Consider the following 57255-nt stretch of genomic DNA (forward strand, 5'->3'; position numbering starts at 1 on the left):
ATGCACTCCTCGCTCGATTCAGGCGTCGGCGAGACCGACGCGGAGGATAGTCGGGATTCTCCCGAGTTCTGCGTTTGCGGAGCGGGCCCGCGGGTGGGCGGACCCGTCGGGTCATTGTGCCTTGTGCGCCGTACCCCGGCGCTGCGGCCTACGAGCACCGGGCCGGACGTGCGACAACGGACCGTACACGAATGATCCCTCGCTGCGGCGGAAACGAGTCCCACCGCAGCGGCGGTGCCGTGAAAGCACGAACCCGCCGTCACTGTCCTATCGACAAGACGGCGGGCGCGCGTTATTCGGTTGCCTCAAAACGAGGCTGACTTCACAGCGAAATCACAGGTAGTCGGACAGGTCCGACAGCAGCGCGGCCTTGGGCTTGGCGCCGACGATCTGCTTGACCGGCTGGCCGTTCTGGAAGACCAGCAGGGTCGGGACCGACATGACCTGGTAGTCGCGGGAGATGCCGGGGTTCTGGTCGATGTCGAGCTTGGCGACGGTGATCTTGTCGGCGTGCTCGTCGGCGATCTCCTCCAGCACCGGGGCGACCATCTTGCACGGGCCGCACCAGGTCGCCCAGAAGTCGACCAGCACGGGCTTGTCGCTGTCCAGCACGGTGCTCTTGAAGGAATCGGCGTCCACGGTCACGGTGTTGCCGGCCATGTTCATCTCCCTGTTCTCTGCTCGGGTTGAAGTGGTCTGGGTGTCGAGCGGTGCGCGCCGGGGCTCAGGCCCCGTAGCCGCCGCCGACCAGCTCGGAGGCGATCTCGGCCTGCGGGGTCTCGTTCTCGGCGAGCCAGCGCTCGGCGTCGATCGCGGCGGAGCAACCGGACCCGGCGGCGGTGATGGCCTGCCGGTAGGTGTGGTCCACCAGGTCGCCGCAGGCGAACACGCCGGGCACGCCGGTGTGGGTGCTGGGCTGCTGCACCTGCACGTAGCCCTCGTCGTCGAGAGCGACCTGGTCGCGCACCAGCTGGCTGCGCGGGTCGTGACCGATGGCCACGAACATGCCGCTCACGGCGAGCTCGGAGGTCTCACCGGTGACCGTGTCGCGCAGCTTGAGCCCGGCGACCTTGCCCTCGCCCTGGACTTCCTCGACGGCCTTGTTGGTCAGCCACTTGATCTTCTCGTTGGCCCGAGCGCGCTCCAGCATGATCTTGGAGGCGCGGAACTCGTCGCGGCGGTGGATGATCGTCACCGACTTCGCGAAGCGGGTCAGGAAGGTGGCCTCCTCCATCGCCGAGTCACCGCCGCCGATCACGGCGATGTCCTGGTCGCGGAAGAAGAACCCGTCGCAGGTGGCGCAGGCGGAAACACCGCGTCCGAGCAGGGTCTCCTCGCCCGGGATGCCGAGGTAGCGCGCGGCGGCACCCATCGCGAGGATGACCGCGCGGGCCTTGTGCTCGACCCCGTTGGCCACGACGGTCTTGACGTCACCGGAGAGGTCGACGCTCTCGACGTCCTCGGTGCGCAGCTCGGCGCCGAAGCGCTCGGCCTGCGACCGCATCTGCTCCATCAGGTCGGGACCCATGATCCCGTCTTTGAACCCGGGGTAGTTCTCCACGTCGGTGGTGGTCATCAGTGCCCCACCGAACTGGGTTCCTTCGAAGATCACCGGCTCCAGCTCTGCCCGTGCCGCGTACACCGCAGCGGTGTAGCCGGCAGGACCGGAACCAACGATGATCACGTTGCGGACGTCGCTGGTCACCGCGCCCCTTCCCTTCGTAGCGTCTCCGCCGCGCTGAGCGCGACCGTATTGGCATCAACGCGATCCTATTCGGCGATGTTCCCGAACCCCGGGACCCGGTGCGTCACAGCACAACGCGCCCGGTGCCTCCCACGATGCGGGAGCCGGGCGCGTTGCGGGCCGTGCTGTTCAGCCGCCGAAGGTGCTGTCGGAGACGGTCGAGGGGTTGCCCGGGCCGCAGTCCGCTCCCACAGCTAAGAGGCGGAACTTGCCGAGGCCGCCGCCGGGCAGGATCAGCAGCTGGGCGGGTCGGCCGTTGAGGGTGATCTCGCGAGCGCCCATCGGCTTGCCGCCCCGCACGCCGTTGGCCTGCAGGCAGCCGATCAGCTGCTGCGGGTCGGCGAGCGTGGACACGTACTGGTCCGAGGTCATGACCTGCGAGAACTGCTGTCCGTCGAGGCTGACCTGGTCACCGGCCAGGGCCAGCGGAGCGCTGGGTCCCGCACCCGGCTGGGTGGAGGTCGGGACCGGTGGCTGGGCGGTGTTGTCGTCGTCGCCGGTTCCGGGCAGCACCGCGAAGACCACGGCGGCAGCCGCAGCGGCGACGCCGACCAGCCCGGCACCGATGGTCGTCCTGCGACGTCGGCGGGCCTTGGCCGCGGCGAAGTCGACGACCTGCGCCCCGTTCCCGGCGGGCGCTGACATCGTTGGCATCTGCTGCGCGGGTTGCGCGGGCGCGGACTCGCGGGTCCAGTTCCGGACCTCGTCCTGCAGCGCCGCGTCGATGCGCGCCGAGACGTCGTCGGGAACGGTCAGCGGGGGCAGGTCGGCGAGATCGGTGGTGGTGGCGTCGAGCGCCGCCATGATCTCCCTGGCCTCCGGGTCCGCTTCGACCTGACGACGCAGTTCGTCGGCGGTCGGTCCGTCCAGCACTCCTGCGTGCAGATCGGCCAGCAGGTCCAGGGACCAAGGTGGTCCCTGCGGCGCCCCCGTGCGCCGGCTCTCCCCACTCATCGTCCCTCCCGTCGACGCATTGCCATCGCGTCATCTGGGACGTTCGCATCTGCACTTGGGTTCCGCAGGTGCCCCAGAAGTTTCGCGAGTCTTGCCCGGCCGCGTGCACATCGGCTCTTGACGGTGCCGTCGGCGACGCCGAGCATCACCGCGGTTTCGGCCACCGAATACCCCTCCACGTCGACCAGCACGATCGCCGCTCGCTGGTCCTCGGGGAGCTGGGACAGGGCTTCCTGCACGACCATGCTGGTGTCCCGGTCGGCGATCGCGTCGCGCGGGACCGCCGGTTCGGGACCGGTCTCGGGCAGCGGAACCGTGGGCCGCGCCTGGCGGCGCCGGATCCGGTCCAGGCACGCGTTCACCACGATCCGGTGCAGCCAGGTCGTGACGGCCGATTCGGCGCGGAACGACGCGGCGTTGCGGAAGGCCGAGATCATCGCGTCCTGTAACGCGTCCGCCGCTTCATCGGGGTCGCGCATGGTCCGCAGGGCCACGGCCCACAGCCGGTCCCGATGTCGGCGGAAGAGCTCGGAGAACGCATGTGGATCCCCGTTGGTGTGCGCCGCTATGAGATCGGCGTCTGAGAGGGCAGGGACAGACACGGCTCAAGACAATACTGACCGTGCATCACGGGTAGGGCCCCGTGCGGAAATGGAATCGAATTCTCCTGGTCAGCCAAAGAAAAAGCGGATGTGACCGTGACTGCGATCACATCCGCTTCGTCGTTCCGGCGGTCAGGCCACCGAGCCGGTGACCGTGACCTCGTTGATCTGCGAGGAGAACTCGCCGCCCTTCTGGGACAGCTGGGTGAGCACCACCATGATCTTGCTGCTGGGGGCGACCGCCTCCAGCTTGATCGGGGTGTCGCCCGCGCCGAGGACCGCGCTGCCGAGCAGCTTGGAGCTCATGCTCGGCGACCCGTCGACCTGGCGGATCTCGACCTTCGAACCCGGGCTGGGCGAGTTGATGACGACCTGCTGCAAGACCGACGGGCGTTCCAGCGTCAGCACGGCACCGGTGGCGGTGTTGATGCCGCCCGGACCGAGCTGCTGGAAGTAGCCGAAGGTCGACCAGTAGGTGCCCGGGTCACCGTCGAAGAGGTTGTTGATCCGCCCCGGCGCGTCCGGCTCGCCCTGGGCGGTGAACGACGTCCCCTCCGTGACCCGCACCGGTGCCGCTTGCGCGGGCGGTTGCTGGGTGTTGGTTCCGGGGTTGTTGCCCTCGATCACCGTGCCGGTGCCGCTGGACTGGTTCGACTCGGTGAAGATGCCGATCACGCCGACCGCGATCCAGCCGATCACCAGGATCGTCGCCACCGCGAGCACGCCGACGCTGATCGCGAGCTTGCGGCGCTTGGCCTGGTCGGGCTTCGGGTCGTCGCGGCGCCACACCTCGTTGGACTCGGCCGGAGGCGCGCCGTTGGACAGCGTGTTCGCCGGCTCGTAGGTCGCGTACTGCTCCAGGACCCGCAGCACGGCGGCACCGGTCCGGACTCCCCCGGTGGTGCCGGTCGAATCCGGGTTGCCCAGCGCGCGAACCGCGACGGTGGACAGCTCCATCGGCACGGTCGGGCGGAGGGTGCGCGGCGCGACGAGGTTCCCGTCCGGTCCGGTCGGAGCCGACGGCAGTCCCTCGGGCGTGTCGCCGAGCGCCCAGCGCCCGGTCAGCAGCAGGTACAGCGCGGCGCCGAGCCCCCGCACGTCGTCGCTGGAGGAGGCGTGCGAGAGCGGACCCGGGAACGCCATCCGCACTTCGCCTTCGGGCGTGACCCGGATGCGCTGCGGGTGGTCGGCGCCCAGGACGAGACCGGCGTGGTGCGCCGATTCCACCGCGGCGGCCAGCGGTTGCATCAGCCGAGCGGCGGTTCCGGGAGGCAGCGGTCCTTCGGCGACCAGGTCCAAAAGGTCCGTGCCGTGCGTCCATTCGGCGATGACCAGGCCGAGAACGCCGGGCGGATCACCTGCGGACTGCGTGACGACGTCGAGCACCCGCGCGACGCCGACGTGGTTGAAGGTGCTGGCGTGCATCGCGCGTTCCAGGGTGCGTCGCGCGTTCGTGGCGGCCTGCGCGTCGGCGCGATCCCCGATCAGGATCGTCAGCGCGACGTCGCGGCCCAGGACTCCGTCCTTGGCACGCCACAGTTCGGCGTTGCAGCGCTCGTCCGAGCCGACCTTGGAGAGCAGCCGATACCGGCCGTGGTCCAAGACCCGGCCCGGAGTGAGCTGCTCAGCCGAAGAATCGGCTTCCGGTTCGTCGCTGTCCGCCGCGATCCGCTCGGTGGGTTTGCTGGTCACCTTCCCTCTCCCGCTCCTTCCGGTCCGCCTACGGGTTGCCCTCACGGAAGGAGACTTCCTAGACGAGGGTACGTGACGCGAATGTCAGCGACGACGCAGCAAACCGGTGAGGCGCCCGATCGCGGGTTGAAGTTCGGCCACTCGAAGCATCGACATCAACCCGAAGATGACCGCGAATCCCACAACGCTGCCGATCAGCAGCTGGAGCCATCCGGTTCCGGCGCCCGCCGAACCCGGGACGAGCGCGTCGATGCCGATCGCGACACCCCACGCGGCGAGTCCGCCGATCACCGAGGCGACGAGGGATTTTCCCAGTGTCACCAGGAATCGGCTGCTGCCGAGCGGGCCGAGCCGGTGCCGCAGCCACGCCTCGCCGACCAGCCAGCCGACGATGAAGGTGAAGGAGTTGACGAAGGTCAGGCCGAACACGATCTGGTCCGACGGCAGCATCGCGGCGACCAGGACCGCCAGCAGCACCTTCGCGACGGTCATCACGACCATGATCAGCGTCGGGGTGCGGGCGTCGTTGAGCGCGTTGAACGTCCGCATCTGCATCATCGTCAGCGCGTACGGCAGCACGCCGAAGGCCGAAATCGCCAGCGCCAGACCGAGTGTCGTGGCCGATCCGGTCTCGCCGCGCAGCGCGAACAGCGACAGCGCCAGCGGCACGCCGAGCGCGGTCATCACCGCGCTGACCGGCATCAGCGTCACCGTCGACAGCCGGTTGCCCAGCGACAGGTCGTCGATGACCTTGGCGTAGTCCTCGTCCGCCGCGGCTGCCGACATGCGCGGCAGGATCGCGGTCATGATCGAGAAGCCGATGACGCCGTACGGCAGCTGCAGCAGCATCCACACGTAGTTGTAGGTCGACCAACCGCCCGCGTCGCCGGTGAAGGCGACCCGGCTCAGCGCGACCAGGCCGACCTGGCTGACCGCGACGTAGGCCAGCATCCACAGCGCCAGACCGGAGAACTCCGACAGCCGCGAGTCCCAGCCCCAGCGCCAGCGGAAGGTGAAGCCGGTGGCGCGCAGCGCGGGGACCTGGATGGCGGCCTGGCTGACCACGCCGAGCGTGACGCCGATGCCCAGCACCAGCACGTGCGCGTCGGTCATCGACACCGGGTTCACCGACATCTCGCCCGGCAGCAGCATGTAGACGCCGATCGTGACGATCACGACCAGGTTGTTGACCACCGGCGCCCAGGCCGGCGGGCTGAAGATCTGCTTGGACTGCAGGATCGCGCCGGCCAGCGCGGACAGGCCGTAGAAGAAGATCTGCGGCAGCAGCAGGTAGGCCAGGACGTTGACCAGCTCGGTGTTCGAGGTGTCCGACTCGGTGACGAAGATCCAGGTCAGCAGCGGGGCGCAGACCACGGCGATCAGCGTGCCGATGCCCAGCACCACCACGGCCAGCGTCATCATCTGCTGCACGAAACGCTCGCCGCCGTCGGCGTCGGCCTTCTGCGAGCGCACCAGCACCGGGACCACGACGCTGGTCAGCACGCCGCCGATGAGCAGCTCGAAGATGCTGTTGGGCAGCGTGTTGGAGACGTTGAACGAGTCGTTGACGACGCCGAAGCCGACCGCGAAGGCCAGCAGCAGCTTCCACAGGAAGCCGGTGATCCGGCTGATCAGCGTCGCGATGGCCATCGAACCGCTGGCCTTGAGCAGCGACGGCTTGCCGGGCGAGACCGGTCGGATGACCTGGGTCTGCTCGGCGGACTGCTCGAACGCCTGGTCCGGTCCCGGCTCGGCGGGGATCGCGGCGATCGGCTGCGTCTCGGCGACGTGCCAGCCCTGCCTGCCGCCCGCGCCCGGTACGGGGGTGCGGTGGATCGGCATGGTCGGGCCGTCCGGCTGCCCGCTCGTCCGCCGTGGATCTTGTCGGTTCACTGCCTCAATCCTTACCCGCCTGCGCCACCCGGGAGCACCGGGACGTTCGCACCAGGATCTCAGAAGCAGTTCGCGAACTTGCTTCGGTTCTCGGCCACCCGGTCAGCCCTGGTCGCGGTCGCCCTCGGCAGCGGGCCGGGAGGAGATCACCGCGTGCGCCAGCGGCTGCGTCTCCGCCTCGGCCGCGGACTTCTGAGCTGCCGCGGTGCGCTCCCGACGGGCCTTGGCCTTCTTCACGATCCGGCGCACCGACATCAGCACCAGCACGGCTCCCGCGATGCCGGTGAGCCACGGGATCATCGCGCCGTACTCGGTGGACTCCATCGGCAGCCGCTTGGTGGTGCCCAGCGGAGTGCCCGCGTCGGCGGTCACGCTGATGTCGACCATGAACCGGCCGGCGCGCTGCGCGGAGGCCTCCAGCATGAACTGGCGCCGCCCGTTGGCGGGCACGGTGGCCAGGCCGCCGCCGAAGTCGTGCTGCACCTCGACGCCGGGAACCGTGGGGATCTTGAACCGGATGCCGACGGTGAACGGCAGGTCGTTGACCACGGTGACCGGGATCGGGCTGTCCGAGGACAGCCGGTTGGTGGTGCCCGGGTACTCCTCGATGCGGACCTTGCCGAGCATGTCGTTGATCGGCCCGGTGGCCCGGCGGACCCAGTCCTCGGCCGCGCCGGAGTTGCCGCGCCAGGCGCTGGAGACGCCGTGCAGCAGGCCGTTGCGCAGCGGGGTGGTGACCCGGCCGGGCGAGACGGTCTGGGCGCGGTCCGATTCGGAGGATCGCGCCAGGTCACCGACCCTGAAGTTCTGCGCGGCCAGCTTGTCGATCGCCTCGCGCGGGATCTCCGAGCCGCCGGCCTGCACCGGGTAGGTCAGGTCGGCCTCGGCGAGCGTCGCCGGGTTCGGCGAGGGCAGCGCGGTGAGGCGGATCAGCCCGTCGGCGTCCAGCTTCGACATGCCGGTGAGCAGTCCGCGCAGGTCGTCGGCCCGCATGTTCCAGCGGCGCGGCGGCACCAGCACCGAGGTCGCGTTCGGCACGTATCCGCCGGTCGCCCGGAAGGCCAGCGCCCCGAGCGCGTTCTGCGAGGTCAGCGCGCCGCCGCTGGGCGGCGAGGGTTCGGTGACCTCCTGCTTGGTGTCGCGGTTGGGGTCCAGCGCGGACGCCAGCAGCGGGTCGATCGGGATGGCGGTCCGGTTCTGGCCGCGCAGCTTGACCGGGGTCAGCGAGCCTGCCGGGACGTTCACCGCGCGGGTGTCCAGCAGCATCGTCGAGGGCAGGTCGCCCACGGGGTGCTCGGCCAGGGCGCCTTCGATCGGCCACATCACGTCGCGCGGTTCGACGCCCAGGCCGTCCGGGGCGCTGAGCAGCTGGGCGCCGTCCATCGCGCCGTTGACCAGGTCGTCGAGCCCGGCGCGTCCCAGCGCGACCACGTCGGCGTCGGCGTAGGGCAGCGGGATGACGCAGCGGCCGGTGGTGGCCTGGCGCAGCTTGGTCAGCCACAGGTCGGCGGCGGAGCGGCCGATGCCCTCGACGAGGGCGCCGTTGGGCTGGCGGACCTGGTAGCCGCCCTGCATGGCCTTGGCGGTGATCAGCAGGTCCGGATCGATGGCGAAGCACAGCGCGTTGCCCAGCGAGGATCCGGCCGGGGCGCTGTCGCTGATGGCCTGCACGAGGTCGTAGAGCCGGCCGCCGGGGGCCAGCGAGGTGGACAGCTGGTCGTCGACGAGCACCGCGCGACCGCCCGGCAGCGCCTCGCGCTCCAGCCGCGGCGTGTCGACGATCGGCACGACCAGCGTCGTCGGGGTGGCCTGCGCGGGGCGCATCGGCGGTTGCCCCGGCAGCGAGGTGACCGGCAGCAGGAACTGGGTCTCGGCGACCGAGCTGCGCCCGGCCTGGATGTTGACCACCAGCGGGTAGACGCCGGTCTGGCTCAGCTGCAGCGAGTTCGAGCCGGTCAGCGGGATGCGGACCTGGACGGGCAGCGACTGGCCGGGTTCGAGCCGGTCGGTGACCGGCGAGAACGCCGGTTCGGTGATGCCGCTGACGCCCTCGCGCATGGCGCGCTGGACGGCGGGTTCGCCGGTCGGCGGGGTGCCGCGCTCGATGCGGGCCTGGACGCCGGTCAAGGCGCGTCCGCTGCGGTTGGTCAGCGTGCCGCTGACGACGACCTCGCCCGGTGAACCCCCACCCACCACCGAGGGCGTGACCTTGGTCACGTCGAAGTCGGCTGAACTGCCGCTCTGCGCGGTCGCCGGAGTGACCGGCAGCATCGCGGCCATCAGCAGCGCGCACAGCGCGGCCAGCAGAAACCTCACGCCTGCTCCGTCCCGCTCCCTCTCGTCGGTCGTGCCCCGAGGCGCTCGCTCCTCGCGAGACCCACACCGCCGTGATCGCCGTCGTCGCGCAGGCTCAGGGCCCGGCGCACCAGCCGGCGTTCGTCGGCGTAGGCCAACACCTCGTCCAGCTCACCGAGCGGCACCCATGCCACCTCGGTGACCTCCACGTCCTCGTCGGACAGCTCTCCGTCCACCGCATCCATCAGGAAGTGGTGCACGGTCTTGTGGATCCGTCGATTTCCCGCGACGAACCAGTAATCGATGGTGCCGATCGCGGTCACAACACGGCCGATGATGCCGGTCTCCTCAGCGACTTCCCGCACCGCGGTCTGCTCCGGCGTCTCACCAGGCTCGATGTGACCCTTCGGCAACGACCACAGAAGTCGCCCCCGACGATCAAGCCTCCCGATGATCGCAGCCAGCCCGTGGACGCCGTCGATCACCAGCCCGCCCGCCGAGGTCTCGTCGACAGTCCGCAGCCGACGCCGCCGGCGCCGGTTTCGACGCCCCGGCTGGGAACCGCCGGAGCGGCCGGGCGACGGGGGCATGCCCCTGATGGTAGTTGCTCCAGGATCGCGTGGTCGTCTTGCTCAGCGGCGCGGGCGGTGGAACCTCGGCGCACTTCCGGGCGTGCGTCGTGGGTGCCCTCGCACGGCCGATACCCTGGTTCATCGTGTCTAACAAGCAGCCCATCGGTTCCGGCCCGACGTCCTTGGAGCGGGACGCCCAGCGCAACGCGGTCGTCGAGCTGATCAAGGTCGCACCGGTCGCCGAGGAGCTCGGCACGCGGTTCGCCGCAGCCGGGCACCGGCTGTACCTGGTCGGCGGCAGCGTGCGGGACGCGCTGCTGGGTCGCCTGGGCACGGACCTGGACTTCACCACCGACGCGCGGCCCGAGCAGGTCCGCGAGCTGCTGACCGGGTGGGCGGAGACGATCTGGGACACCGGGATCCAGTTCGGCACGCTCGGCGCCTTCCGGCACGGCACCACCGTGGAGATCACGACCTTCCGCGCCGACAGCTACGACCGCGTCGGCCGCAATCCCGAGGTGGCCTTCGGCGACACCATCGAGGGCGACCTGGTGCGCCGCGACTTCACCGTCAACGCGATGGCCATCCAGCTGCCCGAGCGCGCCTTCGTCGACCTGCACGGCGGCATGACCGACCTGGTCGACAAGCGGCTCGACACCCCGGCCGCGCCGGAGGACTCCTTCGCCGACGACCCGCTGCGGATGCTGCGCGCCGCCCGCTTCGTCGCCCAGCTCGGCTTCACCCCCACCGACCGGGTGGTGACGGCGATGACCGAGATGTCCGCCGAGATCGCCCGGATCACCCCCGAGCGGGTGCAGGTGGAGCTCTCGAAGCTGCTGTGCGGCGAGTTCCCGAGGCGCGGCGTGGAGCTGCTGGTGTCGTCCGGCCTGGCCGATCACGTGCTGCCCGAGGTGCCGGCGATGAAGCTGGAGATCGACGAGCACCACCAGCACAAGGACGTCTACAGCCACTCGCTGACGGTGCTCGACCAGGCCGTCGACCTGGAGAGGGCGGCCGACCCGGACGCCGAACCCGACCTGGTGCTGCGGCTGGCCGCGCTGCTGCACGACATCGGCAAGCCGGCGACGAGGCGGTTCGAGTCCGGTGGCGGGGTGAGCTTCCACCACCACGAGGTGGTCGGCGCGAAGATGACCCGCAAGCGGATGCGCGCGCTGCGCTACCCCAAGGACGTCATCAACCAGGTCGCCGACCTGGTGTTCCTGCACCTGCGGTTCCACGGCTACAGCGACGGGCAGTGGACCGACTCGGCGGTGCGCCGCTACGTCAACGACGCGGGCCCGCTGCTGCCCCGGCTGCACAAGCTGGTGCGCGCCGACTGCACGACGCGCAACAAGCGCAAGGCCAACGCCCTGCAGCGCGCCTACGACGACCTCGAGGAGCGGATCGATCGGATCGCCGCCGAGGAGGACCTGGCGAAGGTGCGCCCGGACCTCGACGGCAACGAGATCATGGGTCTGCTCGGGGTCGAGCCGGGGCCGATCGTGGGCAAGGCGTGGAAGCACCTCAAGGAGCTCCGGTTGGATCGCGGACCGATGTCCCGCGAGGAGGCCGTCGAGGAGCTGCACCGCTGGGCCCGGGATCAGGGCATCGAAACCCCAGGTCAGTGAGCTTCAAGGCTCCCATTATTAATACTGAATGATGACCAGTGAGCGTTAATGCTCGCTGGTCATCATCCATTCGTATCGATTTCCCGTTTTCCGCTCATCTTGTTGCGCGAGGAAGGGGTCACCTCCGCCCATCCGGTGAGATCATGCGGAGGTGGGATCGGACGCTGAGGTGGAGCCGGGGACGCTGCTGGTCGCTGCTCCGCAGCTGATGGACAAGAACTTCCGGCGAACCGTCGTCTACGTCATCCACCACCGCGCGGAGGGCACCCTCGGCGTCGTGCTGAACCGGCCGAGCGAGGTCGCGGTGCACGACGTGCTCCCGAAGTGGGGCGACCACGCCACGCTCCCCCGGTCGTTGTTCGTGGGCGGGCCCGTCGAGCAGCGCACGGCCATCTGCCTGGCCACGCTGCGCGCGGGCGAGGACCTCTCGGCGATCGACGGCGTGGTGGGCGTGCGGGGCCCGGTGGGGATGGTCGACCTGGACGGGGATCCGGAGGAGCTCGCGCCCAAGGCCCGCGGGCTGCGCTTCTTCGCCGGCTACGCGGGCTGGGACGCCGGGCAGCTGGCCGGGGAGATCGACAGGGGTGACTGGCTGATCGTTCCCGCGCTGCCGGACGACGTCATCGCCGATCCCGATACCGAGCTGTGGTCGAGGGTGCTGCGCAGGCAGGGGCCTCCCCTGGCGTTCCTCGCCACGCACCCCGGCGACGTGAAGCTGAACTAGGGACTGCTCGTGGGCGCCTCGCCCGGTGGTGCCGCACTCCTGGAAACCACCAGTTCTCCACACCCTGTGGACAACTAGGTGTGGATAACTTGGGGACAGGCTCGAACGTGCTGGTCAGCCGCCGCAGCAGCCGCCCGCACACCCGCCGCAGCCACCGGCCGGAGCGGGGGCGGGCACGGTCTCCGCGGCCCGGTTGCCCACAACCCCGCCGAGGGTCATCAGCACGAACGCGCCGACCAGGCCGAGCACCGCGACCATCGCGACGCTGAACCCGCTCGCCAGCGCCGGCATCGAGATCCCGGCCAGCGCGGCGATCGCACCGGCGGCCAGCATCGCCGGACCGGCGGCGCGGTTGGCGAGCTCGAACGCCTCCTCGCTGCGCATCGCGGCGGGAGTCCGCACGCCGACGTAGGTGTTGAGGGGCAGCGAACCCCGAACGCCCCGGAACCCGAGCAGCAGCAGGGCCGCTCCGCCGAGGATCAGAACCGCGCAAAGGATCACCTGAACAGCGAGCACCCCAGCAGCCTAAACCTCCGCTCGCGGCCGATCGGCCGGACATCGGCTTGAGGTGCCCTGCCCCACACGCCCCCGCACGGCTGACCGGAAACCGTTTTGCCTGGTCCGCTACCCTGGCTTCATGCGCGCGAGGCTGCTTCTTGCGAGGCCGCGTTGAGTCGGTGAGACCGGTTCAGCGCGGCGACCCCTCATGCCCGACCAGGGCCTGGGGGGTTTTCCGTTTTCCGGGGACGGCACACTAGAGCGCACGAACGCGCGCGTTCCGGCGGAGCAGGGAAGGACGCAGAACATGACTGGCCAGCCAGAAGAGGTCAACACAGCGGCGGCCTCTTCTTCAGAAGAGGTGCCGCCGTTCCGCTACACAGCGGGCACAGCGACCGAGATCGAGCAGCGCTGGCAGCGGGAGTGGACCGAGCGCGGCACGTTCCACGCGCCGAACCCGGCGGGTTCGCTCGCCGACGGCGAGGTGCCCGCGGACAAGCTGTTCGTCCAGGACATGTTCCCGTACCCGTCCGGTTCCGGTCTGCACGTCGGCCACCCGCTGGGTTACATCGGCAGCGACGTCTACGCCCGCTTCCACCGGATGCAGGGCCGCAACGTGCTGCACACGATGGGCTTCGACTCCTTCGGCCTGCCCGCCGAGCAGTACGCGGTGCAGACGGGCACGCACCCGCGGACCACGACCGAGGCGAACATCCAGCGCTTCCTGGGTCAGATCCGCCGGTTGGGCCTGGGCCACGACGAGCGCCGCCGCATCGCCACCACCGACATCGAGTTCTACCGGTGGACGCAGTGGATCTTCCTGCAGATCTTCAACGCCTGGTACGACGCGGACGCCGACGGCGGCAAGGGCCGCGCGCGGCGGATCAGCGAGCTGGAGGCCGAGTTCGCCTCCGGTGACCGCGCCACCCCGGACGGCCGCCCGTGGGCGGAGCTGTCCGAGGACGAGCGCCGCGAGATCGTCGACTCGCACCGGCTGGCCTACCTGTCCGAGGCACCGGTCAACTGGGCCCCGGGCCTGGGCACCGTGGTGGCCAACGAGGAGGTGACCGCGGACGGGCTGACCGAGCGCGGCAACTTCCCGGTGTTCCGCCGCAACCTGAAGCAGTGGATGATGCGGATCACCGCCTACGCGGACCGCCTGGTCGACGACCTGGACCGGCTGGACTGGCCGGACAAGGTCAAGACGATGCAGCGGAACTGGATCGGCCGCTCGCAGGGCGCCAACGTGGTGTTCCCGGTCGGCGACTCCGGTCGTTCCGTCGAGGTCTTCACGACCCGTCCGGACACCCTGTTCGGCGCCACCTACATGGTGCTGGCGCCGGAGCACCCGCTGGTCGACGAGCTGACCACGGCTTCCTGGCCGGACGCCACCGATGACCGCTGGACCGGTGGCGCGGCCACCCCGGCGGACGCCGTGGCCGCCTACCGGCGTGCCGCGTCGATGAAGTCGGACCTGGACCGGCAGGAGAACAAGGAGAAGACCGGCGTCTTCACCGGTGCCCACGCGACCAACCCGGTCAACGGCACCCGCATCCCGATCTTCATCGCCGACTACGTGCTGATGGGCTACGGCACCGGCGCGATCATGGCGGTTCCGGGCCAGGACCAGCGCGACTGGGACTTCGCCACGGTGCTGGGGCTGCCGATCATCCGCACGGTGCAGCCGGCAGACGGGTTCGACGGCGACGCCTACACCGGTGACGGTCCGGCCATCAACTCCGCGTCGGAGACCACCGGCCTGAGCCTGAACGGCCTGGACATCGCGGACGCGAAGAAGACCGTGATCGCCTGGCTGGAGGAGCACGGCCACGGCCGCGGCACCGTGCAGTACAAGCTGCGCGACTGGCTGTTCGCCCGCCAGCGCTACTGGGGCGAGCCGTTCCCGATCGTCTACGGCTCGGACGGCGTGCCGCGCGCGCTGCCGGAGGACCAGCTGCCGGTCGAGCTGCCGGAGGTCGAGGACTACTCGCCGCGCACCTTCGACCCGGAGGACGCCGACTCCCGCCCGGAGCCGCCGCTGGCCAAGGCCGAGGCGTGGCGCCACGTCGAGCTGGACCTGGGCGACGGGCTCAAGGACTACGAGCGCGACACCAACGTCATGCCGCAGTGGGCGGGTTCCTGCTGGTACCAGCTGCGCTACATCGACCCGGACAACTCCGAGCGGTTCGTCGACCCGGTCAACGAGCAGTACTGGATGGGCAAGAACGCGCAGGCGCACGGCGGCAACGACCCGGGCGGCGTGGACCTGTACGTCGGCGGCGTGGAGCACGCGGTGCTGCACCTGCTGTACTCCCGCTTCTGGCACAAGGTGCTGTTCGACCTGGGCCACGTGTCCTCGGAGGAGCCGTACCGGCGGCTGTACAACCAGGGCTACATCCAGGCGTTCGCCTTCACCGACGCGCGCGGCGTCTACGTCCCGGCCGAAGAGGTCGAGGAGTCCGGTGGAAAGTTCTTCTACCAGGGCGAAGAGGTCTCCCGCGAGTACGGGAAGATGGGCAAGAGCCTGAAGAACTCGGTGTCGCCGGACGAGATGGCCGACGCCTACGGCGTGGACACGCTGCGGCTGTACGAGATGTCGATGGGCCCGCTGGAGGCCTCGCGTCCGTGGGTGACCAAGGACGTCGTCGGCTCGCACCGGTTCCTGCAGCGGCTGTGGCGCAACGTCGTCGACGAGAGCACCGGCGAGCTGCGGGTGACCGACGACGAGCCGGACACCGAGATGCTGCGCGCCCTGCACAAGACGATCGCGGGCGTCCGGGAGGACTTCGCCGAGCTGCGGTTCAACACGGCCGTGGCGAAGCTGATCGAGTTCAACAACCGGATCACCAAGACCTACGCGTCGGCCTCGGGCACGCCGCGCTCGGTCGTGGAGCCGCTGGTGCTGATGGTGGCGCCGCTGACCCCGCACCTGGCCGAGGAGCTGTGGACCCGCTTGGGCCGCACCGAGAGCCTGGCGCACGGGCCGTTCCCGGTCGCCGACGAGCAGTACCTGGTCGAGGACTCGATCGAGTACCCGATCCAGGTCAACGGCAAGGTGCGCTCGCGCATCCAGGTCCCGGCCTCGGCCGACCAGGACGCGGTCAAGGCCGCGGCCCTGGCCGACGACAAGATCGCGGCGGCCCTCGACGGCAAGGACCCCCGCAAGGTCATCGTCGTCCCGAACCGCCTGGTCAACATCGTCGCCTGACCCAGGTCCCCACCTCGCAACCCGGATCACCGCCGCGATCGGGTTTCCGAATACGGCGGTAATCCGGTACCGGATTACGGCGGTGATCCGGGTCGTGGGACCGGGGTGGTGAGCGTGGTGCGGAGGGGCGTCCCCTGTCGGGGGCGCCCCTCCGTCGTGTCCGGGGTGGGAGTGATGGGTGCAGCACTACGCTGCGTGGTGAGTTACGTCGCATAGCGAGGTTACCCGTCGGTAACTACGGTGGGCGGCACTGGACGAGCGAGTGGAGGCCGCGATGACCAACCCCGCATTCGACGCAGGTGAGCTCCGCAGTCTGCTGGACGGGCGGTGGGCGTCCGTGCGCGAGAAGGTCCGCGACTCGCTCGGCGAGAACGAGCTCGGCAACGCCGACGACCTCGACACCGAGAGCCACCGGGCGCGCACCCTGGAGCAGCTGCGCCTGCTGGCCAAGTCCGGCGTCCCCGAGCTCGGCTTCCCCGTCGCCCAGGGCGGCAGCGGTGACCAGGGCGGTTCGGTGGTCTCGCTGGAGATGCTGTGCGGGAACCTCTCGCTGATGGTCAAGTCCGGCGTGCAGTGGGGCTTGTTCGGCGGTGCCGTGGTGGCGCTGGGAACCGAGCACCACCACGAGCGCTACCTGCGCGACATCATGAGCGCCGAACTGCCGGGCTGCTTCGCGATGACCGAGACCGGCCACGGCTCCGACGTGCAGAGCCTGCGCACCACCGCCACCTACGACCCGGTGGCCCGCGAGTTCGTCGTCCACACCCCGCACGAGGCGGCGCGCAAGGAGTACATCGGCAACGCCGCGCGCGACGGTCGCATGGCCGTGGTGTTCGCGCAGCTCATCACCGCGGGCGAGAGCCACGGCGTGCACGCGCTGCTGGTGCCGATCCGCGACGCGAGCGGGAACACCTGCGAGGGCGTGCGGATCGAGGACTGCGGGCGCAAGGCCGGGCTCAACGGCGTCGACAACGGCCGCATCTACTTCGACCAGGTGCGGGTGCCGCGCGAGAACCTGCTCAACCGCTACGGCGACGTCGCCGAGGACGGCACCTACAGCAGCCCGATCGACAGCCAGGGCAAGCGGTTCTTCACCATGCTCGGCACCCTGATCCGCGGCCGGATCTCGGTCGCCGGCACTTCCGGCGCCGCCGCGAAGCTGGCGCTGGAGATCGCGCTGCGCTACGCCGACGCGCGCCGCCAGTTCGACCGGCCGGGCACCGGCGAGGAGGTCGTGGTCCTCGACTACCTGGCGCACCAGCGCAAACTCCTCCCGGCGCTGGCGAAGTCCTACGCCCTGCACTTCGCGCAGGAGGAGCTGGTGCAGGCCCTCGACGAGGTCGGGCGGGGTGACGACGAGCGCGCGCAGCGCGAGCTGGAGTCCCGCGCCGCCGGGCTCAAGGCCGTCACCACCTGGCACGCCACCCACACCATCCAGACCTGCCGCGAGGCGTGCGGCGGCGCCGGCTACCTCACCGAGAACCAGCTGGCGGGGCTCAAGGCCGACACCGACGTGTTCACCACGTTCGAGGGCGACAACACGGTCCTGCTGCAGCTGGTCGCGAAGGGGCTGCTGACCGACTACAAGGACCAGTTCGACGGGATCGGCACGCTGGGCCTGGCGAAGTTCGTCGCGGACCAGTTCGTGGGCGCGGTCATCGAGCGCTCCGCCGCGCACTCGATCGTGCAGCGCATCATCGACGCCTCGAACAAGGACGACATCCTCGACCGGGGGTGGCAGCTCAAGCTCTTCGACGACCGCGAGGCGCACGTCCTCGACGGCCTGGGCCGCCGGCTGCGGAAGGCCAACAAGGACAACGCCTTCGAGGTGTTCAACAACGCCCAGGACCACGTGCTGCGCGCGGCCCGGGTGCACATCGACCGGCTGGTGCTCGACGCGCTCGTCGCCGCCGTCGACCGCTGCCAGGACCCGCGCAACGCCGAGATCCTCGACAAGCTCTGCGACCTCTACGCGCTGTCCACCATCGAGGAGGACAAGGCGTGGTTCCTGGAGCACGAGCGGATCAGCCCGCGCAGGGCGAAGTCCGTCACCCAGGCCGTCAACGAGCTCTGCGGTGAGATCCGGCCGCACGCCGTCGACCTCGTCGAAGCCTTCGGCACGCCGCGCCAGTGGCTCACCGCGCCCATCGCCACCGGCGCCGAAACCTCCCGCCAGGACATCCAACGAGCCCACGACGAGGCGAACCCCCTGCCGTGACCGGCATTTTCCGATTTCGCGCGAAATTCGAAGGCTGAAGAGCGGACTCGAATTTCGCGCGAGATGGGAATGTCGTCCCCCGAACGGTGCTCGGCGTCGCCGTCGCGGTGCCGCTCGGTGGTTTTGCGGGTGACAGCCGTGCCAGGTGGGAACCGAACGGCTCGCCGTGCGTCTCAGTGGAGCAGATGCCGAACGCCACTGAGGGAGAAGCGATGAGAGCGCTGGTCCGAAAATCCGTTGTCGCCGCGGTGAGCGGTGCGTTGCTGTTCGGCGTGCCCGCGACCGGCGCCGCCGCCGAGACCGCGGCGATCGCCTGCGATGACGACTCCAGCGGCCAGGACGCTTCCTTCTACAGCGGGCCGTCGGCGGGCTACACCTACGACGAGAAGTTCAGCGCGGGCCCGAAGATCCCGGGACTGCCCGAGCACACCCCGCAGGGCTTGGCCGCGTGGAACGACTGGGACGGCGCGGGCAACGGCCTGCTGCTGGCCAGCGCCTACGGCAAGGACGGCTCGAACGCCAAGATCTACGGCGTCGACCCCGCCTCCGGCAAGACCGTCGGTGACGTCGAGATCGCCGAAACCCACGCCAGCGGCATCGCGATCGCCCGCGGCTGGGCGTTCGTGACCGGCAGGAACAACACCGAGGGCCACTACACCATCCGCAAGTACAAGCTCAGCGAGCTCGCCGACGCGCTGAAGGCCGAGGGCAGCCCCTACGTCAAGCAGACCGGCGAGGCCCGCGAGGTCTACGGCGCGTCGTTCCTGTCCGGCGACGGGAACACGCTCTACGCGGGCAAGTACAGCCGCGACGGCCGCGAGAAGATGTACGCCTACAGCGTCGCCGCCGACGGCGCGCTCACCACCGGCAAGTCCTTCGAGATCCCGAAGGGCACGCAGGGCCTGATGGTCACCGGCGACAAGTTCGTCTACAGCACCTCGCTCTCCCGCGACGTGCGCAGCAACCTGTACGTGATCGACAAGGGCGCCACCGACATCGACATCCCGTCGACGCGCTGCTTCCGCTCGCCGAGCATGTCCGAGGGCATCGACGACCTGGGCGGAAACGCCTACGTGCTCTACGAATCCGGTTCCTACCGGTACCCGGACGCCCGCAACGTCATCGAGGACCTGCACAAGGCGCCGGTCGCGGGTCTGTGATCAACCGCCGCGCAGCCACCTGCTGAACGCGGCCCACCGGCCGGCGGGACGGTAGGGCCCGGATTCGCGCCGGACGACGGGCGCGGGAGAGCCGAGCCAGGGCCGGATCTGCTTGGGCGGCGGCGGGAACCGCACCGGCAGCGAGGCCAGGGATCGGTGGAACGGGCCGGACTTCCACTCCAACGCCTCCGCGGGCACCGCGGGTTCGAGGTCCGGTAACCGGTCCAGGACGCGTTCGACGGCCGCGGTGCCCGTCATCCGCGCGATGCGCTGAGCGGGTGACGGGCACGCGTGCCTGCCCGCGCCGAACGCGACGTGCGCCCGGTTTCCCACGCGTCCGCCCGCGTCGACGGCGGGATCGGTGTTGGCCCCGGCGAAGCTGATCAGCAGGGGCTGGTCGGCGGGCACCGGGTTGCCGCCGACCTGCACCTCCCGGGGCGGGAAGACCGTGCCGTAGTTGGCGATCGGCGGATCGGACCACAGCACCTCGTCGAGCGCGTCGGCCACCGGCAGGCTGCCGCCGGAGAGGTCGCCGGCGAACCGCTCGTCGACCAGCAGCAGCCGCAGGGTGTTGGCGATCAGGTTCTGCAGCGGCTCGCTCCCGGCGCTGCACAGCAGCGCGATCTGGTGCACGGCCTCGTCATCGGTCAGCCCGGCCTGGTGCGCCAGCAGCCACGACACGACGTCGGGCCCCGGACGGCTCCGCTTCGCGGCGACGAGCTCGGCGACGGCGGTGCCGATCCCCCGCCCGCCGTCGACGCCGTCGAACAGCGCCAGCGCGCCGGAGACGATCTTCTCCGAGATCACCGGTGGCGCCCCGCAGATGCGGGTGACCATCAGCAGCGGCAGCACCCGCGCGTACTGCTCCACCAGGTCGGCCTTGCCGTCGGCGGCGAACCGGTCGATGAGCGCGTCGCCGGTCTCCTCCAGGTGGGTGCGCAGTTCCCGGGTGTCGACCCGCGCGAGCGCGTCGGTCACGGCGCCGCGCAGCCGGGCGTGGGTGGCGCCGTCGGTGAACATGCAGTTCGGCCGGAACGACATCAGCGGCAGCACGGGGCAGCCCTGCGCGACGGTGCGCTGCCAGGTGCGCGGGTCCTTCGGGAAGTTCGCGGGATCGCGCAGCACCTGCAGGGCCTCGGCGTAGCCGAGCACCAGCGTGGCGGGCACGTCCGGCGCGATCTCCACCGGAGCCGTCGGACCCGCCTGGCGCAGCCGCCGGTAGACGGCCTGCGGGTCGGCGGCGAATTCCGGTCCGTGCAGCCGGGTTCGATCGTCGGTCACGAAGTCTCCTGCTCTCTACAAGCTGGCCCGAAGCCCGTCCAGGACGTCCTGCAGCAGCCCGATGTCCGGTGCTTCCAGGTCGTGCTGGGCGCTGCGGGTGACGATGTGGCCGCTGTCCAGCAGGTCGCCGAGCAGCACCTTCGTGACGCTCATCGGCAACTTGAGGTGTCCGGCGATTTCGGCGACGGGCGTCGCCCCGTCGCTGCAGAGGCGGAGCACGCGCCGCATCTCGGGACCGGCCGTGCCGGGCGGGGCGTCGCGCACCGCGTAGATCTGGGTGTCCATCTCGAAGGTGTTGCGCGACGGTCGTGCCCGGCCGCGCGTGACGACGTGCGGCCGGACTAACGCGCGCTCACCACGCCTCACGCGAACTCACCGACGCGTTGACCGGTGCTGAGTTCCTTCCCGAGCCGCTGGACGAGTTCCATCAACCGGTGGGTCATGGTCTCGACGTCCACGCCGTGCCCCGCCGACGCGGCGACGTAGGCGCGCGGACCTGCGGCGACGAGGAACACGTAGCCGTGGTCGTACTCGGTGATGGTCTGCTGCCAGGACTTCTCGGTCGAGCCGCAGAACGCGGAGTTGGCCCGTGCCAGCGATTGCAGGCCGGACATGGCGGCGGCGTGCCGCTCGGCGTCGTCGGAGGTGATGTCCGCGGAGTGGGCCATCAGCAGGCCGTCGGAGGACAGCAGGATCGCGTGCCTGGCCTCCGGGATCCGCAGAGCCTCGTCGAGCATCCACCCCAGGTCGTGCTGTCGGTTGCTGTTCATGACGCGGAGGTTCCCTTTTCGTCGTCCGGTTCGTCCTCGGACCCGCGACCGGTGAGGCTGCCGCGTTGCCACGCGCCCATCACCGATGGCGTGCCCGTTCCCCAGTTCCCGTGCTCGGCGGACTGCGCCGACACGGCGTGGCTGCGGCGCTGCCGCTTGGGCAGGCCCGTGCTGGTCCGCTGATCAGCGGCCGGTTCGTTCATCGCAGGTGCGGGCGCCGGCGTTTCGGGCTTGGTGAGCAGTTCGTTGGGCAGGAACAGCACCGCGCGCATGCCCCCGTAGGGCGAGGCGGCCTCCACGAAGACCTTGAACCCGTAGCGCGCGGCGAGCACGCCGGCGAGCGCGAACCCGATCTGCGGCGGGTCGCCCAGCTTGTTGATGTCGACGACTTCCCGGCCGGTGAGCAGCGCTTTCGCGCGTTCGCGGGCTTCGGGGTTCATGCCGACCCCGGCGTCGTCGACGACGATGGACAGCCCGTTGTGGGCGGGCTGGAAGTGCACCTGGACCTGCGTGGCGGGTTGCGAGTAGCGCGCCGCGTTGTCGAGCAGTTCGGCGAGCGCGAGCACGACGGGTTCCACGGCCCGGCTGGACACCGACAGCTCGCTCTCGGAGTGCGCCTCGATCCGCAGGTAGTCGCGGATCCGCGAGGTCGCCCCGCGCACGACGTCGAGCACCGGCGCGGCGGATCGCTGCTGGCCGGGCCAGGTCCCGCACAGCACGGCGGTGGCCTGGGCGCGCCGCACGAGCTGCGAGTTCGCGTGGTCGATCTTCATCAGGCCTTCGAGCACGGTGGGGTCGTCGTGCTCGTGCTGCATCTCGGTGATGGCGAGCTGCTGCTCGTTGGCGAGGCTCTGCACGCCGCGCATGGTGGAGATCAGCGTGGCCTTGGCGGCGCGGTCGGCGCGCTGCCTGGTCTCGTCGGCGAATCCGGCGAACTGGCCGATGGCGGTCTGCATCTCCTGGTGGAAGGGGGTGTCGGCGAGGTGGGGCCGAAGCGGTCCGGGCACGTCGATGGGCAGGCCCCGCTCGGCGTCCATCAGCGCTGGGAGGCGTCGCGTGACCAAGTGGTGCGCTTCTTCGTCGCGCAGCCGGATCTGGAACTTGAGGCGCTGCAGGGAAACCAGGAAGGCCAGCAGAATCACTACGATTGCCGCGAGGGCAACCCACAATGCCACGTCCACTTGGGAGTGCTCCGTCGTTAGCGTGCGTGAAGGAATTCGAAAGCGCTGGGATCGTCGAAGTTACCACGGTGGCGGTGCGACAAACGAAACAGCTTTACCCCGCAAACAAACACTGATCGTGACGATCCAAGCGGTATGACCAGCGAAGATGTGACCTAGGTAGCGTGCCATTGCGACAGCCGCGTGATTCGCTCCTACCCTTCTGATGATCATTCAGATGCGCTCAGTGACAACGCGGGGGTGACCGCCTGGTACTCCGCCGAACGACGGAAATCCGCGAACCGGAGCAACCGAATTCGCCACCACAATCACAACCCCCGAGCATCGGATTCCCCGATCTGATGAACTTCGAGTAATCACCCCGCCCGGTAGTTACAATGCCCGGTTTCCGATCAGCTCAATACGCCGGAAATGATCAGTGTTGCGCTCCTTCTCTCCCCCCAGGCCGCTCCCGCTCGCGGGGCCTCCCCGGATCCGTTGCGGGGCCGCCCGGCCGGGTCGCTAGTGTCTCCACATCGGACTGTTGAAAGTGGAGGTACGGCAACATGTTTCACGGATTCATGCTTCTGGAGTTGTCCCCCGGGTGGTTCGTGGTGGCGGGAGCACTCTTCGTGACAGCGGTTTTCCTGCTGACCTTCCCGCTGCGCGGGGGCCACGGTCAGCACGCGGGTTCGGGACCGGGGGCGCTGACGGTGTGGGCGCTGCGCGAGTCGTTGAAGCCGCGATCGCCTCATTTCCACGAGATCGCAGAGCTTTTCCGCCTGATGATGCTCGAACCCAAGCCCGTCGGACCCGCGCGCCTGCGGGAGAGGCTGGAGCCGCCGCCCTACGTCGGAGCGCACCGCAGGCGCGACGAAACCCCGGTTGAGCTCATTCACCCCAGGGTGGACGTCTACCTGGACCCGGCGGCCCTCCGACCACACTGAGTCAGGATCAGGTGAGGCCGCTCTCGGCCGCCAGCTCGTGCAGGGCGGCGTCGAAGAGCTGATCGGCGTGGAACAGGTCGAACGGGAAGCGGCCGAAGACCTCCAGCGCGATGTGCCCGTAGAGGCGCACCCACCAGCGCATCAGGAAGTAGACGGCCTCGGCGTCCATCGCCTCCGGCGGCATGTCGATGCCCTCGTGGGAGAAGGCGTCGGCCAGCGACTTCTGCTGCACCGACAGGTCCGGCAGGTCGACGGGCGCCTTGACCTTCTCCTCCGCGTTGGGATTCTCCGACATCATCGGGGCGACGATGCTCAGGAACACGCCCGCGAACCGGTCCGGCTGCCGGGCGAGATCCTTCGGGGTGGCGAAGACCAGCGCGAACTCCTTCGGGTGCGCCAGCGCCCAGGCGCGGAACCGGCGGCAGACCGCGAAGGTGCGGTCCAGGAAGTCCTGGCTGGACGGGTCGAACGCCGTCGACAGCTCCTCGGAGAGGTCGGCGCAGATGTCGTCGCACAGCTGTCGCAGCAGGTCTTCGCGAGAGGCGTAGTAGCGGTAGAGGGCGGGCGCGGTGATGCCCAGCTCGCGCGCGATCGCGCGCAGCGTCACCGCGTCGCTGCCGTGCTCGACGAGCAGCGTCCGAGCGTGCCGCCGGATGTCCTGCTCGGTGGCTGCCCGCGCTCGTTCGCGCGGTGACAGCTCCGTCATGTCCCCAACCTCTCGGTCCGCTCCGATGGCGTCCACCTCGTGGGACGTCGGTCAGACCGTAACGGGCGTCACCACCGGGCTCCACAGTCGGCTGCGTGCGAGCCATGAGCTGCGTCTCGTGCGAATGATTTCGGCGCCGTGGTTGTTCAAGCTCGACGGGAAGAGCCGTGCGGGAAACCAGGAGGTCGGATGTCCGCCGAGCAAGTCACCGTCTACAGCAGGCCGGGATGCCCGTTCTGCATGTCGCTGCGCGCCGGGCTGCAGCGCTCCGGCCTGGAATTCACCGAGGTCGACATCTGGCAGGACCCGGAGGCGGCGGGCGTCGTGCGCTCCATCGCCGACGGCAACGAGACCGTGCCGACCGTGGTGATCGGGGACTGGAAGGCGGTCAACCCGTCCACTCGCGAGGTCGTCGCCGCGGTGGCCGAGCACGCCCCGCACCTGCTGCCCGCCTGAGGTTTCGAGCTGAGGGCCGACCGCACGGGGGGCGTTGCGGCCGGCCCACAGCAGGTTGCGATCGTCGATGGCGCGAATACCGACGAGCGACAACCTGTTCAGTTTGACGGCAACTCCCCGGGGAAAGATCCACCTTGACCCCTGAATTCGCTCGAACGGTGGATCAAAGGCGGAATAATCATTTGTGTCCGAGAGCACACGATTTTCGCGATTCACGGTGTTGTCCCTGGTGGGAGCTTTAATCGCGCCTTTTGTTCGATCTTTTGCGGGATTTCCGCAGATCGTGTTTGCCGGGCTCCCCGGTCGAAGCGACCGGGGACTGGGACGCGTCGTGGTGGCTGGTGTCGACCGGCTCTCCTGGAACAGGATCCACCCGGCGGGGGATTTCGGCGCGGGGGTCGGTTTCGCGATCATCATCGGCCGGTTTGGGCTGGGCCGCGAAGAAGCTCGCGAAGGCGGCGAGCTGTTCGGCGAGCCGGTCGACGTCGAGTTTCGATTCGGTGATCGTCGCGGTGAATGTCATGGCTCTAGCCTGCGATTTCAGGGGTGCGGGCCGGATCCGTACGGCTACTCAGTTGTTACCTATGAGTAATGCCACCCGCTGCTGCATTCGGGTGACGTAGGAACCCACGGTGAGTAGCGGGAGTGCCCGCTGGCTCACACGATCAAGCCAAACGGGGAACACGTCCTTACGCTGGTCGTCAGCGGTGCGTTCTCGTGTGTGTCGTATCCGCGCCGAGCGCTTCTGCCGTGCAACTCGGAAAGGTATGGTCTAGACCATGTCGCGTTTGACTGGTGTCGGAGTCAGCTCCGGCCGCGCCGCCGGGCCGATCGTCCGGGTCGCCGAACCGCTGCCCGAGCCCGCCGCCACGCCCTCCCCTGCCGACCAGGTCGCCGAGGCCGCGCGGATCCGCCCCGCCGCCGACACGGTGGCCGAGGGGCTGTTCCAGCGCGCCGCCAGGGTCGGCGGTGACGCCAAGGCGGTGCTGGAGACCACCGCCGCCATGGCCATGGACCCGGCCCTGATCTCGCAGGCCGAGCAGCTCGTCACCACTCGGTCGCTGCCCGCCGTCCGCGCCGTCTACGAAGCCGCCAACGGTTTCGCCGACGCGCTGCGCGCCGCCGGTGGCTACATGGCCGAGCGCGCCCGCGACGTCCACGACGTGCGCGACCGCATCATCGCCGAGATCGACGGCGTCACCCCGCCCGGCGTTCCCGAGCTCTCCACCCCGAGCGTGCTGGTGGCGCGCGACCTCGCGCCCGCCGACACCGCCGACCTGGATCCGGAGCTGGTGCTCGCGCTGGTCACCGAGGAGGGCGGGCCCACCAGCCACACCGCGATCCTCGCGCGTGCGCTGGGAATCCCGGCGGTCGTCGCGGTGCGCGGGGTGCTGGCCGCCTCCGGCGCCGGAGCCACCGTCGACGGGGACGCGGGCGACGTCGAGCTCTCCGAGACCGAGGTGGCCGTGCGCGTCGCCGAACGACCCGAGCACGCCGACTGGAACGGCATCGGGCAGACCGCCGACGGGGTGCCGGTCAAGGTGCTCGCCAACGTCGGGTCGGCCACCGACTCCACCACCGCGGTCGCGGTCGGGGCGCAGGGAGTCGGTCTGTTCCGCACCGAGTTCTGCTACCTCGGCGCCGACGTCGAACCCGACGTCGCCACCCAGCGCTCCGCTTACGCCGAGGTGCTCACGCCGTTCGCCGGCAAGCCCGTGATCGTGCGGACCCTCGACGCCGGTGCCGACAAGCCGCTGTCGTTCCTCGACATGGGCGCCGAGCCGAACCCGGCGCTGGGCGTGCGCGGCCTGCGAGTGGCCTTCGACCGGCCCGACCTGCTGGACTCCCAGCTCGAAGCGATCGCCGGTGCCGCGCAGGACTCCGGTGCCGAGGTGTCGGTGATGGCGCCGATGGTCGCCACCGCGGACGAGGCCGGTTGGTTCGCCGAACGCGCTCGCGCCAACGGAATCGATCGAGTCGGCGTGATGATCGAGGTCCCGGCCGCAGCGCTGTCCGCGGCGGAGATCCTGCAGGCGGTGGACTTCGTCAGCATCGGCACCAACGACCTGGCCCAGTACGTCTTCGCCGCCGACCGCATGGTCGGGGCGCTCGCCGGCCTCAACGACCCGTGGCAGCCCGCGCTGCTGCGGCTCATCGCGATGGTCGGGCAGGCGGGTCGACAAGTCGACAAATCGGTAGGTGTCTGCGGTGAGGCCGCCTCCGACCCGCACCTGGCCGGGGTCCTCGCGGGCCTGGGCGTCACCAGCCTGTCGATGAACGCCTCGGCAGTCCAGGCCGTCGGCGCCGCGCTTGCCCAGCACCCGCACGCCACGTTCCGCAAGGCCGCGGAAGCCGCTCTGGAAGCACCGAGCGCGGCCGCGGCGAGGCAGACGACCAAGACCACCCTGGCCTAGGGGCTGCTTCAGGTGCGGGACTCAGCCCGCACCTGAAGCAGCGCAATGCGTGAACGGCTCCCAGGGGACCGAGGGTCAGCTCTCCTCTTCTTGCTCGCCGTCCTGGTCGAGGCCGTGCTCGATGGCATAGCGGGCCAGCTCCACGCGGTTGTGGAGCTGGAGCTTGCGCAGGGTCGACTGGACGTGGTTCTCGACCGTGCGGTGGGAGATCACCAGCTTGTTCGCGATCTGCCGGGCCGTCATGCCCTTGGCGACCAGCCGCAGCACCTCGGTCTCGCGCTCGGTGAGCTGCGGCGCCTGGTGCTCGGAGTCAGGGGTGATCGCCATCCGCCGGTACTCGCCGAGCACCAGCCCCGCCAGGCCCGCAGTGAACACCGCGTCGCCCGCGGCGGTGCGGCGGACCGCGTCCACCAGCTCCTCCGCCGAGGCGGACTTGACCAGGTATCCCGAAGCACCGGCCTTCACCGCCTCCAGCACGTCGGCGTGCTCACCGCTGGCCGACAGCACCAGCACGCGGGTGCCGGGGATCTCCTGGGTGATCTGCAGCGTCGCCTGAACGCCCGAGGTGTCGCCGAGGTTGAGGTCCATCAGCACCACGTCCGGCGTCACCGCCTGCGCGATGCGCAACGCCGACGCGGCGTCGCTCGCGGTGGCGCGGACGTCGAAACCGCGCTCGCTCAAATCGCGCGCGACCCCGTCCCGCCACATCGGGTGGTCGTCGACGACCATCACGGTGACCGGCGGTTCGCTCATCGCTGTCCTCCTCGGCGGCGTTTCGGCTCCGGGACGCGCGGGACCCGGACCTCCCACTCGGTGCCCTCGCCCGGCTCGGTGTCGAGACTGATCTTCCCACCCAGCGCGGCGACCCGACCCCGGATGGATTTCGCAATCCCCATCCGCCCTTCGGCGGCAGCCTCGTCCAACCGCCCTTCGGGGATGCCCGGTCCGTCGTCGCGGACGCTGAGCACCACCTCGTCCGGCAGCTCCTCCAGCAGCACCCAGGCCTGGGCCGCAGCGCCCGCGTGCTTGTCGACGTTGGCCAGCGCTTCCCGGACCACCGCCGCGAGGTCGGCGCCGAGCTGCTCGCTCAACCGCACGGGGTTGCCCGGCACCGACACGTGCACCCGCGCGGTGCGGAACACCTGCAGGCCGGCCGCGAGATCGGTCTCACCGTCCTCTGTGGTCTCCGGGTTCGTGGCGATCAGGGAGCGCAGCTTGATCTCCTGCTCCCCGGCCAGTTCCGCCAGTTCGGCCGCCTCGCCGCCGAGCTCCGCTCCGCGCCTGCGGACCCGCGCCAGCACCTGCAGCACGCTGTCGTGGATGGACCGGGCGAGCCGTTCCCGTTCCGCCGTGGCGGCTTCGGCGCGCAGCGCCTGCGCGAGTCGTTCGGTGGAGCGGCGCGCGGTGTCGGAGTTCAGGCCGATCACCAGGCCCACGCCGACCAGCAGCAGCGTGTCCAGCGCCATGTCCGATCCGGTGCGGCCCCGGACCAGCAGATTGCCCGCAGCAGCGAGGATTCCGGTGGTGACACCGCCCTTCATCCCCCACTGCACCGCCGCCGCGGTGACCCCGGTGGAGTGCCAGACCGTCACCACCGACGGGTCCGAGGAGAGCATGTGCGCTTCGGTGAGGATGAACTCGTTGAGCAGGAACAGCGCGTTGACCACCACGACGTCGGCGGCCACCAGCCGGTTGGTGCGCCCGGCTCGGGTTCGGTAGCGCCAAACGGTGAAGGTCGTCCACACCGCCATGCAGCCGAGGCAGATCGCCGCCAGCCACGGTCGCTCGTAGCGGTTGAAGAACATGAAGAACATGACCGCGGCGTAGAGGAACGTCACGACGCGAAAGACGTTGTGCCCCCGCCACAGCGGTGTTCGGCCGTCGGCCACCTGAGGTGGCGTCGGCGATGCTTGCCAACCGGTCAACTCGCACTCCTCCCGAACGCCCATCCTGCCCCACGAGGGCTCCGTTGCGGAATCACGTGGTCGGGAAAGCGAAATGCGTCGCACTGCTCCGAACCGCCGATCCGCGACGCCCGGTTGGGGGCGTTCGCCGCGAAACGCCGTTCCCGTTTTCACGTTGTGCTTCGGTGCGCTCATTCGCTGTGCCAGGCTCCGGGCGGGAGGTGACCGAATGGGCGGTTGGTTGTTGTGGCGCATGCGCCCTGCTGCGATCGGCTACGTCCTGTTGGTCCAAGCGCTGGCGTTGGCGTTGGTCGTGCTCGTGTTCGTGACCGGGCGACGACCGGACTCCGACGATCTGCTGAACTTCGCGGTGCTCGCCTCGACCGCCGGCGCGACCATCGTGATCACCTCGGTGTCGATCAACCTCCGGCGGCAGATCCGGCGCAACCCGTGGACGCTGCACATCGTCTACCTGGCGGCCGGAATCCTGCTGCTGCCCACCAACCTCCTGGTCCTGCTGCTGCTCGGACCCACGCTGCACGGCGTCCTGCACGACCGGCCGGAAGCGCACCGCTGGCTGTTCACCACCGCGGCCACCACCGTCGCCACGTTCGCCGCGCGGCTGGTCGCCGGGTGGGACGAGCCGGTGTGGACGGCGGTGAACTTCTTCGCCGTCGGCGTGGTGCTGCTGGTGGTGCGCGCCTCGGTGGTCGCGGGCGGGATTCGGCTGCGCACGCCCGGAGCGCCGCGCTCCACAGTGCTGGGTGAGCCGATCGACGTTCTGCTGGGCATCGTCGCGGCGAGCCTCGGCGGACTGCTCGCGGTCGCGATGTCGGCGGAGCCGCTGGCCGCGCTGCTCGCCGGGCCCCCGATGGTCCTGCTGGACCTGGCCAGCCAGCTGCCGCAGTGGCGGCGGACCGCCCAGAACGACGGCAAGACCGGTCTGGCCAACTCCTCGCACTGGGAGCGCATCGCGCGCGTGGAGCTGATGCGCGCTCGTCAGCGGCAGCAGCCGGTCGCCCTGCTGCTGCTGGACCTGGACCGCTTCAAGCGGGTCAACGACGAGCTCGGCCACCTGGCCGGCGACACGGTGCTGGCCAGGTTCGCGAAGATGCTGCAGGAGAACGTCCGCAGCGAAGACCTGGTCGGTCGCTTCGGCGGCGAGGAGTTCGTGGTGCTGCTGCCCGGAACCCAGGGCGAGACGGCCTACCGGGTCGCCGACCGGATCCGGGTGTCCACGGCCGCCCTGTCGGTGGACACCCGCGACATCCACGGCGACCAGCGGGAGCTCACCGGCCTGACGGTGAGCATCGGCGTGGCGACCACCGGCCGGTTCGACTACGAGCTCACCGACCTCCTGGTGGCCGCCGACGCCGCGATGCTCGCCGCCAAAGCGGCCGGCCGCAACGTCGTCACCGTCGCTTGAACGCGGCGGGCCTTCAGTCCTTCTTCTCGTCGTCCTCGGGTTCGGCTTCTGCCGCCTTGTCCTGCGCGGGCTCGGCGTCGTCGGTGTCGGCGGGTGCTGGGGGTTCCAGGGGGATGCCGGTGGTGTCCGGCAGCTCCTCCTCGGCTGCGATCAACGCCCGGATCGCGGCGTTGAGCACCGCGACCAGCGGGATCGCCAGCAGCGCGCCGACGATGCCGTTGATGACCACGCCGATGCTGATCGCCAGCACGACGCCCAGCGCGTGGATCTGCACCGCGCGGCCGAGGATCAGCGGCTGGAGCACGTTGCCCTCCAGCTGCTGGACCAGCAGCACTATGCCGACCACGATCAGCGCCACGACCCAGCCCTTGGTCACCAGCGCGACCAGCACCGCGACCGCACCCGAGGCGACCGCACCCACGATCGGCACGAACCCGCCGAGGAACACCAGCGCGGCCAGCGGGATCGCCAGCGGAACGCCCAGGATCACCAGGCCCAGGCCGATGCCGAGCGCGTCCACCACCGCGACCAGCGCGGTCGCGCGCACGAAGCCGACCAGCGACGTGAACCCGGCGATCCCCGCGTTGTCCACCCGGTGCCGGACCTGGCGCGGCGCCAGGCGGACCACGAACAGCCACACGCGGCGGCCGTCGTAGAGGAAGTAGATGAGCGTGAACAGCGCCAGCACGATCCCGGTCAGCAGGTTGCCGAAGGTGCTCGCGGTGGACAGCGCGCCGCTGGTCAGGACCGCCTGATTGGACTGCAACCAGTCACGCGCCTGCTGGATGTAGTTGGCGATCTGGTCGTCGTTGAGGTGCAGCGGCGAGACCGCCAGCCACTGCCGCATGGCTTCGAGGCTGGCCACGACCTGGCGCTGCAGGTCCGGGAAGCCGTTGATGAAGGCGTTGACGACGAAGGTCAGCACACCGCCGACCACCGCGAGACCGCCGACCAGCACCATCGCCGTCGCCAGCGCCCGGGGCACCTTGCGCCCCGCCACCCAGGACACCAGCGGTGCCAGCAGCGCGGCCAGCAGCAGCGCGATCGCCACCGGGATCACGACCACGTAGATCCGCGTGATGATCATGCCCGTCACGTACAAGGCGGCGGCGATCACCAGCATGCGCCAGCTCACCGCCGCGGAAACCCGCAGAACCCGTGGGATCGCCGTCGAGGCGTCGTCGGGTTTGCTGATCTTCAGGTCGCTCACACCGCCACCGTATCTCCGATCTCGACCCCGCATCCCCACAACGGGCGCCCCCGCGAACCTCCACCCCCGACCGGACCGGGTCGACCCGGGGAGGTCGGTTGGCGGCGGGATGTCCGGTTCGGGCGGATCGGCAAGTTGAAGGCTGTAACACGATGTAGCGAACTGGCTTCTCTGCGCTTACGGAAGACGACCTTGTTTTGACAGAGTTCCCGTCGCGAGGGAGGACGAAGCTCCGTGGGGGAGCCACAGAAGGCCGAGGAGGTTCTGGCACCGCGATGTCCGTCCGTGACCGTACGACGCAGACCGCCGGACGGCGGTTGCTGGGCCGTGCCCTGGTCCTGGCGGGCACCGCGGTCGCCGGAACCTCCGCGGCCTTGCTGGTCGGTCAGCCCGCGGAAGCCGAATCCGGGACGCCGACCGACGCGCTCGCCGAAGCTCCGGTGCTGTCCGAGGCCGCCGCCCTCACCGGCGATGCCGCGGACCTCCCGGCGACCGCGCTGGAGCACGTGCGACAGGCGGACCCCGCTTCCTTCCCGCTCGACGACCTGGACCCGCTGGCCCTGGTGCCCGACGAACCGGTCGGACAACTCCTCCCCAGCGGCAACGACGACGCGACCGCCGAACCCGCCCGCACGCCGCAGGACACCGAGCCCGCGGCATCGCCGGTCGAGCCCGCCGGCGGGCCGGACCGGCAGCCGGACGGCCCGCGGCCACCGATGGCCGCGAACACCCCCGATCCCGAGCCGTCCACGGCATCCCCGCAGGTGGACGCTTCGGTCCGGGTGGCCGGACAACCCGTTCCGGTCACCCCGAACACCCCCGAGCCGGAGCGCCCGGCCGTGAACACCGCACTGCCCGCGTCGACCGGCTGCGCCAAGACGGCGGACGGCCAGCAACCGGGCGCCGGCCTCCCCGGCCGGTACCCGGCGGCACCGCTCGCCGACGGAGCGCGTCCGGACGCCTGCGCGCAGGACCGCGCCGAGGTGCTGCGAGGGGTGCCGTCCGCCCCGGCGCGACCCCTGACTGACCCGCTGACCGGCGGCGATTCGCAGCGTGGCGAACGCGCATGCCGGTGACTTCGCGATCTGAGTCCACCGCCGACCGATCATGATCAAGTTCTGATGACGGTGCGGCGTTCGAAGTTGATTTTCCCCCGGAACGCGGGGAGCCTGGTTAAGGAGAAGATCCATGCAGACTTGGGCGAAGCGCGGCGTACAGACCGCGCTGGTCACTGGTGGCATGCTGGCCGTCGGTACGGGGGTCGCTTCCGCCGGGGATGCCTGTCAACAGCGTCCGATGCCGTTGGGAGAGTCGGTGTTCCCGCCCGCGCTCGACGACACTGCGCCGCTCGGCCGTTGCCTGGCCGGGGACCTGTTCGCAGAGGGTGCGCAGCACAACAGCCCGGTGGTCGAGTCCCGCCGCGGCCAGATCGACGAGTCCGCCAACGAGCTGACGCGCGAGATCCCGGCGCTGCGGTTCCAGGACTCGCCGCTGAAGCTGGCCGGCTGGGCGGCCGACCCGTCCGAGGCCACGCCGCTCGACCTGCGCCGCTCGCCGCAGGGCAGCGCGCCGACCACCCCGGCCGAGGGCTTCCACCGCTCGCTGAGCTGGTCCGCGCCCATCGGTGACGTCGTCCGCGACCGCGTCCCCGACAGCGGACCGCAGACGGCCGAGCTGGTCATCCCGCACGACGACCTCGTCTACTTCGACGGCTTCGCCCCGGCCAACGGGATCATGGAGCTCTACGAAGGCGCGCTGGCCTCCCGCGAGGAGGCTCCGGTGGAGACCGGCGGCCTGCTGGCCACCGACTCGGTCGACCTGACCTCCGCCGACGTGGGCGGTCTGCGCAGCGACCTGCGCACCGTGCCGCCGCTGGTGCTGTCCGCGGCCCTGGCCGAACCGCCCGCTCCGCCGGCCGCGCCGGTGGAGTTCGTGCCGCTGGACGTGCCGGGCGAGCGGCAGGCCCCGGTCACCGAGGTGCCGCCGCTGTCCGGCCTGTCGCTGCTGGAGCTGTCCAAGGTGCCCGGCACGGTCGAGCGCAGCGGTCCCGGCCTGTCCGCCCCGATCCCGGGCTTCGGCGAGCTCAACGCGCTGCAGAACGGCCAGACCTCGGCTCCGAGGCCCAGCCGGATCACCGCCGCGCTGGAGGAGACCGTCCTCCCGGCGCACACGATGGTCGCGTCCAGGTCCGAGCTGCCGCTGCTGTCCGGCATGGCCGGTGCCCCCGACGTCACCCTGCCGATGCCGGCCATCAGCCCCGAGCTGATGCACCGCTTCGACAACGCCGAGACCGTGGTCATGCACCGCGTCTGATCCCGCGCACGAGAAGGCCCCGTCCGCTTCCACTAGAACCCAAGTGGAAGCGGACGGGGCCTTCTCGCGTCAGGGGGCCACCGCGGGTTCCTCCGACCGCGGGATGTCGACCGGTGTCCGGTCGCGTTCGCGCCACCACAGGTAGCCGTTGTAGGCCAGGTAGGCGACGCCGAAGTAGACGTAGGAGTTGCCCACGAACTGCTCGAAGACGTTCCAGGTCAGCTCCAGGCCTTTGCCCTGGGGCATCTTCCAGTGCGGGCCCATCATGAAGAACCCGCTGATCAGCGTCGTCATCAGCAGCATCGCCCAGTCCCGCCGCACGTACGCCGCGCCTGCCAGCAGCACGAGTCCGGGGATGGCCCAGACCCAGTGGTGCGACCAGGAGATCGGCGAGAGCAGCAGACCGAGCACGCCGTTGAGCACCACGGCGGTGGGCAGGTCCCGCTGCCGGACGGCGTTGATCATCCCCAGCACCGCCAGCCCCAGCACGAGCACCGCGAGCAGGCCCAGCACGAGCGTCAGGTTCGGCGCGCTGAGCTTCGACAGCAGCGACTTCAGCGACTGGTTGCCCGCGTAGGTCGAGGCGTCACCGGTGAACTTCGGCCCGAAGTTGACGTGGCTGTTGGCGAACATCTCGTGCAGCCAGAACCTGCGGGCGTTGTCGAAGGTGATCAGCAGGCCCACGAGGGCCGTCCCGACGAAGGTCAGCAGCGACACCGCGATCGTCCGGAAGTCCCGCCGCAGCAGCGGCAGGAGCAGGAACACCAGCGGCGTGAGCTTGATGCCCGCGGCGATGCCGATCAGCAGGCCGCGCGGGTAGGGCAGCTTCTTGGTGCCCTCCACCCGCCACAGCAGGTCCACCACCACCAGCGCCATCAGCACGATGTTGATCTGCGCGTAGGTGATCGTCTCCATGATCGGTTCGCTGATCGTCGCGATCGGCAGCACGGCCGCGGTCACCATCAGCACCCGATCCCGGTGGGCCTGCAGGAACGTCGACTCCCGCAGCACCACGTACAGCGTGGTCAGCAACGCCAGGTGGCTGACCAGCATGATCACCGCGGTGGACACGGCCTTGGGCACCAGCCCGAGCGGCGCGAACACGATCGCCGCGAACGGCGGGTAGATGAACGGCAGCTTCAGACCGGACTCGGTGGGCGGCAGGTTGTGGTAGAGATCGCGACCTCCCAGCAGCGCTTGGGCGCCCTGCCGGTAGACCTCGCCGTCGATGTGGTCGTGGGTGTTGACCGTCGAGACCACCACGATGGCGATCAGCTCGGCGATCGCGATGACGGCCAGCAACGACCTGTGACTACGCATTCGCTCGGCCAGCGGAACCAGATCCGCGGTTCCGGGCATTGGCATGCACCATCCTCTCGGCTACCACTGCCGCTCAAGGGTAGAGATGGCCTCGGCGCAGTCGGACGCTCGGCTCGGGCGGAAGCCCGTTCGTGACGCACTCTCTATCGGTAGTGCCCGCGAGGCGTTTCGCACAGGCCTTCTCGATCGTGTTTCACCTGCACGAATGATCAAAATTCGATCATCGAGGTGACTCGTGGGGAAGGTGTGGTCAAGCCCCTGACACAGCGTTATAAGCGGAGCGTGAAACCACCATTACGGGTGGTCGCTTCGCTCTTGAAATGCGCCCCACCACAAGGGGAGGCTCAGACGGACTGCTCCGTTTGGTGGGGAGGGAGGGGGCCGAATGAGTGTCCTTGACGTGGCTGCAGCCCAGCTGGCACCCGTGTGGGACGAGCTCGTCAGCGGGCTGAACGTCGGGGTGCTGCTGACCGATGACCGCGGCCAGGTGCTGGCCACCAACGACGTCGCCGCCGAGCTGATGCAGCTCGACCGGGCCGATCTGCTGACCGGAACCCGTCCCCACGGGTGGGAGGTCCGCGACGACACCGGCGCGTCCATGCCGGACTGGGCCGACCTGGCCGGTCAGGTGCTGCGCGCGGGCTGCCCGCTGTCCATCCCGCTCGTCATCATCAGCGGTCGCACCGAGAGCCGCATCTGGGCGGACTACCACGCCGTCACCGTGCAGGGTCGCAGGCGAGTGCTCGTCCTGCTGCAGTCCGTGCACACCGACGTCTCGCACTCCTCCGGACTGCTCGACCCGCTGACCGGTCTGCCCGGTCGCGTGCTGCTGCTCGACCGGCTGCAGCAGTCGCTGGTCCGGTCCCGCTCCCGCGGCACGCTGTCGACCCTGGTGCTCATCGACGTGCAGCGGCTCGCCGACTTCAACGCCACGCACGGCTTCGAGCGCGGCGACGAGCTGCTGTCGACGCTGGCCGGGCGGCTGCGCGAAGGCCTCAAGGACGAGCACACCGTGGCCCGCTACGGAGGGGACGAGTTCGCGGTGGTCGCCGAGCACCCCAGCGGCACGGGCGAGCGGATCGCCGCACAGGCGCGCGAGGTGGCCGGCTGGCCGATGCGCATCGGCCGCAAGCGCGTCCGCCCCGTCCTGCGGGTCTCCTGGGTGACCACCGACGGCCTCGCCTCCGTCCACTCGGTCCTGGCCCGCGCGGAGCAGCAGCTCACCGCGAAGGTTCAGGCCTAGCGGCCGGGTCCAGGTACGCACGACGACAACTCGATCGCCCCGAGAGCCTGGTCGTCAACCGGGAAGGAGGTACTGCGTGGGTCAAGTAACCCCTGCTGAACGAAGCGGGGCACCCACGGTGAGGTGGGTGCCCCGCTTCCGTTCCGCGACGGCTCAGCGCTCGTCCTCGCCCGCGATGAAGTCCTCGACCGCCTGGTAGGCGTCGGAGTCGGAGTACTGCTCCGGCGGCGACTTCATGAAGTACGACGAAGCCGACAGGATCGGGCCGCCGATGCCGCGGTCCTTGGCGATCTTGGCGGCGCGGATCGCGTCGATGATGATCCCCGCCGAGTTCGGCGAGTCCCACACCTCGAGCTTGTACTCCAGGTTCAGCGGCACGTCGCCGAAGGCGCGTCCCTCCAGCCGGATGTAGGCCCACTTGCGGTCGTCCAGCCACGGCACGTAGTCGGAGGGACCGATGTGCACGTTGCGCTTGCCCAGGTCGCGGTCGACCTGCGAAGTCACCGACTGCGTCTTGGAGGTCTTCTTCGACTCCAGGCGCTCCAGCTCCTTCATGTTCATGAAGTCCATGTTGCCGCCGACGTTGAGCTGCATCGTGCGGTCCAGGTGCACGCCCCGGTCCTCGAACAGCTTGGCCAGCACGCGGTGCGTGATGGTGGCGCCGACCTGCGACTTGATGTCGTCGCCGACGATCGGCACGCCGGCCTCGGTGAACTTGGCGGCCCACTCCGGGTCGGAGGCGATGAACACCGGCAGGGCGTTGACGAAGCCCACGCCCGCGTCGATGGCGCACTGCGCGTAGAACTTGTCGGCGTCCTCGGAGCCCACCGGCAGGTAGGACACCAGGACGTCGACCTCGGCGTCGCGCAGCGCCTGGACCACGTCGACCGGCTGCTCGTCGGACTCCTCGATGGTCTCCCGGTAGAACCGGCCGAGACCGTCGTGGGTGTGCCCGCGCTGCACGGTGACGCCCAGCGGCGGCACGTCGGCGATCTTGATGGTGTTGTTCTCGCTGGCGACGATGGCCTCGGAGAGATCCCGGCCGACCTTCTTGGCGTCCACGTCGAACGCGGCGGCGAACTTCACGTCGCTGACGTGGTAGTCGCCGAAGGCGACGTGCATCAATCCGGGCACCCTCGTGTCCGGATCGGCGTCGGAGTAGTAGTGCACACCCTGCACCAGCGATGCAGCGCAGTTCCCAACGCCGACGATCGCCACTCGCACCGAGCGACCGGGACGATCTCCGCCCATGGCAGGGCCCTCCTTCTTGGTCATCTGTCGTGTCCTTGCTTGATGTGAGCCGGTGGCGGATCACCCGCGTCTGGGTTCCCACCGGCATCGGGCCGCCCGGACGTCGAGGCAGCTGCCTGCTCGCCGCGTTCGGTCTCGATGATCTCGTCCAGCCAGCGAACCTCGCGCTCGCTGTGGTCCAGCCGCAGCCGGTGCAGTTCCCGCGTGTAGCGGTCGAGGCACTCGCCGGAACGGGCCAGCGCGCTGCGCAGCCCCTCCTGGCGCTCCTCCACCCGGCGGCGCCGGGCCAGCAGGATGCGCATGCGCGCCTCGGCGGGCGTGCGGGAGAAGAACACCACGTGCACGCCGAAGGCGTTGTCCTCGCAGGAGCGGGGACCGCTGTCGGCGACCAGCTCGTCGAAGCGCTGCTCACCGGCGGCGGTGATGCGGTACACGCGGCGGGCGCGGCGGCCCCACGCCTTGGACTCCTCGGCGTCCGGTTCCTCTTCGATCAGCCCGGCCCGGCACAGCCTGCGCAGCGTCGGGTACAGCGATCCGCACGAGAGCGCGCGGAACACGCCGAGCGTGTCGTTCAGCTGTTTCCGCAGCTCGTACCCGTGCATCGAGGAGCTGTGCAGGAGCCCGAGCACCGCGAGTTCGAGCATCTGCACCTCCTACGAGCGTCTAATAGGCGCCGCGAATAATAAGGACTGCCAGCGCTGGCAGGGGCACCCGGCGGAGTATATCGCGCCGATATATCGGGGCTCATCATCGAGCGGGGTCAGAGGTGTTCGGCGTCACCGCACGTGATGGCGGAGATACCCGCCTGCCCTGAACGGCGCATGGAGCGCGCTGGGGCGGCACGTACCCTGTGGTCGTGCGGACCCAACGGCAAGTGGTCGACTACGCGTTGCAGCGCCGAGCGCTCCTCGCGCAGTTGCACGCTGGCCGGGTCGGGGTGATGGAGGTCTGCGACGCCGACCCGTACTTGCTTCAGGCGGCGAAGTTCCACGGTGAACCCAGCGACACCACCTGCCCCGTGTGCAGGAAGGAAGAGCTGACCCAGGTCTCCTGGGTGTTCGGCGACGCTCTCAAGCACGCGTCCGGATCGGCGCGCAAACCCGAAGAGCTGGACCGGATGGCCAACCTGTTCGAGGAGTTCAACGTCTACGTCGTCGAGGTGTGCCGCACATGTAACTGGAACCACCTGGTGCTGTCTTACGTTCTCGGGACCAACGGCTTGAACGACGGCCGATCCGGGCGCAAGACTGCAGCGGAGTGAGATTCGGTCGTGCACCCGGCACGCCCGCACGCGCCGATGCGGCGCACCCCCGACGTGAACGCATCACCGGCGTCGCCCCGACGCCTGTCCTGGAGGCCAACTCGTGAACGACGAGCGTGACGACCATGCCAAGGGCCGCCACTCCCGGCATCCGAACCCCGACGGTCGCCCCACGCCACCCCCGCCGCAGAACCCCGGCCAGCCCGGTGGTCAAGCAGGACCACCGCAGCGGCCGGCGGGCGGACCCCCGCCGCCCCCGCCCGGTGGTCCGGCGTGGCCGGGAGAGCAGCCCGGTGGTCGCCCCGGAGCCGGTGGGCAGCAGCCGCCGCCCCCGCCGGGACGTCCCGGCGGTCAGCAGCCGCAGTGGCCCGGGGCCGAGGCCCCGGAGGAGACGACCGGTGCGTGGACGCCGTCCTTCGACGACGACTCCGCGCCGGGTTCGAGCCCGTCGCCGCTGACCAGCAAGTTAAACGGGGAGGACGACGCGACGAGCTACTCGCCGTCGCCGCCGCCTCCTCCCCCGGGCCGTCCTGGTCCGCCGCCGGCGGGGCAGCAGCCGCCCGCCGGTCGTCCCGCTCCGCCGCCAGGTGAGGCGCCGACGCAGAACCTCCCGCAGACCCCGAGCGCCGACCGGGGTGCTGCCGGTGCCGCGGGAGCGGCCGGAGCCGGCGGTGCCGCCGCCGGTGCGGCCGGTGCCGCCGCCGGTGCGGCCGGTGCTGCTGCGGCCGGTGCCGCCGGTGCGGGTGCTGCCGCGGGTGCCGCTTCGGCGGGTGCCGGTGTCACCCGCGAGCCGAACCTGCTGACGCACTCGGACCAGGCCACGTACAACTACTACGCCGACGACTACGACGACGACCCCTACGGCGACGACGATCGGTTCGGCGACCAGCAGAGCGGCGGTGCCGCTGACGTCGGCAGCGCCGGTTTCCCCGGCAGGGACGACGACGAGGATCCAGACGACGACATGAGTGCCGCCCAAGCCAAGCGCGCCGTCCTGTGGCGGCGCATCCGCAGGGCCTGCTACGTGGGCGCGGCCGCAGCGGTGATCATCCCGACGCTGGTGTTCATCTACGGCTACCTGTTCTGGGAAGCGCCGGACGAGCAGAAGCTGCTGAACATGAAGCAGCCGATCACCATCACCTACGCGGATGACTCGCCGCTGGCGACGGTGAGCTCGGACGGTTCCCGCGAGGTCGTCCGCGACCTCAACCAGGTGTCCAAGCCGCTGCGGGACGCGACGATCTCGGCCGAGGACGCGAGCTTCTACACCAACCCCGGCTTCGACTTCCAGGGCATCGCCCGGTCGGTGTTCTTCATGTTCACCGGCTCCGGCGTCGGTGGTGGTTCGACGATCACCCAGCAGTTCATCAAGCTCGACCTGGAGCTGAACAAGTCGGATCCCGACTACGTCCGCAAGGTCAAGGAGATCGTGCTGGCGTTCAAGATCACCAACGAGCGCACCAAGGACGACATCCTCCTGTCGTACCTCAACACCGCCTACTACGGCCGAGGCGCCAACGGCATCACCGCGGCGGCCAACGCCTACTTCGGCAAGAAGCCCAGCGAGATCACCCCGGCCGAGGCCTCGGTGCTGGCGGGCATGGTGCAGCGGCCGAAGGGCAACGACCCGCGCGAGGACCTGGAGCAGGCCACCACGCGGTTCAACTACGTGCTCAACCAGATGGTCAAGAACGGCTTCCTGCCCGCCGGCGAGCGCGAGGGCCTGCAGCTGCCGGAGACCCGCGGTCAGAACGACTGGCGGATCGACCGGCGGCTGACCCCGGACCAGTTCAAGATCAAGGACCAGGTGCTCCGGGAACTCGAAGAGGCCGGCTACGACGAGGACACGCTGGCCCGCGAGGGCTTCAAGATCAAGACGACGATCGACCCGAAGGCCCAGAAGGCGGCGGTCGAGGCCGCCACCACCCAGGCCGAGAACACGCTGCCGGACAACATCAAGACGTCGCTGGTGGCGGTCGAGCCCAAGACCGGTGAGGTCAAGGCGTACTACGGCGGCGGCGGTGACGTCGGTGGCTACGACTGGGCGGTCGCGCCCACCGAGCCCGGTTCGTCGTTCAAGCCGTTCGCGGTGCTGGCGGGTCTGCACAAGGGCCTGGGCATCGGCGAGTTCTACGACGGCAGCAGCCCGCAGACCATCGCGGGAACCGAGTTCGCCAACGCCCCGAACGTCGCTTGCGACGTGCCGACCCACTGCGGTGTCCGCGAGGCCATGACGAAGTCGGTGAACACCGTGTTCGTCAACATGGCGGCCCGACTCGGGCCGCCGGCCATCGCCGAGGCCGCGCACACCGCGGGTGTCCCGGGGGAGTACAAGTCGGGCAAGGGCTCGACGAAGACCCTGCAGAACGCCAACGGTCAGACCCAGTCCGGTATCGCGCTGGGCATGTACCCGGTCAAGCCGATCGACATGGCCAACGCGTACGCGACGCTGGCGAACCAGGGCAAGTCGCACACCCCGCACCTGGTCAGGGAGATCACGCCGCGCGAGGGTCCGCCGATCAAGATCCACAACGAGCCGGTCAAGACGCTCTACGACGAGTCGGAGTCGGAGGCCGCGAAGCTGGCCTACAACACGATCGCGTCGATGTTCGACGTCGCCGACCACGCCAAGCGGGGTCTCGAGGGCGACCGGCCGGTGATGTCCAAGACCGGTACGCACCAGTACCTGGACACCAAGGACAACGCCACCGCGTGGATGATCGGTGCGACTCCGCAGCTGTCCGCCTCGGTGTCGATGCTGGCCAGCGAGAACGGCCGCAACGTCCCGCTGGAGGACAACTCGGGCACCAGCTTCTACGGCGGCAAGTACCCGGCGATGGTGTGGCAGCAGTTCATGAACAGCTACCACAAGGGCCTCAAGGTGGAGCAGTTCAAGAAGACCGACACCATCGGTCAGTTCCAGGACATCCCGTTGCCGCCGCCCCCGACCTCGTCGGAGCCGCCGTCGACGTCGGCGCCGCCGCCCACGATGCCGAGCGAATCGCAGGACCAGGACCCGACCACCAGCCGGGAGAAGCCCGGTGACGGTCAGGACTGCGGTGGCTTCTTCGAGCCGCCGTGCGAGTCCGAGACGAGCAGCCCCGGTGAACCCGGTGACGTCGCACCTACGCGGCGGTTCGGCGAATAGCCGGAGCTGAGCTGAGGAAGGGCACCCGTCGACCCGGCGGGTGCCCTTCCCGCTTTTCGGGGCCAAGTAGCATCCGGGCGTGTCCACCAACGAATCCGCCGATCGGGAACCAGCGGCGTCCTCGGGGAACGTGCTCGCGGCAGCGGTGGACAGTTCGTCCCTCTCACCGGCGGATCGGGTCCCGCCGACCTGGACCGAGTCCTTCCCGCGCAAGGTCAGCCGGCTCGTCGGCGGCCCGCTCGGAAGGCACGCGCAGGTCGGGCGGCAGTGGTTCTGGACGCCGCTGCGGGTGATCCTGCTGCTCGCGGTGCTGACGCTGGCCGCGGCGTGGCTGTTCAAGGCGCCCTGCCAGGTCACCTACGACACCAGCAGCGGTCCGCAGCTGGACTGGCGGAACAGCAAGCAGTACGTCGCGATGTGCTACACCGACATCATCCCGCGCTACGGCGTGGGAGATCTGGCGCCGGACAACGCCTTTCCGTACAAGACCGGCTGGGTGGAGAACGAGGGCACGCCGAACGAGCAGGTCCGCTACATGGAATACCCGGTGCTGACGGGGCTTTTCCAGTGGATCAACGCCCGCACCGCCGACGGTTGGGCGACGCTGGCCGGTTTCGGCTGGCTCCCGAGTGGACTCACCAGCGTCCTGTACTTCAACATCACCGCGCTGTGGCTGGCGGCGGCCTGGCTGGTGACCATCTGGGCGCTGGTCCTGCTGGCTCGCCGCCGCGTCTGGGACGTCGCGCTGGCCGCCGTGTCACCGCTGGTCTTCGCGCACGCCTTCACCAACTTCGACGCCCTGGCCGCGGCATTGGGAACCGCCGGTCTGCTGGCCTGGGCGAGGCGACGACCCGTGCTGGCGGGGGTGCTGATCGGCATCGGCGGCGCCACCAAGCTCTACCCGCTGTTCTTCCTCGGACCGCTGCTGATCCTGGCCTGGCGCGCCGGGAAGCTGCCCGACGCGGCGCGCGCGGTGCTGGCCGCCGCGCTGGCGTGGCTGGCCGTGAACGTCCCGATCCTGCTGGCCTACCCGGACGGCTGGGGCGAGTTCTTCCGGCTGAACAGCCAACGGCCCGCCGACCCGGACTCGCTGTACAACGTGCTGATGCACTTCACCGGCTGGGGCGGTTTCGACGGGCAGCTGCCCGCGGGCGCGACACCGGTGGTGCTCAACGCGGTCAGCCTCGGGCTGTTCCTGCTGGCCTGCCTGGCGATCGGTTGGCTCGCGCTGGCCGCGCCGACCCGGCCGCGCGTGGCCCAGCTGTGCTTCCTGGTGGTGGCGGCGTTCCTGCTGACCAACAAGGTGTGGAGCCCGCAGTACTCGCTGTGGCTGGTTCCGCTCGCGGTGCTGGCGATTCCGCGCTGGCGGCTGCTGCTGACCTGGATGGTCGTCGACGCGGCCGTGTGGGCGCCGCGCATGTACTACTACCTGGGCACGGCCAACAAGGGACTGCCGGAGGGCTGGTTCCTGGGCGCGGTGCTGATCCGGGACGCGATGGTCGTGCTGCTGTGCGTGCTGATCGTCCGCGAGGTCCTCGACCCGGCCCGCGACAAGGTGCGCACCGCGCTGACCGTCCGGGGCGAGCACCCCGGCGGCGTCGACGACCCGTGCGGCGGTCTGCTCGACGGCTCCCGGGACCGGTTCGTGTTACCCGGTGTCGCCCGTTGGGGGCAGCGAACTCTCGCTGCGGCCCGGGGGGCTCTAGCTTCGAAGCGCTGATCCGCTCGTCTCGTGGAGGTGCTTCTCAGATGTCAGGTCGCATGCTGACCGTCGTTCTCGCCGCAGTCGCGGTGGCCATCCCCGCTGCGGCCACGGCCGCGTCGGCCGCGCCACCGGCCCCGGTCCAGGTCCAGCTCGGTGAGGCCAAGTGCCAGGACATGTCGGCCGTGGTCGCCTCGATGCCGGTTCTCGCGCCCGCGTTCCCCGACGGGGCCCGCACCCCGGTCGTGGAGTACCGCATCACCGGCGCGCCGGACGCACCCATGACTCCTTACGAGGTCAAGGTCAACGGCGAGACCAAGGGCTCCGGTTCGGTGGGGGCCAAGGGACTGATCATCTCCAGCACCTCGCTGCCCAACAACACCACCACCAAGTTCGAGGTCACCTCGGGCGAGAAGGTCCTGGCGTCCCGCACCTACACCCCCGCCTGCTGAACGGACCAGCGCTGACCGTCGCGGCCTCCGGGACTCCCGGAGGCCGCGACGGCGTTCGCGGTGCCGGGGACGGGCAGGGGGTCGGGTCCGGGGTGGGTCAGGGCTCGTCCCTGAGGTTTCGCGGGCGTCCGCAACGCATTCTGAGTGCATGACGACCTACCAGAAGACGTCCCTGTCCCGTCCGAAGGACCAGGCGATGATCGCCGGGGTCTGCGCCGGCCTGGCGCGGCGCTTCGACATGAAGCCGACGACCGTCCGGATCCTCTTCCTGCTCTCCTGCCTGCTCCCGGGCCCGCAGTTCGTGGCCTACATCGTGCTCTGGGCGCTCATCCCGAAGTCCTGACGCTCGCGGGGAGGCAGGACCAGCAGCACCGCCGCGACCGGACCCACGGCGGTGGTGCTCACCGAGTCGCGTGGGCGTCGAGCACGTAGGCGATGGCGCTGGTGATCTTGGCCGCGAAGGCGAGGTCGAGGCTCTCGTCGGGGACGTGTGCGTTGCTGTCCGGGCCGAGCGCGCCGGTGACCACGAACTGCGCGTCCGGGTAGGCCTCGTGCAGCAACCCCATGAACGGGATCGAGCCGCCCAGGCCCATGGTCCGCCAGCTCGCGCCGAAGATCTCCTCACCGGCGGTGTCCAGCGCGCCGGACAGCCACGGCGCCGGGTCCGGTGCGTTCCAGCCCAGGCCCGCTTCGGAGTGCCCGAAGCTGACGCGGGCGCCGTAGGGCACCTCCTCCGACAGCCGCCGCTGCACGGCGGCCAGCGCGGCCTCGGGGTCGGCGGTCGGCGGCAGCCGGAAGCTCAGCTGCAGCGTCGTCGACGGGCGCAGGACGTTGCCGGCGTCGGCGGGCTTGGGCAGCCCGTCCGCACCGATCACCGACAGCGTCGGCCGCCAGGCGTTGTTCAGCGCCAGTTCCACCTCGTCGTCGGTGACCGGCCGCATGCCCTCCGGCCACGGCACCGAGTCGGTGACCATGCCGGGCACGGCCTCGATGGCCGCGCGGGTCTCGGCGATCCGGTTCTCCGGGATGGACACGGTGAGCTCGGGCAGCAGGATCTCGCCGGTGGCGGAGTCCTCGATGCGGTCGAGCAGCTGCCGCATGATCCGGAACGAGCTGGGCACGATGCCGCTGGCGATGCCGGAGTGCAGCCCGGAGTCGAGCACCTGCACCTCGACCTCCAGCTGGACCATGCCGCGCAGCGAGTTCGTCAGCCACATCCGCTGGTAGTCGCCCGCACCGGAGTCCAGGCACACCACCAGCGACACGGCGCCGAGCCGGTTCCGCAGGTGTTCCAGGTAGGCGGGCAGGTCGGGGCTGCCGGACTCCTCGCCGGTCTCCAGCAGCACGACGCAGCGCGCGTGCGAGCCGCCGTTCGCGCGGACCGCCTCGATCGCGGTGACCGCCGCGTACCCGGCGTAGCCGTCGTCGGCGGCACCCCGGCCGAAGAGCTTGCCGTCGCGCACCACCGGGGTCCACGGGCCCAGGCCCTCCGACCAGCCGCCGAGCGGCGGCTGCTTGTCGAGGTGGCCGTAGAGCAGCACGGACTCGTCCGGCGCGTCGGCCGATCCGGGGACGTCCACCAGCAGCAGCGGGGTCCGCCCCGGCAGCCGGACGACGTCGATCTCGGCGCCGTCGATGCCGCGGCCGTCGATCCACGCCCGCACGTGCTCGATGGCGGCGTCGAGGTGCCCGGTGTTCTCCCAATCGGCGTCGAACGACGGCGACACCGCGGGAATCCTCACCAGCTCGGACAGACTCGGCAGAATCGCTTCGTCCCACGCCTGGTCAACGGTCTTGGAAACAGCTGCTCGATCCACGAGCGCGATCCTATGCCCGACGTGGGCGGTTGTCCGGATCTCGTCGGCCGAGTGGCGGAATGCCGTCAGTTCGTCGCTGCTCCGGCCGCGACGGTGGTGGTCACGGCGAGGATGGCCGTCGTCTCGGCGATCACGTCGCGGACCGCACCGCCGAGCTGCTCGCCCTTGCTGATCTCCTTGAGCCGCTTGCGCTCGGCCCGGTCCAGGCCCAAGACCACGTACAGCCCGGTGGCGTGCACCAGCGCGGCCAGCAGCGCGAGGCGGTCGTCGAGCTCGATCTCGTTGCGCGCGGCGCCCCGGACGCGGGCGATGAGCGCGTCCCGCGCGCCCGGGTCGGGGGTGAAGCCGTCGTACTTGATGAGCAGCATCGACTTGCGCTCGCGGCGCATCAGACCGCGTTCGGTGAGCGCTTCGGCGTGCTGCTTGCGGGCCGAGGTCCGGCTCTGGATGTAGGTCGTCGCCGGCACCGGCTTGTTCTTGGGCCCGGCCTTGCGGGCCACCAGCGCGAGGGCGTCGTCGATCCAGCCGGTGCCGCTGGGCTCGGCGTCGAGCACGGTCAGCTTCTTGCTCTCCAACCGGACGCGGTCGGTCAGCACCAGCTCGCCCAGCTCGGCGGCGCCGGTGTAGTCGGAGGTCGAGTAGTAGGAGCCGTTGGGCTTGTGCAGCAGCAGCACGAACTCCTCGGGCAGGCTCAGCGCGGTCATGCCAGGAGTCTGGCAGCGATCGGGCCGCGGAGGCGGTCCTCGGCGGGAGCTCGTGACGTTTGTCAGTTCAACTCGTGCACTGGTCTGTTCGGGGGCGGTGTCACCGGGGTGGGGGTTGTCGTATTTGCGCAAGCTGAGACGCGGCCTCCCCAATATCGGTACCGCAATGGTCCGTAACTCGTTAGTCGGTCCTCCATTAATTCGATGACCTGCGAATTCGGTCCGTCCACAGAAGAACTACCGTGATCTCACGGGAGTTGATCGCTCGCCGCTGTACCGATCCACTCCCTGTGGCAGGGCTCACGGACGACGCGGTTTTCGTGCCAGGATGACGAGGAGCGATCCACCGCTCCGCTCGGCCGGCCGGGTGACCCACCAGGTCAACGGCAGGTCGTCGGAGCAAGCCGGTCTCCACCGCCACAAGCGGTGGCCGTCGGCGCGACACGAGGAGATCACACATGTCCCCCGAGCAATGGACGTCCTCTTCAGGCAATCCACCCGCGAAGCGCACCGACCTCCCTGCCGCAACCGCAGCCAAGCCCACACGGGAGCAGGTGATCGCCGGTTTGCGCGCGACGAGTGAAGGTGGGGCTGACCTCGTTCAGCTCCTCACGCCAGAAGGTCAGCGGGTTTCGCACCCGGACTTCGACATCGACATCTCCCCCGAACAGCTGCGCGACCTGTACCGCGACATGGTGCTGGTCCGACGCGCCGACCGGGAGGGCAACGCCTTGCAGCGCCAGGGCCAGCTCGGCATCTGGGTGCCGCTGCTGGGCCAGGAGGCCGCCCAGATCGGGGCGGGCCGGGCGATGAAACCGCAGGACATGGCGTTCCCGAGCTACCGGGAGCACGGTGTGGCCTGGACCCGCGGCATCGACCCCACCGAGCTGCTGGGCATCTTCCGCGGCACCGACCACGGCAGCTGGGACCCCACGAGCACCGGGTTCCACCTGTACACGATCGTCATCGGCAACCAGTGCCTCAACGCCACCGGTTACGCCATGGGCCAGCGCTTCGACGGCAAGGTCGGCGACCCCGACGGGGAAGCCACGATGGTGTTCTTCGGCGACGGCGCCACCAGCCAGGGCGACGTGCACGAGGCCATGGTGTGGTCGGCCGTCTACGACTCACCGGTCGTCTTCTTCTGCCAGAACAACCAGTGGGCGATCTCCGAGCCCCTGGAGCGCCAGACCCGAGTACCGCTCTACCAGCGCGCCAGCGGCTACGGCTTCCCCGGCATCCGGGTGGACGGCAACGACGTGCTGGCCAGCCTCGCCGTGTCCCAGTGGGCGCTGGACGAGTGCCGCAACGGCAACGGCCCGGTGCTCATCGAGGCGTTCACCTACCGGATGGACGCCCACACCACGTCCGACGACCCGACCCGCTACCGGATGTCCGACGAGCAGGAAGCCTGGAAGCTCAAGGACCCGATCGAGCGACTCCGGGTGCACCTGATCCGCGAGCACGCCGCTGACCAGGACTTCTTCGACTCCATCGACGCCGAGGCGGACCAGCTGGCCGCGCGGTTCCGCGAGTTCTGCTTCACCATGCCCGAGCCGCCGCCGGAGCGGACGTTCTCGCAGGTCTACGCCGAGGAGACCCCGCAGATCGCCGCGCAGCGCGAGGACTACCTGCGCTACCTGTCCGGATTCGCCGACGAGGCTGCCAGCGGAAACGCGGTGGCGGGAGGTGTTCACTGATGGCCGCGCCCGCTCTCGAACGCCCGACCACCCCGTCGGGGACCCAGACGGTCACCATCGCCAAGGCGCTGAACATGGGTCTGCGCGCTTCGCTGGAGCGCGACCCGAAGGTGCTGATCATGGGTGAGGACGTCGGCAAGCTCGGCGGCGTCTTCCGCATCACCGACGGCCTGCAGAAGGACTTCGGCGAGCACCGGGTGCTCGACACCCCGCTGGCCGAGTCCGGGATCATCGGCACCGCGATCGGCCTGGCCATCCGCGGCTACCGGCCGGTGTGCGAGATCCAGTTCGACGGCTTCATCTTCCCCGGCTTCGACCAGATCATCAGCCAGCTCGCCAAGCTGCACTACCGGAGCCAGGGCAAGGTCAAGGTTCCGATCGTCGTCCGGGTTCCCTTCGGCGGCGGCATCGGTGCCGTCGAGCACCACTCGGAGTCGCCGGAGTCGCTGTTCGCGCACATCGCCGGCCTCAAGGTGGTGTCCTGCTCGAACCCGGTGGACGCCTACTGGATGTTGCAGCAGGCCATCGAGTGCGACGACCCGGTGCTGTTCTTCGAGCCCAAGCGGCGCTACTACGAGAAGGCCGAGCTCGACACCTCCCTCGATCCGCTGCCGCTGCTGAGCTCCCGCGTCGTGCGGCCCGGCTCGGCGGTGACCGTCGCGGCCTACGGCCCGATGGTGCGCACCTGCCTGGACGCGGCGACCGCCGCGGCCGAGGACGGCCTGGACCTGGAAGTCGTGGACCTGCGCGCGCTGTCCCCGCTGGACCTGGGGCCGGTGTTCGAGTCGGTGCGTCGCACCGGCCGGTTGGTGCTGGTCAGCGAGGCGCCGTCGGAGTCGTCGGTGACCTCGGAGATCGCCAGCCGGGTGCAGCAGGAGTGCTTCTACTCGCTGGAGGCCCCGGTGCTGCGGGCGACCGGGTTCGACACGCCCTACCCGCCGTCGAAGTTGGAGGAGGGCTTCCTGCCCGACCTCGACCGGGTGCTGGACGTCGTCGACCGTTCGCTGGCGTACTGAGGGGAGTTCATCGATGGCGCTCAAGAAGTTCCCGCTGCCCGACGTCGGCGAAGGGCTGACCGAGGCGGAGATCGTCGGCTGGAAGGTGCAGCCGGGCGAGAACGTCACCGTCAACCAGGTGATCGTGGAGATCGAGACGGCCAAGGCGTCGGTGGAGCTGCCCTGCCCGTGGGCGGGCACGATCCGCGACCTGCTGGTGGAGCCGGGCCAGACCGTCGAGGTCGGCACGCCGATCATCAGCATCGAGATGGCCGGTGCGGACCCCGAACCGGAACCCGAGCCGGACGAGAGCTCGGGCAAGATCGGCGAGGAGTCCAACGGCCGGATCGCCACGCTGGTCGGCTACGGTCCGCGGACCTCGGCGGCCAAGCGGCGTCCGCGCAAGGACCGGGACGCGGCCATCAACGGCACGCCGACCAACGGCACCGCGACCGCCACCGCTGTCGCACCGCCAGAACCGGAGAAACCGCAGGTCGAAGAGGTCGGCGGATTCGTGCCGCTGGCCAAGCCGCCGGTCCGCAAGCTCGCCAAGGACCTCGGCGTCGACCTGCGCTCGCTGGCCGGGTCCGGCTCGGGTGGCGTGATCACCCGCGAGGACGTCCAGTCCGCGGCGGCTCCGACCGCTGCTCCGGCCAAGCCGGTCGCCACCGCGTCCGGTGACCGCGAGCGGCGGGTGCCGATCAAGGGCGTCCGCAAGGCGACCGCGCAGGCGATGGTGGACAGCGCGTTCACCGCTCCGCACGTCACCGAGTTCCTGACCGTCGACGTCACGCCGATGATGGAGCTGCGCGAGCAGCTCAAGTCGGACCCGGCGTTCCGCGGTGTGAAGATCACGCCGCTGGCGTTCGCGGCCAAGGCCATGTGCCTGGCGGCCCGCCGGACACCGGACGTCAACGCGACCTGGGACGAGGCGGCGGGCGAGATCGTCTACAAGGACTACGTGCACCTCGGGGTCGCGGCGGCCACGCCTCGCGGACTGGTCGTGCCCAAGGTCCGCGACGCCGACCGGATGTCGCTGCGCGAGCTCGGCGAAGCCCTGGAGCAGCTGACCAACACCGCTCGGGAGGGCAAGACGACCCCGGCGGACATGCTCGGCGGCACGATCACCATCACCAACGTCGGCGTCTTCGGCGTCGACACCGGCACGCCGATCATCAACCCCGGTGAGTCCGCGATCTTCGCGTTCGGCGCGATCCGCGACATGCCGTGGGTGGTCGACGGTCAGGTGGCGCCGCGCAAGGTGTGCCAGCTGGCGCTGAGCTTCGACCACCGCGTGGTCGACGGTCAGCAGGGCTCCCAGTACCTCGCCGACGTGGGCGCGCTGCTGGCGAACCCGAGCATGGCGTTCACCTACTGATGAGCCGCTGAGGGGCGTTCCCGGGTGAGCCCGGGGCGCCCCTCACGTGCGCTTGAAGACCCGAACGCCCCGGTCGGGCGTCCACGAGGTGATCACCAGGTGGGTCTGGTCGTCGGCGACCTTCGTGGTGACGACCTCGGTGATCGCGCAGCGGAAGAGGTGGGCGTCGGTCTGCGGAGGCTGGACCTCGGCCACCCACGCGGCCTGCTCGTCGCCGGTGACCTCGACGGCCACGCCGGAGATCTTGACGTCCGGTTCGGACAGCGTCCCGTCGCCGGGGTTGGCGTGGAGCGCGAAGCGCCCGTCGCGCTGCAGGTCGCGGGCCTTGCGGGCGCCGGGCATCGACCCGAACATCAGGTCTCCCCCGTACCAGCCGGCCTCCGTGCCGCTCACGCGCGGCGAGCCGTCCTCGCGCAGCGTCGCCAGCACGTGGTGCCGCATCGACTCCAGCCGAGCTCTCGCGGCCGAGGCCAGCTCAGGTGCCTGTTCAGCGAACTCCTGCCATCCGGTCATGCCGACCAGGGTGGCAGGCGACACCGACAGAGCCGGGGCAGACGAACGGCCCGCTCCCGCCATCCCCCCGGATGCGGTGCGGGCCGTTCAGCCAAGTCTGGTCAGTTCCCCTTGCGACGGCGTCCGCCGCGGCGGGATCCGGAGTTGCCGGAGCTCGAAGATCCGGAACCGGAGGCGGAGCCTGCCGACACGGCGACGGGTTCTCCCGCCTCCGCCGAGGTCTCCTGCTCGGGCTCCTGGGACTTCTGCTCGTCGTACTCGCGGAGAAAGTCGAACGCGTGCTTGTCGAAGTCGTGGATGTCGATCTCCGGCAGTTCGCCGAGCTCGTTGTTGAGCTGCTTGAAGATCGGCGTCTCCACCTCAGGGGTCGTCGTCAACTTCTTCACCGCTTCGCCCTCCCGTTCGTCATCGAAGCGTTGGCCGAGCCGAGCTCTCCCCGCGGAGCCCGTTCGATGAGCGTGGGGCCTCGCGGCCCTTCGCTCACCGGTGGGACGCGTGCCGCCGCTCATCCTGACGCGGCGGCACGCGGTTCACCCAATCGGATCAGTGCCTTGCACCTGCCCACGCACATGGTGCAACAGCGATCACGATCCGGCCGGATGAATCGATCTCACACATCCGCCAGGCCGCATACTGCCCTCTACGTCGTCAACATCGGTACCCGTTGTGCAATTCCGCACCGTGTCATATGCCACTGACCTGCGGTTAACCTGGAGATCAAGTTGATCTGCTAGAGGGCCGAGACCGGGAAAACGCGAACGGACCGGCTCCACTTGGGGGTGGGGAGCGCGGTCCGTCCGCTTGGTGCCGGGTCGCCGTGGGGGGCTTTTCCGCCGACCCGGTGTCCGAGGGGGAGGTTCACGCCTTCGGTATCTGGAAGAGCTTGGGCAGGTTGACGGCGAACCCGATGTCGCCGGCGAGCCTGACCCGCCGCGCCATGACGAGCTTCGGGGCGGTGGTGTTGCCGGAGGTCAGCTGCAGGAAGTCCAGCGGGACCACGGTGATGGTGACCGTCGCGGAGTCGTGCTGGGAGCCCTTGGTGACCTGGCAGCGGCCGTCGGTCAGCGCGCACTCGTAGTGCAGCAGGTCGTCGCCCTTGCCGATCCGCCAGTTGACCACCGCGTGCCCGCGCTTGGCGTGTTCGGGCCGGTAGTGCTCGCTCATGCGCCGGAAGATCTCGTCGATGATGCCCTCGCGCAGCTCGGGCCGGGCGAGCACGGCGTTGAGCTGGTCGTCCGAGGCGCGCGAGATCAACCGCGCGAACTGGTCGGGGGTCAGTTCGCTGAGGTCGAGCCCGTTCTCGGAGGCGGGTTCGGAGGTGGCGCGCAGCAGCTCGACCAGCTCGGCCTTGTCGATCTCACGCGGGTCGACGTCGGCGAGGGTCGCGATGGGGTCCGACGGGGATTGCGGCATCGCTGCCCACCTCCATTACCTACCGGAGAGTAAGACTACGCACGAGTAGGTTGGCGGGCAAGGCACCAGAATTGAGTCGCTCCACTAACCTGAGGCGGATTACCAGGGTATGAGGTGAGATGGAAGATCATCGGGACAGCGAGCGCCCGCGTTCCCGGCGTTTGCCGAGGGCTGTTCGTGAGCGGCAGATCCTCGACGCCGCCGTGGAGGTGTTCGCCAAGCACGGTTTCCACAACGCGTCGATGGACGAGATCGCCGAGACCGCGAGCATCTCGAAACCGATGCTCTACGCCTACCTCGGGGCCAAGGACGAGCTGTTCGTCGCCTGCGTCCGCCGCGAGGCCGCGAAGCTGGTCGAAGCCATCGGCGCCGACATCGGGACCGGCCTGACCCCGGCCGACCAGCTCTGGCACCGCCTGCACATGTTCTTCGAGTACGTGCACGTCAACAAGGCGGGCTGGCAGCTGCTGCACCGCCAGGGAGACGTGCCCGGCGAGCCCTACGTCCAGGAGCTCTCCGAGTGGCGGGAGCGCGCCACCGAGCTGATCGCGGCGCTGCTCGCCGAGGCCACCACCGACCAGCCGCAGCCGATGCAGCCCGAGCAGACCGAACCGTTCGCCGCGGCCCTGGTCGGCGCGGGCGAAGCGCTCGTCGAGTGGTGGTTCCAGCACCCCGAGTTCACCGCCGAGGGCATGGCCATGCGCCTGATGAACATGCTCTGGCTCGGCTTCGGCGAGCTCGTCGAAGGCCGCTCCTGGTTCCCGGCCTCCCAGACCGAGCACCCCACCGGTTCCTGACCACCGCACCCCCGCGACGGCGTGGTTCGTCGCGGGGGTGCGGTCGCCGGTTCAGCTCGTGATCGAGCCCGTGAGGTGCGGCTTCCCGGAGCGGGAGTGCAGGGCGAAGTCCCACCCGGAGCCCGTGGGGCGCATCGTGAAGTCGGCCTTCGACGGGAGCAGCAGGGGCTTGGCGAAGTCGACGTCCACCGTGAACGCCCCTGGGATCCGGCCCTCCAGCGCCGCCAGGCAGCGGGCCTTGGACCACATGCCGTGCGCGATCGCCTTCGGGAAGCCGAAGACCTTCGCGGTCAGCGGGTGCAGGTGGATCGGGTTGCGGTCGCCGGACACCGCCGCGTACTCGCGGCCGATGTCGGCGGGCACCCGCCACGTGCCCGAGGCCGCGCCCGGCTCGATCTCCCGGCGCCGCTGCTGCGGGGCGTTCTCGTCCCGCTTGCCCACCCGCAGGTAGGTGCTGGTCTCCCGCCACACGACCTCGTCGTCGACGCTGGTCTCGGTGACCACGTCGAACTGCTTGCCCTTCGGGTGCGGGCGCAGGTCGGCGACGCGGACCTTCTGCGTCAGCTCGTCGGTCACCAGCAGCGGCCGGTCCTGCTGGATCCGGTTGGCCACGTGGACCAGGCCGACCAGCGGGAACGGGAAGCCCTTGTCGGTCATCAGCTGCACCGACGCCGGGAACGACAGGATGTGCGGGTAGGTGATCGGCAGCTCGTCGCGCAGCCGGAATCCGCAGACCCGGTTGTAGTCGGCGAGGTGCGCGGGATCGATGGTGATCCCGCGCCGCACGTACTCGGTGTCGGGCAGCTCGCCGCCCCGGCGGGTCGGGCCCGTCGCGGCGGCCTTGAGGTACAGCGACCCCAGGTTCGGAGCGGTGGAAAGTTCCGGCATGTCCTCTCCAGACCTCAGGCGCCGAGCAGGCTCTGGCCGCAGACCCGGACCACGTTGCCGTTGACGCCGCCCGACGCGGGGTTGGCGTACCAGGCGATGGTCTCGGCGACGTCGACCGGCTGGCCGCCCTGCGACATGCTGTTCATCCGGCGACCGGCCTCCCGCACGAACAGCGGGATCGCGGCGGTCATCTTGGTCTCGATGAAGCCCGGCGCGACCGCGTTGATGGTGGCGCCCTTCTTCGCGGCCAGCGGCGCGGTGGACTGCACGTGCCCGATCACGCCGGCCTTCGACGCGGCGTAGTTGCCCTGGCCGACGTTGCCTGCGATGCCGCTCATCGACGACACGCAGATGATCCGGCCACCGGCGCGCAGCGGGGAGCCCTCGCCGAGCAGCTTCTCGTTGATGCGCTCCTGCGAGGTCAGGTTCACCGCGAGCACCGAGTCCCACTGGGCCTCGCTCATCCGGCCGATCGTCTTGTCCCGGGTGATGCCCGCGTTGTGCACCACGATGTCCAAGCCGTCGTGCCGCTCGCTGAAGTGCGCGGCGAGCTTGGCGGGGGCGTCCTCGGCGGTGATGTCGAGCTGGAGCGCGGAGCCGCCGATGCGGTTGGCGACCTCGCTGAGCTCGCCGCCCTGCGCGGGCACGTCCAGGCACACCACGTGGGCGCCGTCGCGCGCCAGGGTCTCGGCGATGGCCGCGCCGATGCCCCGGGACGCGCCGGTGACCAGCGCGATCTTGTCCTGCAGCGGGCGGTCCTGGGAGAGCTCCGGCACGTCGGCCTTGCCGATGCGGACGACCTGGCCGGACACGTAGGCGGACTTGCCGGACAGCAGGAAGCGCAGCGTGGAGTCGGTGGCCTTCTCGGCGCCGTCGGCGACGTAGACCAGCTGGGAGGTGGCGCCGCGCTTGAGCTCCTTGCCCGCGGTGCGGGTGAAGCCCTCCAGCGCGCGCTGAGCGGTGGCCGCGCGCGGGTCGGACAGGGTTTCCGGCTGGGTGCCGAGGACGATCAGCCGTCCGCAGCGGTCCATCTGCCGGATCGCGGGCGCGAAGAAGTCGTACAGGGCGCGCAGGCCCTCGCTGGAGGTGATCCCGGTGGCGTCGAAGACCAGGGCGGCGTAGCGCTCGTCGTCGGCGCGCTCCTTGCGGACGTCGGCACCGACTTCCTGCAACGTCGCGTTCAGCGAGTCGGCGAGCCGGCCCGAACCGCCGAGCAGCACCGGCCCGGTGATCAGCGGCTCGCCGGGCTTGAAGCGGCGCAGCGGGGTCGGGTCGGGCAGGCCAAGCTTCTTGACGAACTGGCGCCCGAACGCGGACTGGGTGAACTGCTGGTATCGATCGGACATCTCTGGACACTCCCGAGGAGGCGGTTCATGAGGGTTCGGACACGAAGTCGCGCGGTCGCTCGACGGCTAACCTACCCGCGAGTAGATTAGATTGGCCAGGAACGAACCAGCAACGAGGGAGTAGGCATGACCACCGTTCGGCGAGTCGCGATCCTCGGCGGCAATCGGATCCCGTTCGCGCGATCCGGCGGTCCCTTCGCTCGCGCGTCCAACCAAGACATGCTCACCGCCGCGCTCGACGGGCTGGTCGCGCGCTTCGGCCTCGCGGACAAGACCGTCGACGAGTTCGTCGCCGGTGCCGTGCTCAAGCACAGCCGCGACTTCAACCTCGCCCGCGAAACCGTGCTGGGCTCCGGCCTCGACCCTCGCACGCCGGCCCACGACGTGCAGATGGCGTGCGCGACCGGGCTGGAAGCGGTCGTCTCGGTCGCGAACAAGATCGCGCTCGGCCAGATCGAGGTCGGCATCGGCGGCGGCGTGGACTCAGCCAGCGACGCCCCCATCGCGGTCAACGACGACTTCCGCCGGGTGCTGCTCAAGGCCAACCACGCCAAGACCACCGGCGCCAAGATCAAGGCGCTGGCCGGGGCCCGGCCGCAGCACGTGGTGCCGGAGATCCCGCAGAACTCCGAGCCACGCACCGGCCTGTCCATGGGTGAGCACGCGGCGAAGACCGCGCTGGCCTGGGAGATCACCCGCGAAGCCCAGGACGAGCTGGCCGCGCGCAGCCACCACCGGCTCGCCGCCGCTTACGACCGCGGCTTCTTCGACGACCTGATCACCTCGTTCCAGGGCGTGGCCAAGGACCAGAACCTGCGCCCGGACAGCTCGGTGGAGAAGCTCGCGAAGCTCCAGCCCGTGTTCGGCAAGGGCGAGGGCGCCACCATGACCGCGGGCAACTCGACCCCGCTGACCGACGGCGCCTCCACGGTGCTGCTGGCCAGCGAGGAGTGGGCCAAGGCACACAACATCCCGGTGCTGGCCTACCTGTCGGACATCGCGCCGGCCGCCGTCGACCACGTCAGCGGTGACGAGGGCCTGCTGATGGCCCCGGCCTACGCGGTCCCGAAGCTGCTCGACCGCAACGATCTGCAGCTCGGCGACTTCGACTTCTACGAGATCCACGAGGCGTTCGCCTCGCAGGTGCTGTCGACGCTGAAGGCCTGGGAGGACCCGGACTTCTGCAAGAACCGCCTCGGCCGGGACAAGGTCCTGGGTGAGATCGACACCGCGAAGCTCAACGTCAACGGTTCCTCGCTGGCCGCGGGTCACCCGTTCGCCGCGACCGGTGGCCGCATCGTCGCCACCCTCGCCAAGCTGCTGGCGGAGAAGGGCAAGGGCAAGGGCCTGATCTCCATCTGCGCCGCAGGCGGTCAGGGCCTCACGGCGATCGTCGAACGCTGACCCTCCTGCCTGACGCGAAAGCCCCGGTGCACCCCGATCACCGGGGCTTTCGCATGTCCATCAGGCCCTATACCGCTTTCTAGCAAAATCCCAACACACCCGGATACACCCCGATCCGGCACCTGGTTCGACCGGATTTAAGTGGAAA

General features: G+C 69.9%; 50 protein-coding genes and 1 pseudogene (1 of these 51 cut by a window edge). 22 read left to right on the top strand and 29 right to left on the bottom strand.

Translation table 11 applies throughout. The features are described from left to right. The 9 genes and pseudogenes from KBO27_RS00530 to KBO27_RS00570 form a co-directional block, all read right to left on the bottom strand. On the bottom strand, positions 1 to 2 hold a 2-nt sliver of the coding sequence (locus KBO27_RS00530) for an N-acetylmuramoyl-L-alanine amidase (RefSeq protein WP_132677506.1). It extends 1147 nt beyond the left edge of the window; a 2-nt sliver of its 1149-nt coding sequence is all that appears in the window; the start codon is cut by the window's left edge — 2 of its three bases fall inside, at positions 1 to 2; its stop codon lies beyond the left edge, outside the window. Between the two features lie 331 nt (positions 3 to 333). Next, positions 334 to 681 (bottom strand): annotated as a pseudogene (gene trxA, locus KBO27_RS00535) (thioredoxin); the annotation flags it as partial. Between the two features lie 43 nt (positions 682 to 724). Further along, positions 725 to 1705, bottom strand: coding sequence for a thioredoxin-disulfide reductase (trxB, locus tag KBO27_RS00540; RefSeq protein WP_210968050.1), 981 nt, complete (start codon positions 1703 to 1705; stop codon positions 725 to 727). A 168-nt stretch (positions 1706 to 1873) separates the two neighbouring features. Next, positions 1874 to 2698, bottom strand: coding sequence for an RsmA family anti-sigma factor (locus KBO27_RS00545; RefSeq protein WP_210968051.1), 825 nt, complete (start codon positions 2696 to 2698; stop codon positions 1874 to 1876). Then, entirely contained in the window at positions 2695 to 3300 is a 606-nt protein-coding gene (sigM, locus tag KBO27_RS00550) for an RNA polymerase sigma factor SigM (RefSeq protein WP_132685526.1), read from the bottom strand. The genes KBO27_RS00545 and sigM overlap by 4 nt, the downstream gene beginning before the upstream one ends. 132 nt (positions 3301 to 3432) lie before the next feature. Next, positions 3433 to 4992, bottom strand: coding sequence for a protein kinase family protein (locus KBO27_RS00555; protein ID WP_210968052.1), 1560 nt, complete (start codon positions 4990 to 4992; stop codon positions 3433 to 3435). 84 nt (positions 4993 to 5076) lie between these two features. Beyond that, positions 5077 to 6885 carry a murein biosynthesis integral membrane protein MurJ gene (murJ, locus tag KBO27_RS00560; protein ID WP_307870172.1) on the bottom strand — a complete coding sequence of 603 codons (1809 nt, stop codon included), beginning with the start codon at positions 6883 to 6885 and terminating at the stop codon, positions 5077 to 5079. 102 nt (positions 6886 to 6987) lie between these two features. After that, positions 6988 to 9201 (bottom strand): DUF6049 family protein, encoded by a 2214-nt coding sequence (locus tag KBO27_RS00565; RefSeq protein ID WP_210968053.1) that lies wholly within the window; start codon positions 9199 to 9201, stop codon positions 6988 to 6990. Then, complete coding sequence (locus KBO27_RS00570; protein WP_210968054.1) at positions 9198 to 9770, bottom strand: NUDIX hydrolase; 573 nt, start codon at positions 9768 to 9770, stop codon at positions 9198 to 9200. Before KBO27_RS00570 ends, KBO27_RS00565 begins: the two co-directional genes overlap by 4 nt. Before the next feature lie 125 nt (positions 9771 to 9895). Between KBO27_RS00570 and KBO27_RS00575 the strand changes: the two genes are divergently transcribed. Together KBO27_RS00575 and KBO27_RS00580 are read left to right on the top strand one after the other, a co-directional pair. Further along, entirely contained in the window at positions 9896 to 11380 is a 1485-nt protein-coding gene (locus tag KBO27_RS00575; RefSeq protein ID WP_307870173.1) for a CCA tRNA nucleotidyltransferase, read from the top strand. 151 nt (positions 11381 to 11531) lie between these two features. Then, complete coding sequence (locus KBO27_RS00580; protein ID WP_210968055.1) at positions 11532 to 12104, top strand: YqgE/AlgH family protein; 573 nt, start codon at positions 11532 to 11534, stop codon at positions 12102 to 12104. Positions 12105 to 12218: 114 nt separating this feature from the next. Here KBO27_RS00580 and KBO27_RS00585 read toward each other — a convergent pair whose 3' ends face one another. Then, on the bottom strand, positions 12219 to 12620 hold the full coding sequence (locus KBO27_RS00585; protein WP_132677498.1) for an SdpI family protein: 402 nt from the start codon (positions 12618 to 12620) through the stop codon (positions 12219 to 12221). Positions 12621 to 12909: 289 nt separating this feature from the next. Here KBO27_RS00585 and leuS point away from each other — a divergent pair, with 289 nt between their 5' ends. From leuS to KBO27_RS00600, 3 genes are all read left to right on the top strand, one after another. After that, a complete protein-coding gene (leuS, locus tag KBO27_RS00590) occupies positions 12910 to 15810 on the top strand; it encodes a leucine--tRNA ligase (RefSeq protein WP_210968056.1) in 2901 nt (966 codons plus the stop codon). A 274-nt stretch (positions 15811 to 16084) separates the two neighbouring features. Further along, on the top strand, positions 16085 to 18028 hold the full coding sequence (locus KBO27_RS00595; protein WP_210968057.1) for an acyl-CoA dehydrogenase family protein: 1944 nt from the start codon (positions 16085 to 16087) through the stop codon (positions 18026 to 18028). Positions 18029 to 18240: 212 nt separating this feature from the next. Next, entirely contained in the window at positions 18241 to 19188 is a 948-nt protein-coding gene (locus KBO27_RS00600) for a hypothetical protein (RefSeq protein ID WP_210968058.1), read from the top strand. On the opposite strand, the gene KBO27_RS00605 is transcribed toward KBO27_RS00600, so the two are convergent. The 4 genes from KBO27_RS00605 to KBO27_RS00620 are packed head-to-tail and all read right to left on the bottom strand — an operon-like array spanning position 19189 to position 22381. Further along, positions 19189 to 20469, bottom strand: a complete 1281-nt coding sequence (locus tag KBO27_RS00605) for a cytochrome P450 (RefSeq protein WP_210968059.1) — start codon at positions 20467 to 20469, stop codon at positions 19189 to 19191. A gap of 15 nt (positions 20470 to 20484) precedes the next feature. Next, positions 20485 to 20835, bottom strand: coding sequence for a DUF742 domain-containing protein (locus KBO27_RS00610; RefSeq protein ID WP_210968060.1), 351 nt, complete (start codon positions 20833 to 20835; stop codon positions 20485 to 20487). After that, complete coding sequence (locus tag KBO27_RS00615) at positions 20832 to 21239, bottom strand: roadblock/LC7 domain-containing protein (protein ID WP_210968061.1); 408 nt, start codon at positions 21237 to 21239, stop codon at positions 20832 to 20834. The genes KBO27_RS00610 and KBO27_RS00615 overlap by 4 nt, the downstream gene beginning before the upstream one ends. After that, the gene (locus tag KBO27_RS00620) at positions 21236 to 22381 is read right to left on the bottom strand and encodes an ATP-binding protein (RefSeq protein WP_307870175.1); all 1146 of its coding nucleotides are present in this window, start codon (positions 22379 to 22381) and stop codon (positions 21236 to 21238) included. The genes KBO27_RS00615 and KBO27_RS00620 overlap by 4 nt, the downstream gene beginning before the upstream one ends. 650 nt (positions 22382 to 23031) lie before the next feature. Here KBO27_RS00620 and KBO27_RS00625 point away from each other — a divergent pair. Beyond that, positions 23032 to 23346, top strand: a complete 315-nt coding sequence (locus tag KBO27_RS00625; RefSeq protein WP_210968063.1) for a hypothetical protein — start codon at positions 23032 to 23034, stop codon at positions 23344 to 23346. Between the two features lie 7 nt (positions 23347 to 23353). Here the strand turns inward: KBO27_RS00625 and KBO27_RS00630 are convergent, their stop codons facing one another. Continuing rightward, positions 23354 to 24052, bottom strand: coding sequence for a TetR/AcrR family transcriptional regulator (locus KBO27_RS00630; protein ID WP_210968064.1), 699 nt, complete (start codon positions 24050 to 24052; stop codon positions 23354 to 23356). Positions 24053 to 24241: 189 nt separating this feature from the next. Here KBO27_RS00630 and KBO27_RS00635 point away from each other — a divergent pair, with 189 nt between their 5' ends. Then, complete coding sequence (locus tag KBO27_RS00635; RefSeq protein ID WP_210968065.1) at positions 24242 to 24508, top strand: glutaredoxin family protein; 267 nt, start codon at positions 24242 to 24244, stop codon at positions 24506 to 24508. A gap of 238 nt (positions 24509 to 24746) precedes the next feature. Here KBO27_RS00635 and KBO27_RS00640 read toward each other — a convergent pair whose 3' ends face one another. After that, positions 24747 to 25031 (bottom strand): hypothetical protein, encoded by a 285-nt coding sequence (locus KBO27_RS00640; RefSeq protein ID WP_210968066.1) that lies wholly within the window; start codon positions 25029 to 25031, stop codon positions 24747 to 24749. A gap of 256 nt (positions 25032 to 25287) precedes the next feature. Between KBO27_RS00640 and ptsP the strand changes: the two genes are divergently transcribed. Continuing rightward, entirely contained in the window at positions 25288 to 26922 is a 1635-nt protein-coding gene (ptsP, locus tag KBO27_RS00645; RefSeq protein WP_210968067.1) for a phosphoenolpyruvate--protein phosphotransferase, read from the top strand. Between the two features lie 75 nt (positions 26923 to 26997). Here the strand turns inward: ptsP and KBO27_RS00650 are convergent, their stop codons facing one another. After that, positions 26998 to 27675: a response regulator gene (locus KBO27_RS00650; protein ID WP_210968068.1), complete on the bottom strand. Its 678-nt coding sequence runs from the start codon at positions 27673 to 27675 to the stop codon at positions 26998 to 27000. Further along, on the bottom strand, positions 27672 to 28847 hold the full coding sequence (macS, locus tag KBO27_RS00655; protein ID WP_281420594.1) for a MacS family sensor histidine kinase: 1176 nt from the start codon (positions 28845 to 28847) through the stop codon (positions 27672 to 27674). The genes KBO27_RS00650 and macS overlap by 4 nt, the downstream gene beginning before the upstream one ends. Before the next feature lie 208 nt (positions 28848 to 29055). On the opposite strand from macS, the gene KBO27_RS00660 reads away from it, so the two are divergent. Continuing rightward, positions 29056 to 30252, top strand: coding sequence for a GGDEF domain-containing protein (locus tag KBO27_RS00660; RefSeq protein ID WP_210968070.1), 1197 nt, complete (start codon positions 29056 to 29058; stop codon positions 30250 to 30252). Positions 30253 to 30265: 13 nt separating this feature from the next. Here KBO27_RS00660 and KBO27_RS00665 read toward each other — a convergent pair whose 3' ends face one another. Next, complete coding sequence (locus KBO27_RS00665) at positions 30266 to 31462, bottom strand: AI-2E family transporter (RefSeq protein ID WP_210968071.1); 1197 nt, start codon at positions 31460 to 31462, stop codon at positions 30266 to 30268. Positions 31463 to 31737: 275 nt separating this feature from the next. Between KBO27_RS00665 and KBO27_RS00670 the strand changes: the two genes are divergently transcribed. Together KBO27_RS00670 and KBO27_RS00675 are read left to right on the top strand one after the other, a co-directional pair. Continuing rightward, the gene (locus tag KBO27_RS00670) at positions 31738 to 32538 is read left to right on the top strand and encodes a hypothetical protein (RefSeq protein WP_210968072.1); all 801 of its coding nucleotides are present in this window, start codon (positions 31738 to 31740) and stop codon (positions 32536 to 32538) included. Positions 32539 to 32650: 112 nt separating this feature from the next. Further along, the gene (locus tag KBO27_RS00675) at positions 32651 to 33775 is read left to right on the top strand and encodes a hypothetical protein (RefSeq protein WP_210968650.1); all 1125 of its coding nucleotides are present in this window, start codon (positions 32651 to 32653) and stop codon (positions 33773 to 33775) included. Positions 33776 to 33844: 69 nt separating this feature from the next. On the opposite strand, the gene KBO27_RS00680 is transcribed toward KBO27_RS00675, so the two are convergent. Next, entirely contained in the window at positions 33845 to 35140 is a 1296-nt protein-coding gene (locus KBO27_RS00680) for a glycosyltransferase family 87 protein (protein ID WP_210968073.1), read from the bottom strand. A gap of 340 nt (positions 35141 to 35480) precedes the next feature. Between KBO27_RS00680 and KBO27_RS00685 the strand changes: the two genes are divergently transcribed. Further along, entirely contained in the window at positions 35481 to 36338 is an 858-nt protein-coding gene (locus tag KBO27_RS00685; RefSeq protein WP_210968074.1) for a sensor domain-containing diguanylate cyclase, read from the top strand. Positions 36339 to 36491: 153 nt separating this feature from the next. Here the strand turns inward: KBO27_RS00685 and KBO27_RS00690 are convergent, their stop codons facing one another. Both KBO27_RS00690 and KBO27_RS00695 read right to left on the bottom strand, forming a co-directional pair. Next, positions 36492 to 37613 carry an inositol-3-phosphate synthase gene (locus KBO27_RS00690; RefSeq protein ID WP_372448805.1) on the bottom strand — a complete coding sequence of 374 codons (1122 nt, stop codon included), beginning with the start codon at positions 37611 to 37613 and terminating at the stop codon, positions 36492 to 36494. Beyond that, positions 37610 to 38233: a PadR family transcriptional regulator gene (locus KBO27_RS00695; protein WP_210968075.1), complete on the bottom strand. Its 624-nt coding sequence runs from the start codon at positions 38231 to 38233 to the stop codon at positions 37610 to 37612. The genes KBO27_RS00690 and KBO27_RS00695 overlap by 4 nt, the downstream gene beginning before the upstream one ends. A gap of 212 nt (positions 38234 to 38445) precedes the next feature. Here KBO27_RS00695 and KBO27_RS00700 point away from each other — a divergent pair, with 212 nt between their 5' ends. From KBO27_RS00700 to KBO27_RS00720, 5 genes are all read left to right on the top strand, one after another. Continuing rightward, the gene (locus tag KBO27_RS00700; RefSeq protein WP_207918906.1) at positions 38446 to 38850 is read left to right on the top strand and encodes a DUF5318 domain-containing protein; all 405 of its coding nucleotides are present in this window, start codon (positions 38446 to 38448) and stop codon (positions 38848 to 38850) included. Between the two features lie 103 nt (positions 38851 to 38953). Beyond that, on the top strand, positions 38954 to 41998 hold the full coding sequence (locus tag KBO27_RS00705; RefSeq protein ID WP_210968076.1) for a transglycosylase domain-containing protein: 3045 nt from the start codon (positions 38954 to 38956) through the stop codon (positions 41996 to 41998). Positions 41999 to 42077: 79 nt separating this feature from the next. Beyond that, positions 42078 to 43718, top strand: coding sequence for a glycosyltransferase family 87 protein (locus KBO27_RS00710; RefSeq protein ID WP_372448806.1), 1641 nt, complete (start codon positions 42078 to 42080; stop codon positions 43716 to 43718). A 29-nt stretch (positions 43719 to 43747) separates the two neighbouring features. Continuing rightward, the gene (locus KBO27_RS00715; protein WP_210968077.1) at positions 43748 to 44152 is read left to right on the top strand and encodes a hypothetical protein; all 405 of its coding nucleotides are present in this window, start codon (positions 43748 to 43750) and stop codon (positions 44150 to 44152) included. Positions 44153 to 44300: 148 nt separating this feature from the next. After that, positions 44301 to 44495: a PspC domain-containing protein gene (locus KBO27_RS00720; RefSeq protein ID WP_210968078.1), complete on the top strand. Its 195-nt coding sequence runs from the start codon at positions 44301 to 44303 to the stop codon at positions 44493 to 44495. A 58-nt stretch (positions 44496 to 44553) separates the two neighbouring features. Here KBO27_RS00720 and KBO27_RS00725 read toward each other — a convergent pair whose 3' ends face one another. Both KBO27_RS00725 and KBO27_RS00730 read right to left on the bottom strand, forming a co-directional pair. Further along, positions 44554 to 45978 carry a M20/M25/M40 family metallo-hydrolase gene (locus KBO27_RS00725; protein ID WP_372448817.1) on the bottom strand — a complete coding sequence of 475 codons (1425 nt, stop codon included), beginning with the start codon at positions 45976 to 45978 and terminating at the stop codon, positions 44554 to 44556. Between the two features lie 56 nt (positions 45979 to 46034). Further along, a complete protein-coding gene (locus tag KBO27_RS00730; protein ID WP_210968080.1) occupies positions 46035 to 46673 on the bottom strand; it encodes a GOLPH3/VPS74 family protein in 639 nt (212 codons plus the stop codon). 458 nt (positions 46674 to 47131) lie between these two features. Between KBO27_RS00730 and pdhA the strand changes: the two genes are divergently transcribed. Genes pdhA through KBO27_RS00745 form a run of 3 tightly spaced genes read left to right on the top strand, consistent with a single transcriptional unit; the run spans position 47132 to position 50746 of the window. After that, complete coding sequence (pdhA, locus tag KBO27_RS00735; protein WP_210968081.1) at positions 47132 to 48373, top strand: pyruvate dehydrogenase (acetyl-transferring) E1 component subunit alpha; 1242 nt, start codon at positions 47132 to 47134, stop codon at positions 48371 to 48373. Further along, a complete protein-coding gene (locus KBO27_RS00740) occupies positions 48373 to 49389 on the top strand; it encodes an alpha-ketoacid dehydrogenase subunit beta (protein ID WP_210968082.1) in 1017 nt (338 codons plus the stop codon). The genes pdhA and KBO27_RS00740 overlap by 1 nt, the downstream gene beginning before the upstream one ends. A gap of 13 nt (positions 49390 to 49402) precedes the next feature. After that, the gene (locus KBO27_RS00745; protein ID WP_210968083.1) at positions 49403 to 50746 is read left to right on the top strand and encodes a dihydrolipoamide acetyltransferase family protein; all 1344 of its coding nucleotides are present in this window, start codon (positions 49403 to 49405) and stop codon (positions 50744 to 50746) included. Between the two features lie 42 nt (positions 50747 to 50788). Here KBO27_RS00745 and KBO27_RS00750 read toward each other — a convergent pair whose 3' ends face one another. From KBO27_RS00750 to KBO27_RS00760, 3 genes are all read right to left on the bottom strand, one after another. Then, positions 50789 to 51259: a pyridoxamine 5'-phosphate oxidase family protein gene (locus tag KBO27_RS00750; RefSeq protein ID WP_210968084.1), complete on the bottom strand. Its 471-nt coding sequence runs from the start codon at positions 51257 to 51259 to the stop codon at positions 50789 to 50791. 101 nt (positions 51260 to 51360) lie between these two features. Next, positions 51361 to 51645, bottom strand: a complete 285-nt coding sequence (locus KBO27_RS00755) for a hypothetical protein (protein ID WP_210968085.1) — start codon at positions 51643 to 51645, stop codon at positions 51361 to 51363. A gap of 472 nt (positions 51646 to 52117) precedes the next feature. Beyond that, on the bottom strand, positions 52118 to 52672 hold the full coding sequence (locus KBO27_RS00760; protein ID WP_210968086.1) for an SCP2 sterol-binding domain-containing protein: 555 nt from the start codon (positions 52670 to 52672) through the stop codon (positions 52118 to 52120). 119 nt (positions 52673 to 52791) lie between these two features. On the opposite strand from KBO27_RS00760, the gene KBO27_RS00765 reads away from it, so the two are divergent. Then, complete coding sequence (locus KBO27_RS00765; protein ID WP_210968087.1) at positions 52792 to 53469, top strand: TetR/AcrR family transcriptional regulator; 678 nt, start codon at positions 52792 to 52794, stop codon at positions 53467 to 53469. Positions 53470 to 53520: 51 nt separating this feature from the next. Here the strand turns inward: KBO27_RS00765 and KBO27_RS00770 are convergent, their stop codons facing one another. Both KBO27_RS00770 and KBO27_RS00775 read right to left on the bottom strand, forming a co-directional pair. Next, complete coding sequence (locus KBO27_RS00770; protein WP_210968088.1) at positions 53521 to 54357, bottom strand: MaoC/PaaZ C-terminal domain-containing protein; 837 nt, start codon at positions 54355 to 54357, stop codon at positions 53521 to 53523. Positions 54358 to 54371: 14 nt separating this feature from the next. Continuing rightward, the gene (locus KBO27_RS00775) at positions 54372 to 55703 is read right to left on the bottom strand and encodes a 3-oxoacyl-ACP reductase (RefSeq protein ID WP_210968089.1); all 1332 of its coding nucleotides are present in this window, start codon (positions 55701 to 55703) and stop codon (positions 54372 to 54374) included. 126 nt (positions 55704 to 55829) lie between these two features. Here KBO27_RS00775 and KBO27_RS00780 point away from each other — a divergent pair, with 126 nt between their 5' ends. Continuing rightward, positions 55830 to 57107 (top strand): acetyl-CoA C-acetyltransferase, encoded by a 1278-nt coding sequence (locus tag KBO27_RS00780; RefSeq protein WP_210968090.1) that lies wholly within the window; start codon positions 55830 to 55832, stop codon positions 57105 to 57107. Positions 57108 to 57255: the final 148 nt, after the last annotated feature.

It is taken from the genome of Saccharopolyspora endophytica (assembly GCF_018070075.1).
Taxonomy (GTDB): Bacteria; Actinomycetota; Actinomycetes; order Mycobacteriales; family Pseudonocardiaceae; genus Saccharopolyspora; species Saccharopolyspora endophytica.

Coding starts and splice junctions, on each gene's coding strand:
- KBO27_RS00635 (WP_210968065.1), top strand. CDS start 24,242: ATGTCCGCCGAGCAAGTCACCGTCTACAGCAGGCCGGGATGCCCGTTC.
- KBO27_RS00680 (WP_210968073.1), bottom strand. CDS start 35,140: ATGCCAATGCCCGGAACCGCGGATCTGGTTCCGCTGGCCGAGCGAATG.
- KBO27_RS00740 (WP_210968082.1), top strand. CDS start 48,373: ATGGCCGCGCCCGCTCTCGAACGCCCGACCACCCCGTCGGGGACCCAG.
- KBO27_RS00640 (WP_210968066.1), bottom strand. CDS start 25,031: ATGACATTCACCGCGACGATCACCGAATCGAAACTCGACGTCGACCGG.
- KBO27_RS00570 (WP_210968054.1), bottom strand. CDS start 9,770: ATGCCCCCGTCGCCCGGCCGCTCCGGCGGTTCCCAGCCGGGGCGTCGA.
- ptsP (WP_210968067.1), top strand. CDS start 25,288: ATGTCGCGTTTGACTGGTGTCGGAGTCAGCTCCGGCCGCGCCGCCGGG.
- KBO27_RS00615 (WP_210968061.1), bottom strand. CDS start 21,239: ATGAACAGCAACCGACAGCACGACCTGGGGTGGATGCTCGACGAGGCT.
- KBO27_RS00695 (WP_210968075.1), bottom strand. CDS start 38,233: ATGCTCGAACTCGCGGTGCTCGGGCTCCTGCACAGCTCCTCGATGCAC.
- KBO27_RS00545 (WP_210968051.1), bottom strand. CDS start 2,698: ATGAGTGGGGAGAGCCGGCGCACGGGGGCGCCGCAGGGACCACCTTGG.
- KBO27_RS00650 (WP_210968068.1), bottom strand. CDS start 27,675: ATGAGCGAACCGCCGGTCACCGTGATGGTCGTCGACGACCACCCGATG.
- KBO27_RS00660 (WP_210968070.1), top strand. CDS start 29,056: ATGGGCGGTTGGTTGTTGTGGCGCATGCGCCCTGCTGCGATCGGCTAC.
- KBO27_RS00745 (WP_210968083.1), top strand. CDS start 49,403: ATGGCGCTCAAGAAGTTCCCGCTGCCCGACGTCGGCGAAGGGCTGACC.
- KBO27_RS00595 (WP_210968057.1), top strand. CDS start 16,085: ATGACCAACCCCGCATTCGACGCAGGTGAGCTCCGCAGTCTGCTGGAC.
- KBO27_RS00775 (WP_210968089.1), bottom strand. CDS start 55,703: ATGTCCGATCGATACCAGCAGTTCACCCAGTCCGCGTTCGGGCGCCAG.
- KBO27_RS00690 (WP_372448805.1), bottom strand. CDS start 37,613: ATGACCAAGAAGGAGGGCCCTGCCATGGGCGGAGATCGTCCCGGTCGC.
- KBO27_RS00685 (WP_210968074.1), top strand. CDS start 35,481: ATGAGTGTCCTTGACGTGGCTGCAGCCCAGCTGGCACCCGTGTGGGAC.
- KBO27_RS00765 (WP_210968087.1), top strand. CDS start 52,792: ATGGAAGATCATCGGGACAGCGAGCGCCCGCGTTCCCGGCGTTTGCCG.
- KBO27_RS00780 (WP_210968090.1), top strand. CDS start 55,830: ATGACCACCGTTCGGCGAGTCGCGATCCTCGGCGGCAATCGGATCCCG.
- KBO27_RS00670 (WP_210968072.1), top strand. CDS start 31,738: ATGTCCGTCCGTGACCGTACGACGCAGACCGCCGGACGGCGGTTGCTG.
- KBO27_RS00715 (WP_210968077.1), top strand. CDS start 43,748: ATGTCAGGTCGCATGCTGACCGTCGTTCTCGCCGCAGTCGCGGTGGCC.
- KBO27_RS00600 (WP_210968058.1), top strand. CDS start 18,241: ATGAGAGCGCTGGTCCGAAAATCCGTTGTCGCCGCGGTGAGCGGTGCG.
- KBO27_RS00760 (WP_210968086.1), bottom strand. CDS start 52,672: ATGCCGCAATCCCCGTCGGACCCCATCGCGACCCTCGCCGACGTCGAC.
- leuS (WP_210968056.1), top strand. CDS start 12,910: ATGACTGGCCAGCCAGAAGAGGTCAACACAGCGGCGGCCTCTTCTTCA.
- KBO27_RS00770 (WP_210968088.1), bottom strand. CDS start 54,357: ATGCCGGAACTTTCCACCGCTCCGAACCTGGGGTCGCTGTACCTCAAG.
- KBO27_RS00750 (WP_210968084.1), bottom strand. CDS start 51,259: ATGACCGGATGGCAGGAGTTCGCTGAACAGGCACCTGAGCTGGCCTCG.
- KBO27_RS00630 (WP_210968064.1), bottom strand. CDS start 24,052: ATGACGGAGCTGTCACCGCGCGAACGAGCGCGGGCAGCCACCGAGCAG.
- KBO27_RS00730 (WP_210968080.1), bottom strand. CDS start 46,673: ATGACCGCGCTGAGCCTGCCCGAGGAGTTCGTGCTGCTGCTGCACAAG.
- pdhA (WP_210968081.1), top strand. CDS start 47,132: ATGTCCCCCGAGCAATGGACGTCCTCTTCAGGCAATCCACCCGCGAAG.
- KBO27_RS00720 (WP_210968078.1), top strand. CDS start 44,301: ATGACGACCTACCAGAAGACGTCCCTGTCCCGTCCGAAGGACCAGGCG.
- KBO27_RS00675 (WP_210968650.1), top strand. CDS start 32,651: ATGCAGACTTGGGCGAAGCGCGGCGTACAGACCGCGCTGGTCACTGGT.